This window comes from Pseudomonas sp. N-1-13, from assembly GCF_057787095.1.
In genome coordinates this window covers 1-57,671 of sequence record NZ_JBYNRI010000001.1, presented here as the reverse complement: position 1 = coordinate 57,671, position 57,671 = coordinate 1, and the positions used below count along the sequence as shown (strand labels likewise).

Sequence of the window (57,671 nt, the reverse complement as noted above, 5' to 3'; positions counted from 1 at the left end):
CGAACGTCGACCTTCCGGCCTTGGAAGCGTTGATCCACCAAGCCATCGCCACGTTCGAACCGCGCATCTTGCGCCACACCCTGAGGGTGCGAGCCCGAGCAACCGCCGAGATGAACCACAACGCCTTGAGTTTCGAGATCGAGGGTGACCTCTGGGCGCAGCCCGTGCCGCTGCGCCTGATGCTGCAAACCGACCTGGACCTGGAAACCGGCCACGTGCGCGTGGTCCAAGCCGACCAGCGGAGACGCCCATGAATCCGCGCCTGCTGGAGCTGTACAACCAGGAACTGCACCACGTGCGCGAAAGCGCGGCGGAGTTCGCCAAGGAATACCCCAAGATCGCCAGTCGGCTGACGCTGTCCGGGATGGACTGCGCCGACCCGTACGTCGAACGTTTGCTGGAAGGCTTCGCCTACCTGACGGCGCGGGTGCAGCTCAAGCTCGATGCCGAGTACCCGACCTTCACCCATAACCTGCTGGAAATCGCCTATCCCCACTATCTGGCGCCCACGCCGTCGATGACCGTGGTGCAACTGCAGACCGACCCCGATGAGGGCTCGCTGAGCGGCGGCTTTGCGCTACCCCGGGACACCGTCCTGCGCGCCGCCCTGGGGCGTGAGACCCAGACCTGCTGCGAGTACCGCACCGCCCACGCGGTGACGCTGTGGCCGTTGCAGGTCAGCCAGGCCGAGTACTTCGGCAACCCGTCCGCCGTGCTCGGACGCCTGGCCGCCAGCGAACCGAAGGCCAAGGCCGGCCTGCGCCTGACCCTGCGTACGGGCGCCGAACTGCCGTTCAACAGCCTGCCCCTGGACAACCTGCCGCTGTACCTCAGCGGTGCCGACGAACAGCCCTTCCGTCTCTACGAACAACTGCTGAGCAATGCTTGCGCGGTGTTCGCCCGCAAGCCCGGCGGCGATTGGGTTGAACGCTTGCCTCAGGACGCGCTGTGCTCGCGGGGTTTCGACGATGCCGATGCCGCGCTGCCCGTGGTCTCGCGCGCCTTCCAGGGCTATCGCCTGTTGCAGGAATACTTCGCCCTGCCCCATCGGTTCCTGTTCGTCGACTTCACCCAATTGAGCCGCGCGGTCAAGCGCTGCGACGGTCAGGAGCTGGAGCTGATCGTGCTGTTCGACCGGCACGACCCGAGCCTGGAGGGCAGCGTCGGCGCCGCGCAGTTCCTGCCGTTCTGCACCCCGGCGATCAACCTGTTTCCCAAGCGCCTGGATCGCATCCACCTCTCGGAGCGGGTCAACGAACATCACGTCATCGCCGACCGCACCCGACCGATGGATTTCGAAGTGCATTCGCTGACCGGCCTCACCGGCCACGGCACCGGGCCGGAGCAGCCGTTCCTGCCGTTCTATGCCGTGCGCGATCCGTCCCGTTATGGCCGCGACCAGGCCTATTACACAATACGGCGTGAGCCACGAGTATTGTCCAGCGACCAACGACGCAACGGCCCGCGCTCGACCTACGTGGGCAGCGAAACCTTCGTCAGCCTGGTGGACAGCCAGCAGGCGCCCTATCGCCACGACCTGCGCCAACTGGGCGTGACGGCGCTGTGCACCAACCGCGACCTACCGCTGTTCATGAGTGTGGGCAACGGCAAGACTGATTTCACGTTGGCCGACAGCGCGCCCGTCGGCGCGATTCGTTGCGCCGCCGGCCCCAGTCGACCACGGGCCAGCCATGCCCACGACGCCAAGGCCTGGCGTTTGATCAGCCAGCTCTCGCTCAATTACCTGTCCCTGAGCGAGCAAGGCCAGGGCGCCGCCGCCCTGCGCGAACTGCTGCGCCTGTACGGCGACAGCAACGATGCGGCGGTGCAGTTGCAGATCGAAGGCCTGCGCGAAGTCAGCAGCAAGGCCTGCACCCGACGCCTGCCGATGCCCGGCCCGATCGTGTTTGGTCGGGGCCTGGAAATCACCCTGGAATTCGATGAAAACGCGTTTCGCGGCACCGGGGTGTTTTTGCTCGGCGCGGTGTTCGAGCGCTTCCTGGCACGCTACGTGTCGATCAACAGTTTTACCGAGACGGTGATCCGTACCACCGAACGCGGCGAGATCATGCGATGGAAAGCCAAGCCCGGACGTCGTCCGACCCTTTGAGTACCCTGGACGCGATGCACCAGGAGCCCTGGGAATACGACTTCTTCCAGGCCTTGCGCCGTATCGAGTGCGAATCCCCCGAGCTGCCGCGCCTGGGCCATTCATTGCGCCTGGCCGATGACCCGCTGCGCCTGGGGCAACAGGCCGAATGCACCTTCGCCCCGGCGACCCTGGCCTCGGTGCAACCGGGCCTCGACGGTGCGCCGGCACGCCTGGAGCAGTTCTTCTTCGGCCTCGGCGGCCCCAACGGCCCGCTGCCGCTGCACATCACCGAATACGTGCGCGAACGTCAGCGCAACAACGCCGACAGCACCAGCAAACGTTTCCTCGATGTGTTCCACCATCGCCTGCTCAGCCTGTTCTACCGGGCCTGGGCCGAAGCGCGGCCAACGGTCAGCCATGATCGCCCGGACGATGACTACTGGTCGGCGCGCCTGGCCGCCCTCAGTGGTCGGGGCATGCCGAGCCTGCTCAAGCAGGGGCTGATCCCCGACACAGCGAAGCTGCATTACAGCGGCCACTTGTCGGCGCAAACCCGCTACCCGGACGGCCTGAAGGCCATCATCAGCGAGTACTTCGGCCTGCCGGTGGAGATCGAAGAATACGTCGGCCAATGGCTGGAACTGCCAGAACGCAGCCGCGTGGGCGTCAGCGCCAATCAGTTGGGCGTGGACTTTTGCCTGGGCCGCTACGTGTGGGATCGCCAGCACAAATTCCGCATTCGCCTGGGGCCACTCAAGCTCGATGACTACATGGGCATGTTGCCCGGCAGCCAACCCTTCAACGAGCTGGTGGCCTGGGTCGCCGAATACCTGGGCCATGAACTGGACTGGGACCTGAACCTGATCCTGGAACAACCCGAAGTACCGGCGCTGCAACTCAACGGTAGTTTGCGCCTGGGGTTCAACACCTGGTTGGGACGCCCCGAAACAGATGCCAAGGATTTAATACTGGCCCGGCATTACGCCGAACAGGCCAACACCTCACAGACCTCAAGGAGCCATGAGCATGGGTGAAATCAGTCGCGCCGCGTTGTTCGGCAAACTCAACAGCGTGGCCTACAAAGCCATCGAAGCCGCCACCGTGTTCTGCAAGTTGCGCGGTAACCCCTACGTGGAACTGGCCCACTGGTTTCATCAGTTGCTGCAACTGCAGGACTCGGACCTGCACCGCATCATCCGCCAGTTCAATATCGAGCCGGCACGCCTGGCCCGCGACCTGACCGAAGCCCTGGACCGCCTGCCACGGGGCTCGACCTCCATCACCGACCTGTCTTCCCACGTTGAAGAAGCCGTGGAACGCGGTTGGGTCTACGGCAGCCTGATGTTTGGCGAAAGCCAGGTGCGCACCGGTTACCTGGTGCTGGGCATTCTCAAGACGCCAAGCCTGCGCCATGCGTTGCTGGGGCTGTCGTCGGAGTTCGACAAGGTCAAGGTCGAGGCCTTGAGCGAGCGCTTTGACGAATACGTCGGCGACTCCCCGGAAAACGCCCTGACCGCCAGCGACGGTTTCAACGCCGGTGCCGTGCCGGGCGAGGCCAGTGGCGCCATGGCCCCCAGTGCCATGGGCAAACTGGAAGCCCTCAAGCGCTTCACCGTCGACCTCACCGAACAGGCGCGCAGCGGTAAGCTCGACCCCATCGTCGGTCGCGACGAAGAGATCCGCCAACTGGTGGACATCCTCATGCGCCGCCGGCAGAACAACCCGATCCTCACCGGTGAAGCCGGCGTGGGCAAGACCGCCGTGGTCGAAGGCTTTGCCCTGCGCATCGTCGCCGGCGACGTGCCGCCATCGCTCAAGGACGTGGAGCTACGCAGCCTCGATGTCGGCCTGCTACAGGCCGGCGCGAGCATGAAAGGCGAGTTCGAACAGCGCCTGCGTCAGGTCATCGAAGATGTCCAGGCGTCGCCCAAACCGATCATTTTGTTCATCGACGAAGCCCACACCCTGGTGGGCGCCGGTGGCGCTGCCGGCACGGGTGACGCGGCCAACCTGCTCAAGCCGGCCCTGGCCCGCGGCACCCTGCGCACGGTAGCGGCCACGACCTGGGCCGAGTACAAGAAGCACATCGAAAAAGACCCGGCCCTGACCCGGCGTTTCCAGGTGGTGCAAGTGGCCGAGCCGTCCGAAGACAAGGCGCTGCTGATGATGCGCGGCGTGGCCTCGACCATGGAAAAACACCATCAGGTGCAGATCCTCGACGAAGCCCTGGAGGCCTCGGTCAAACTGTCCCACCGCTACATCCCGGCGCGCCAGTTGCCGGACAAATCCGTGAGTCTGCTGGATACCGCCTGCGCCCGTGTCGCCATCAGCCTGCACGCGGTGCCGGCCGAAGTGGACGACAGCCGTCGGCGCATCGAAGCGCTGGAAACCGAGCTGCAAATCATCGCCCGTGAACACGCCATCGGCATTGCCATTGGCAGCCGTCAGACCCAGAGCGAAAACCTGCTGAGCGCCGAACGCGAACGCCTGGCCGAGCTGGAAGGCCGCTGGGCCGAAGAGAAAGCCTTGGTGGACGAGTTGCTCGCCACCCGTGCCACCCTGCGCGAGCGCGTCGGCGTGGTGGACAGCGAAGACAACAGCGAAGCTTGCGACAACGAAAGCCACGCCCTGCGCGAGCAACTGGTGGACCTGCAACAGCGCCTGACCGCGCTGCAAGGCGAAACCCCATTGATTCTGCCGACCGTGGACTACCAGGCCGTGGCCTCGGTGGTCGCCGACTGGACCGGTATCCCGGTGGGTCGCATGGCTCGCAACGAACTGGAAACGGTGCTCAACCTCGACCAGCACCTGAAAAAACGCATCATCGGCCAAGACCACGCCTTGCAGATGATCGCCAAGCGCATCCAGACCTCCCGCGCCGGCCTGGACAACCCGAGCAAGCCCATTGGCGTGTTCATGCTCGCCGGCACCTCTGGCGTGGGCAAGACCGAAACCGCCCTGGCCCTGGCCGAAGCCATGTATGGCGGCGAGCAGAACGTCATCACCATCAACATGAGCGAGTTCCAGGAAGCCCACACCGTGTCCACCCTCAAGGGCGCGCCACCGGGCTACATCGGCTATGGCGAAGGCGGCGTACTGACCGAAGCCGTGCGGCGCAAACCGTACAGCGTGGTGCTGCTGGACGAGGTGGAAAAAGCCCACCCGGATGTGCATGAGATTTTCTTCCAGGTGTTCGACAAAGGCGTGATGGAGGACGGTGAAGGCCGGGTGATCGACTTCAAGAACACCTTGATTCTGTTGACCACCAACGCCGGTACCGAACTGATTGCCCAGGTCTGCAAAGACCCGCAGAACGTGCCCGAGCCCGAGGACATCGCCAAGGCCCTGCGCCAGCCGCTGCTGGAGATTTTCCCGCCGGCCCTGCTGGGTCGCCTGGTGACAATTCCGTACTACCCGCTCAGCGACGAGATGCTCAAGGCCATCACCCGCCTGCAACTCAACCGCATCAAGAAGCGCGTGGAGAACACCCACAAAGTCGCCTTCGACTACGACGACGCGGTGATCGACCTCATCGTCTCGCGCTGCACCGAAACCGAAAGCGGCGGACGCATGATCGACGCCATCCTGACCAACAGCCTGCTGCCGGACATGAGCCGCGAGTTCCTGACCCGCATGCTCGAAGGCAAGGCGCTGGCCGGCGTGCGGATCAGCGCCCGGGATAACGAATTGCAGTACGATTTCAGCGACGCGGCCTGACGGTAAGGAACACCGTAAAACCCTGTGGGAGCGAGCTTGCTCGCGATAGCGCAAGTACATTCAACATCAATGTTGACTGATACGCCGCCATCGCGAGCAAGCTCGCTCCCACAGTGGCATCTTCCACAGTGGGGGTTGCGTTCCTTCAGCTATTACAACTTGCACGGGACACTCGATGTTATTCAACCAAGCCTCACGCCTGGCCAAAATCACCAGCCCCCTGGGACCTGAGGTGCTGTTGCTCAAGGACATGGGCGGCGGCGAAGAGCTGGGGCGGCTGTTCAACTACGAGTTGCAGTTGCACTCGCTGGACAACGCCATCGACCTCAACCAGGTGCTCGGCAAACCCATGTGCGTGAGCCTGCAACTGGACGGCGGCGGCGAGCGGCATTTCCACGGCATCGTTTCGCGCTTCAGCCAGAACGTTGACCAGGGACAGTTCGCCAGTTACCAGGCGACCTTGCGGCCCTGGCTATGGCTGCTGACCCGTACCTCCGATTGCCGGATTTTCCAGAACCTGACCATCCCGCAGATCATCAAGCAGGTGTTTCGCGACCTGGGTTTTTCCGACTTCGAAGACGCCCTCAGCCGCCCCTATCGCGAGTGGGAATACTGCGTGCAGTATCGCGAAACCAGCTTCGATTTCGTCAGTCGCCTGATGGAACAGGAAGGGATCTACTACTTCTTCCGCCACGAACAGGGCCGTCATGTATTGGTGCTGGCCGACGCCTATGGCGCCCACACCACGGTGCCCGGCTACGGTTCGGTGCCCTACTACCCCAAGAACGAACAGCAGCGCGAGCGCGACCATATCCACGACTGGCACCTGGCCCAGGAAGTGCAGCCCGGCTCGCTGGAACTCAACGACTACGACTTCCAGCGCCCCAGCGCGCGCATCGACGTGCGTTCGGCCATGCCGCGCCCGCACACCGCCGGCGACTATCCGCTGTACGACTACCCCGGCACCTATGTCCAGAGCCAAGACGGCGAACACTACGCCCGCACCCGCATCGAAGCCTTGCAAACCCTGCACGAGCAAGTGGAGCTGGCCGGCAACGCTCGCGGTCTGGGCTCGGGCCACCTGTTCAGCCTCACCGGCTTCACCCGCCAGGACCAGAACCGCGAATACCTGATCGTCGGCGCGCGCTATTACGTGTCCCAGGAAAGCGGTGAAACCGGCGGCGGCGCACCTTCGGCCCAGTTCGAAAGCAGCCTGACCTGCATCGTCGCCCAACAAAGCTACCGGCCGCTGCCCACGACCCATCGCCCCATCGTCAAAGGCCCGCAGACCGCGTTGGTGGTCGGCCCCAAGGGCGAGGAAATCTGGACCGATCAGTTCGGCCGGGTGAAGGTGCATTTCTACTGGGACCGTCACGACCAGTCCAACGAAAACAGCTCGTGCTGGATTCGCGTGTCACAGTCCTGGGCCGGGAAAAACTGGGGCTCGATGCAGATCCCGCGCATTGGCCAGGAAGTGATTGTCAGCTTCCTGGAAGGCGACCCCGACCGGCCGATCATCACCGGTCGTGTCTACAACGCCGAACAGACCGTGCCTTATGACCTGCCCGCAAACGCCACCCAGAGCGGCATGAAAAGCCGTTCGAGCAAGGGCGGCACGCCAGCGAATTTCAACGAAATCCGCATGGAAGACAAAAAAGGCGCCGAGCAGTTGTACATCCATGCCGAGCGCAACCAGGACATTGTGGTGGAGGTCGATGAAAGCCACTCGGTGGGTCACGACCGCAACAAGAGCATCGGCCACAACGAGACGGTGACCATCGGCAATAACCGCCTGCGCATCGTCAAGCAGGAAGACATCCTGTCGGTGGGCTTGCGCAAGACCGACAGCATCAGCCAGAGCTACGTCATTGAAGTGGGCGAGAACCTGCGCCTGGTCTGCGGCGAAAGCATTCTGGAGCTCAACGCCAGCGGTCAGATCAATCTGACCGGCGTGCAAATCAGCTTCTATGCCAGCGGCGATGCCGAATTCAACACCGGCGGTGTGCTGCACCTGAACAACGGCGGCGGCCCCGGTGCCACGCCCGACGGCCAGGGCGTCAAGGCCAGCATCGACGCCAACATCGCTGCCGCGTTCCCCAAGGGTTAACCTCGAGATTTATGCGCCATGACTTACCGCATCAATGAATTCCAGTTCCAGCTGCCGCCCAGCGAGTTGCTGGATGCAACGATCAACATCCTCAAGTTCCCTGAACTGGGCACCTCCTTGATCGTCAGCCGCAGCTTGCTGGCCGACGGCGAAACCCTGCAGAGCAACCTCGACGAGCAGCTCAAACGCCTGGAAAAACAGGTCCAGGACCTGCGCGCTCAACCGGGCGTCGCCGTGCGCCTGGGCGCCAATCAGGAAGTCGAAGGCATCGAGCTGCGCAGCCAGTTCAACAAGGGCAACGAAAAGGTCTTCCAGTTTCAGCTCGCCCTGGTACTGCCCGGCACGCGCAAAATGCTTGCCTTGAGCTACGTCAAAGCCGAGAAGCTCGGTGATGCTGAAGCAGCGCATTGGGCGACGATCAAGGGCTCGTTGTTGTTTGACGTTCCGGCTTGATGAGCGAACTGCATGTCTGACGCTCTCTGGGCCGCCCGGCTGGGCGATGCGCTGGACCACACCTCAATGATGGCTGACATTCTTGGAGGCGTGCTGGAGGTAGCAGCCAACATTGCGATTACCGCCCTAGCGACGGCTGCGGTGGTGGCGGCTACGGGCATCACAGTCGCCACAGGCGGGTTAGGTTGCTTCCTGCTCGGCGCCGTGGTGGGCGCCGTCGTTGGCCTTGCCATGAGCAAGACCGGGGCCGACGAAGGGCTGAGCAATATCTGCGAAGGCATTGGCAACGCGCTGTTCCCGCCCACGGTGCAAGCGAACATCCTCACCGGCTCAACCAACACCCTGACCAACAACATCCCAGCCGCTCGCGCCGCTGGGGCGATTCAATCCCATGTCGCACCAGCAGACACCGAGCTTGAGGCACCTGAGCCGCAAGCCGAGCCCAGCTATCTGGACATGGCCGAGAACTTTTTCTCGCAGATGTGGCGCCCCACTGTTGCAACACCCGCGCCCGGCGCCGTACCCAAGCCGCTGGATATGATCGCGTGCATGAAACATCCGCCGATGCCGCCGCAGTTTTTGGCCGAAGGGTCGGACAAAGTCACCATCAACGGCCAGCCAGCAGTGCGCAGCGGCGACCGCAGCACCTGCGATGCCAAGGTCGTGTCATCCGGGCTGATTTCACCCGATGTCACCATTGGCGGCGGCTCGGTGGTGGTGCGCGAGATTCGCAGCGGCAAGACCCCGGGCGTCGGTCTGGCAGTCACCGCGCTGCTGATGCTCAAGGGCGGCAAAGGCAAGTTCCTGAGTAACCTGCCGTGCATGCTGGTGGGCGGCGCGGCGTCGATGGCGGTCAGCAGCGCGATGGGCGCCGCGGCCAACGCTACTATGGGTTCGTCGAACCCGGTGCATGCCGCCACCGGGGCCAAAGTTCTGGGCGATGTCGAGGAGATGGACTTCGTCCTGCCCGGCATCTTGCCAATCGACTGGCAACGCTTCTACAACAGCCGCGACGAGCGCCGCGAAGGTATGTTCGGTGCGGGCTGGAGCGTGGCCTACGAGGTGCGCGTCGAGATCCTGCCTCACCCCGAGGGCGGTGAAACGCTTGTCTACACCGATGAACAGGGCCGGCGCATCGACATGGGTTCCATCCCTCTGGGCGGCGCCGTATTCAGTCCCGGTGAAGGGCTCAGCGTACGACGGCATGCCAATGGCCAATTGCTGATCGACAGCTCAGACGGCCTGTACCGGCTGTTCGAGCCCACCCCGGGCCGTGCATCGCTGCTGCGCCTGAGTCAGCTGGGCGACCGCAATGACAACCGCATCTACCTCGACTACGACGACACAGGTCGGCTGGTACAGCTGCGAGACACCTTCGACCTGACCAGCATCGCGCTGGCGTACCACGAACGCTGGCCGCAACGGGTCAGCCGGATAGACCGGCTTTACGCCGATCAACGCCGTGAAGTGCTGATGCACTACGATTACGACGCCCAGGGTGATCTGACCGAGGTCCGTCAATCCAACGGTCACGTGAAACGCCGCTACGCCTACGATGCCGGACGGCGCATGGTTGAGCACCAACTGCCCACCGGGCTGCGCTGCTTTTACGAATGGGCCTTAATCGAAAAGCGAGAATGGCGGGTTGTTCGCCACTGGACCGACGCGGGCGACACTTACGCCTTTGACTACGACCTGGCTGCCGGGACTACGCGCATCACCGACGGTTTGAATCGCATCAGCACCCGTCGCTGGGATAGGCGGTATCAGATCACCGAAGCCACCGATGCCCTGGACCGTACCTGGGCCTTCCAGTGGAACGAGGAAAGCCAGTTGGTGGCGGCAACGGCCCCCAACGGCGGACAACATCAATTCAGTTATGACGAGGCGGGTAACCTTTGCCAGACGTCTGACCCACTCGGACGCAGCGAGTCAACACTGTGGCTCGAACACTGGGCGCTGCCCCTGACCGAAACCGATGCCGCGGGCAATACCTGGCAGTACCGCTATGACTCGCGTGGCAACCGCATTCGCGAAACCGATCCGTTGGGCAACGTCACCCGCTATCGCCATGACGCCCACGGTCAGGTGGTGGAAGTTGTCGACGCCATCGGCAAACGCAAAACCATGCGTTGGACTCCCCTTGGCCAGCTCAGCGAGCACACTGATTGTTCCGGCTACACCACACGGTTCAGTTATTGCGAGCGCGGGACGTTGCTCAGCAGCACCGACGCACTGGGGGAACGGACGCTTTTCAGCTATGACGACCAAGGCAGGCTGCTGACCAAGCAATTACCGGACGGACGTACCGAGCAATATCAGCGCGATGCGAGCGGCCAGTTGATCGGCTACAGCGACCCCGCCGGGCACACCACGCATTTCCAGCACACCCTCAATGGGCAACTGCGCGTGCGTACCGACGCGCATGGTCGACGGGTAGAGCTGAGCTACGACAGCTACGGCCGCCTGCTGGCGCTGACCAACGAGAACGGTGAATGCTACCGGTTTGCCTGGGACGCTGGCGACCGCTTGACCGCCCAGCACAGCCTGGACGGCAGCCTCAAACGCTACGCCTACGACCCACTGGACAACGTCACCCGCATGGAAGCGCTCGCGGTTCCGGGCAGCACCGACCTGGACCTCGCGCCGCAAGCATCGATCACCCATGAGCTGGAGCGCGACGCAATGGGTCGGCTGGTGGCCAAAGTCACCGAAGACGGGCGCACCGAGTACCGCTATGACGCGCTCGATCAGGTCAACGCCATCACCTTCACCGCGCTTACCGGTGAGCAGCAAAGCATCGGCTTGAACTACGACGCTCTTGGGCAACTGATCGCCGAGCAAGGATGGGCCGGACGCCTGGAGCATCGCTACGATGAGCTGGGCAATCTGACCCAGACGCGGCTCCCCGATGGTCGCTGGCTAAACCGCCTGCATTACGGCAGCGGCCACCTGCACCAGATCAACCTTGACGGCCAGGTCATCAGCGACTTCGAACGCGACCGCCTGCACCGTGAAGTGCTGCGCACCCAAGGGCGCCTCAGCACCCGCAGCGAATACGACCGCAGCGGTCGCCTGCGCGCACGCCAACGTCGGCAACAGGGCCAGTCCGCGCTGTTACCACCGGCGGCGCAATCACTGTTTGGCTATGACAGCAGTGATCAACTGGTAGAACGCTTCGACAGCCAGCCTGACGCCCCTCATCGCCATCTGCTGCACTACGACGCCACCGGACGCATTCTCGCCAGCCAGGACAACCTCCAGGGCCAGCGTGAAGGCTTCGCCTATGATCCGGCCGCCAACTTGCTCGATAGCCTGGGCACCGGACGGGTCGCTCATAACCGTTTGCTGACCTATCAGGACAAGCGCTACCGCTATGACGGCTTCGGCCGCATGGTGGAAAAGCGCAGCGCCCGGCGGGGTGTCCAGCGCATGCGCTACGACGCCGAACAGCGTTTGGTGGAGGTTAGAAACGATAACGGCTCGGTCGTGAAAATGACCTACGACCCGCTGGGCCGGCGCATCGAAAAAGCCGAATACGACCGCCATGCCACCCTGCTTAGCCGCACCCGCTTCACCTGGGATGCACTGCAACTGTTGCAGGAACACCGCGACAACCAGACCAGCCTGTACATCTACGCCGACGACAGCCACGAACCGTTGGCAAGGGTCGACGGCCTGGGTGAACACCAGAAAATCCGTTACTACCACAACGACTCCAACGGCCTGCCCGAACAACTCTCGGAAGCCGACGGGCACACGCTTTGGCGGGCCCGTTACCAGGTGTGGGGCAACACCGTAGAAGAGCTACGCGAACCGTATTACATCGAAGAGCAGAACCTGCGGTTCCAGGGCCAATACCTGGACCGGGAAACCGGGCTGCACTACAACACCTTGCGCTTCTACGACCCGGACATCGGTCGCTTTACCACACCGGACCCCATCGGTTTGGCCGGTGGGCTGAACCTCTACCAGTACGCGCCAAACCCGGTGAGCTGGATCGACCCCTCGGGTCTGATGAAGTGCTCGACGCCACCTAAGGGCCGCAAGGTCAACCGGACGGTTTATCGCTTTGAAGAGCCAGGACGGATCAGCACAACCTGGACGGCGCACAAGTGGAACGTTGCCTCCAGACACCGTTACACCGCCCCCGGACTGGGTGGTGTCTATGGCGCCAACTCACGCAAGACCGCCATGGGCGAGGTCAACCACTGGGGTGTGGACCTTTCCACCCGGGTGTTGGTAAGCAAGAAAGTGCAACTCAACAACGTTCTGGATCTGACCCGGGCTGATGTGCGTAAACAACTGGGGGTTTCGCTAAAGAGCATTACCAGCAACAAATACACCCAGACTCATCAAATAGGCGCCTGGGCCAAGGCCAATGGTTATGATGGGATCCTGGCACCGTCGGCGCGAAACCCGACCGGCAGCAACTTGATTTCCTTTGCAGGTTTTTAAAATGGGACTGGAAGACGAATACGTCGGCGATGCCGATTGGCAAACTTTCGTGCGGTTGTACGAAGAGGACTACCTCGACGACAACGCCCGCATGCTGGCCAAGGCCATGGATGACAACCTCGACATGGCAGTGGTGCTCTACGGAAAAAGGGGGCTCAAGGAAGGGTTCTGGTGGCTGGAACAGACCGTGCCCGCCCTGGGTAACAAACGCCCGGCCGATTGTCTCAAGACCCCGAAACTGATCAAGCGTCTGAGAATGGCCTTGATGAGCATGCCCTGATACGCCAGTAGCGTGTTGGAGAACGTCACCCCGCGATGGCCTCTACCCCCTAAGAATTTCGCCGGAAAGCCCTCATGCTTTGGCCTACGAGAGACGCCATGAGCCTGAAACAAGAGTTCGTTGCCTTCACGGCAACCCGGCAGCAACAAACCTGCGTCGTGGTCTTGATCGCAGGTGGCGCATCCAGGTGAACGAAAGATCAGGATCAAAAGATCGCAGCCTTCGGCAACTCCGACACTGCACCCCGCCCTTCGTCGCCTGAAAAGGAACTTCGCCCCGAATCCCTTATCTCAAAGAGCACTTCGCCATACTGGCGGGCTTTGGAGCAAGCGCGTGCCAATCCACAGCAGTGCACGTTCTTTGAGATTTGTGCCGATGGTCGACAAGAACCTACAGGATTCGTCCCAACCTCACTGGCCCGAAGCGGCCCAGACGCTCATGGCGCTGATGCACGCCCAGGGCGAAGTCGCGCGCCTGAGCGAGCGTGAGCAGCTATTCAGCTCATTGCTGGTCAGCGTCAACGCGGTGCTCTGGGCGTTCAACTGGGAAACCCGACAGGTCCTGTATGTCAGCCCCGCCTATGAACGAATCTTCGGTCGGCCGGCAGGTCTGGTGCTGGCTGATTTCAATGAATGGCGCGACGCAATCTACCCCGACGACCTCGAATACGCTGAGCGCAGCCTGGCCGAAGTGCTGGTCAAAGGTGCCGTGGAGGATCGTGAGTACCGCATCATCGCTGCCAATGGCCAGATCCGCTGGCTGAGCGACAAATGCTTCATCAACCGTAAGGCTGAGTCGGGGCAACCGGTGATCGTGGTGGGCATTGCCGAAGACATCACTGAAAAGAAGCTGCTGGAAAGCGAACTGCAACGACTGGCAACCACCGACGTTCTGACTCAGAGCAGCAATCGCCGCCACTTCTTCGAATGCGCTCACCGTGAATTCGAGCAGGCACGACTGCAGGGCACACCCATGGCGTTCCTGTTGCTGGACATCGATGATTTCAAAGTGATCAACGACACCTACGGTCATCAGGAAGGCGATAACGTGCTGCAGAAAATCGCCGAAAGCGGACGTTCCGTTCTCAGACGCGGTGATCTGTTTGGACGAATCGGTGGTGAAGAATTCGCCGCGGTGTTCCCTGGCTGTGCCCCGGACATGGCACTGCAAGTCGCCGAGCGTCTGCAGCGCGAGATTCAGCGCCTGGCTTTCCGCAGCGGGGAGAAAGGCTTCGGCATCACCGTCAGCCAAGGCTTGACCAGCCTTACCGCCGAAGATCAGAGCCTCGACACCCTGTTCTCCCGCGCCGATGCGGCCATGTACGAAGCCAAGCGCCAAGGGAAAAATCGCATCATTGCGGCTTGAGCAATCTCGTCGCCAAGGCGTCAGCAAAACTCCAGTCATACCCCCTGTGGGAGCGAGCCTGCTCGCGATGGCGGACTGACAGCCAGCGCATCGGTGAATGGCACACCCCTCATCGCGAGCAGGCTCGCTCCCACAGGGTTAGTCAGCGGCCTTACTTGCGGCGCAATCGCATCAACTCCGGCAATCCGATCTTCAGCAAACGCGCCGTGCGCCCACGGGCCAGCTCTTCCAGCCCTTCATGCTCGGTCAGATGGGCCATTTGCGCCGCCATGTTCATCACCAGTGCCTCGCGGGAGTAAACCCCGCCGCCCAGGCCATAGGCCGCCGCAATCAACTCCCGCAGCTCCAGCGGCAGACGCCAGCGGGTGCGCAGCGCGGAACCGAAGCTGGCACCGAACTGATCTAGCAAATTGCCCACCTCCTCCGATTCGTCGAGCTCGCCGCCGGCCTGCGTCCATTCCTCCAGGCATCGCAACAACGCCAAGTCCCCCAAGCGATGCAACAACCCGGCGCAATAGCAACGCTCCTGCTCCAGATCCAGCAGCCGCGCCAGCATCCGGGCGTACTCACCGGTGTGCAGCGACAACTCCCAGTAACGCTCGGCATAGTCTGCCAGGCACGGGACACTGAGCCGGGCACAGCGCTTGAGGGTCAGCCCCAGAATCAGGTTCATGCTCTGCCCGGTACCAAGCTGATGCAGCGACTGCGCGACCGTCTGCACCAGGCCGCCGCCCTGATGCTGCGCAGCGCTGTTGGCCGCAGCAATCAGCACGGCGGTAATTTGCGGGTCGGTGCGGATTTCTTCTTCCAGCAGTTTCAGGTCCAGACCGCCGGGGTTGAGGCTGCGCTTGACTGCCACTTGCACATCGGTCATCAGCGGCGCGCCTTCGGAAGAATCACGTCGACGCTCCAGAAAGGTTGTCAGGGTCTGCTCCGGGGCTGACACGGCGGTGGAGCAATCCTCTGCGCTGCTCAACAGTAGCCCCTGCAAACGCTGGGTCAGGTCTTCCCGGTTCAAGGGTTTGGTCAGGTAGGCCGCAGGCGCCAGCGGCAAGACCTCACGTACGCTGGCGCTGTCGTTGCGCCGGCTCATGAGAATGAACGGCAACACCGGTTTTCGATGCTGCTGGCGAAGGCCCCGCAGGATGCTCAGGCCATCGACGCCCGGCAATTCCCAATCGGCGATCACCAGGTCATAGGCGTTGTGCGCAAGCAGATACAGAGCCTGCTGGCCCTCGCCGCACGTATCCACCCGGGCATCGCAGCGTATGCCCGATAACACCTGCTCAAGCAGCTCCCGAGACACCGGATCGGCCTCGGCGATCAACACACGGGGTACAGCGGGTAAATCCACGGCAGTCATGCAGCATCGCTCCCTCGCAATACTTGCACCTTAGCCAATGGTGGCCGTTGCAGACAGCTCTACCCTTGGGAATATGTTCCCGAATATGAAAAAACCCGCTGCGAAGCGGGTTTTTTGTGGGTCAGCGCACAGCTCAGGGCTCGTACAATCAGAGCTCGGAGAAGCACTCTTCGATGATTGCCAAGCCTTTGTCCAATTGCTCGTCTGGCGAGGTCAGCGGTACCAGCACCCGCAGGACGTTGCCGTAGGTGCCGCAGGACAGCAGGATCAAGCCCTTGTCGCGGGCCTTGGCCACAACCTGAGCCACGGCCGCCGCGTTCGGCTTGTGGGTATCGCCATTTTCGAACAACTCCACGGCGATCATCGCACCCAGGGCACGGACTTCGCCGATGACCGGGTATTTCTTCTGGATGGCCTTGAGGCCAGTCACCAGACGCTCACCCACCGCCTTGCAGCGATCCAGCAAGTGCTCTTCCTCAAACACCTCCATCACCGCCAGCGCAGCAGCGCAGGCAATCGGGCTGCCGGCGTAGGTGCCACCCAGGCCACCAGGGGCAATAGCGTCCATGTACTCGGCCTTACCGCAGACACCGGCCAACGGGAAACCGCCGGCGATGGATTTGGCGAAAGTCGTCAGGTCGGCGGCAACACCCATTTGCTCCATGGCGAAGAAGGTGCCAGTCCGACCGGCGCCGGTCTGTACTTCGTCAGCGATCAGCAGAATGCCGTGCTGATCACAGAGGGCGCGCAGGCGCTTCATGAATTCCTTGGGCGCCACGTAGAAACCACCCTCGCCCTGTACTGGCTCGATGATGATTGCCGCGATGTCACGTGGTTCGGCGTCGTTCTTGAAAATACGCTCGATGCTGGCAATGGAGTCGTCGATGCTCACGCCGTGCAGTTCGTTCGGGTACAGCGCGCGGAAGATGCCGCCGGGCATCAGGCCCATGCCGGCCGAATACGGCACGACTTTACCGGTCAGGCCCAGGGTCATCATGGTGCGGCCGTGGTAGGCACCGGTGAAGGCAATTACACCGGCACGACCCGTGGCGGCGCGAGCGATTTTTACCGCGTTCTCCACCGCTTCGGAACCGGTGGTCACCAGCAGGGTTTTCTTGGCGAAATCACCCGGCACCTTCGCGTTGATTTTTTCACACAGCTCCACATACGGCTCGTAAGCCAGCACCTGGAAGCAAGTGTGGGTCAGCTTGTTCAGCTGTTCGGTCACGGCGGCGATGATTTTCGGATGTACGTGGCCGGTGTTCAGCACCGCGATACCGCCCGCGAAGTCGATGAATTCACGGCCTTCAACGTCGGTTACCGTGGCATTCTTCGCCGATTCGGCGAAGATCGGGTGAATCTGGCCAACACCGCGTGGTACAGCGGCTTCGCGGCGTTTCATCAGGGAAGCGTTGGTCTTGTTGCTCATTGAATATGTCCTCATTCGCCGCTCATCGGTCGGCGTGGGTCAAGGCGTACATGGACGGGAGGCAACTGCGACAGCATGCGATGATCGACTGTCACAGCGTTCCGGCCACAAGAAACAGAACGGGTGAAACGCGCAAAGGGACAGCGCTCTCGTGCCCTTTGCGCTTGCAGCAGAATCAGATACCGAGGCAGAGGTATTTGATTTCCAGGTAATCCTCGATGCCGTATTTGGAGCCTTCACGGCCCAGGCCGGAGGCCTTGATGCCGCCGAACGGCGCGACTTCGTTGGAGATCAACCCGGTGTTGACGCCAACCATGCCGTATTCCAGGGCTTCGGCCACGCGGAACACACGGCCCAGGTCGCGGGCATAGAAGTACGAGGCCAGGCCGAACTCGGTGTCGTTGGACATCGCGATCACTTCGGCTTCGTCTTTGAAGCGGAACAGCGGCGCCAACGGGCCGAAGGTCTCTTCCTTCGCCACGGCGGCACTCGAGGGTACGTTGGTCAGGATAGTCGGCTCGAAGAAGTTGCCTTCCATGGCCTTGCCGCCAGCCAGCACGGTCGCGCCTTTGCTGACCGCATCAGCGATGTGCTCTTGCACCTTGGCAACCGCTTTCTCGTCGATCAAGGGACCGGTGGTGGTGCCATCTTCCAGACCATTGCCGATCTTGAGCTTGGCGACTGCCACTTTGAGTTTTTCAGCGAAGGCGTCGTACACCGAATCCTGGATGTACAGACGGTTGGCGCAGACGCAGGTCTGACCGTTGTTGCGGTATTTGGAAATGATTGCGCCTTCGACGGCCTTATCCAGGTCCGCGTCGTCGAACACGATGAACGGCGCGTTGCCGCCCAGTTCCAGGGAGACTTTCTTGATGTCCTTGGCACATTCGGCCATCAACTGACGACCGATTTCGGTCGAGCCGGTGAACGACAGCTTGCGCACGATCGGGTTGCTGGTCAGCTCGCCGCCGATGTCGCCGGCACTGCCGGTAACCACGCTCAGCACGCCCTGCGGGATGCCGGCACGGTGGGCCAGTTCAACCAGCGCCAGCGCCGAGAACGGGGTTTGCGAAGCCGGCTTGATGACCATGGTGCAGCCCGCGGCCAGAGCCGGGCCGGCCTTGCGGGTGATCATCGCAGCCGGGAAATTCCATGGGGTAATGGCAGCAGTCACACCGATTGGCTGCTTGATCACGATCAGGCGCTTGTCGGGCTGGTGGCCAGGAATCACATCACCGTAGATGCGCTTGGCTTCTTCGGCGAACCATTCGATAAACGAGGCGGCGTAAACAATTTCGCCCTTGGCTTCGGCCAGCGGCTTGCCTTGTTCCATCGTCATCAGGCGGCCGAGGTCGTCCTGGTTTTCGATCAGCAATTCGTACCAGCGGCGCAGCTTGTTGGCGCGCTCTTTGGCGGTGAGGGCGCGCCAGGCCGGCAACGCCTTGTCGGCGGCTTCAATCGCCCGCCGGGTTTCGGCAGCGCCCATCTTCGGCACCGTGCCCAGCACTTCACCCGTTGCCGGGTTGGTAACCTTGATCGTCTGACCATTGTCCGCGTCGACCCAAGCGCCATCGATAAAGGCTTGCTGGCGGAACAACTGGGTGTCTTTAAGCTGCATGTCGGCTTTCCTTAACAGCACCGCGCGCGCGCGGAGCGAATTAGATTTGTAGAAAGGCGCCTCAGGGGCTGCCGTCAGGGAAATCATCCACCGGGCTGAAGCACAGAAATAACGCACATAAGCACAGACGTGCGGTTCAGCACCCAGACAAGAGCGTTTGAAATCTCAAACGAATCCTAGGGCCGATGGGGGGGAAGGACAATAGGCTGTTCGAAAAAAAGAACAAAAAACCTGAATTTGCCTGCTTTTTCTGATCAGCGTAGCCCATACCCACCTATGCTTATGAAAACACCGGCAAATCAGCAGCATGGACGCCCGCATTGCATATGAGTATCATGGCGCCCGCGTCGCACCAGTAGCTCAGCTGGATAGAGTACTGCCCTCCGAAGGCAGGGGTCGTGGGTTCGAATCCCGCCTGGTGCACCATCTGCAGAATCAAAAGCCCCAGGTCTTGCGACCTGGGGCTTTTTTGTGGACGCTGATTTCACTCAACGCTTGCGCAACGCCTCCAACCGCGCCGGCAAGTCCTCCTCGGGAAAGCGCTGATGCAGCGCCAGCAGCTTTTCATCAGCAGCCTTGTCCTCACCCGCCTCGCGCCAGCGCAGGATTTCCAGCAGTTCCTGCTCCAGCGACGGCCGTGCAGCGGGCACGCGTTTGCTCATTTTCGCCGCAGGCTTTTCCGCCAAGGCGTGGTCAGCGCTTGCCGGGGCTTGAGCGCTTTCGCCCTGGGGTGCTGCCATGCGGGCTATCGGCGCGGGAGCGGACATGGCAGGCGGCGGTGCGGCGGCGACTGCGGACTCCTGTCGATTGGCGGAAAACTCCATCGGAGCTGGCGCGGACAGGTCGCTCTGAGGTACTGGCGAGCGAACCACCAGACCGATCATCAACGCGACCCCGGCAACCGTGGCGAATGCCATCTGCCAGCGCGGCCGTTGGCAGGCCTGTAGCCAGCGTTTCCACAGACTGGGCGTAGGCGTCGGGGCTTCGCGACGGGCGGCAGCCAGGATGAAAGCGTCCAGGGACACGGGCGGTTCGCCGCTGGCGTGTTGACGGAAATGCTCGATCAGCATTTCGTCATCGGGCTTCGGGGTGTGTTTGGAATCAATCATGCGGGTACCTCCTCGGCCAGCAGTCGATGCAATTTCTGCTGGGCGTAACGCAAGCGGCTTTTTACCGTTTCCAGCGGGGCGCCGGTCAGGGCGGCGATCTGCGGCAGCTCCAGGTCGCCGTGCAGTCGCAGCAGGAAGACTTCCCTCTGGTCTTCGGGCAAGGCTTGCAACGCGGCGTCCAGGCGGGCCTGATCGCGACTCAGGCTCAACTGCTGTTCGGGGTTGCTGGTGTCGTCGGGCTGGACATGAACCTGTTCGTCGTAACTGTCGTGCAGCGGGTTGCGGACACCGTGTTTGCGCCAGTGATCAATCAAGCGGTTGCGGGCAATCTGGAACAACCATGTACGAAAACTCGCCCGTCCTTGTGGCTGGGTAGTGCTGCGGATCAGGCTGAGCCAAGTGTCCTGGAAGACTTCCTCGGCCAGTTCGGCTTTGTTGCTCAAGGACACCAGAAAACGATATAGCCCCTGTCGATGGCGGGCGTACAGGACTTCAAAACACGCCCCGTCGCCATCGCGGTAGCGGGCCAGCAGCGATTCGTCGCTGGGACAATCATGCGGAGCGGGCATGTTGGTGACGAACTCCTTTGCGGTTAACACAGTTCTGGCAGGCGACAAGAGAGTACCGTGGGAGCGAGCCTGCTCGCGATTGCGTCGGATCAGTCAATAATGATCGTGATCGATCCACCGCTATCGCGAACAGGCTCGCTCCCACATTTGATCCTCGTCGTGGTCAGGATCAGCGCTCAAGGCTCTGCGCGAGTTCCACTAACTGGACAAATTCGGCACGCAGCCCAAACGGATCATCGCCCCGGGCGGAACGGGCCAATTGCGCGGTGTCCTTCAAGCTCATCGTCCCAGTGTAGCGGCCATCCCCCTTGAGCTGTTGGGCGAAGGCGGCCACAGCGGCCGAGAAGCGCAAGTCGTCGCTGGCCTTGTCATTTTTTTGCGTACTGGCGACAGGATGCTCGATCAATCGACTGCTCCCGCCTTCAACGGGCTTGTAGCGCACGCGCAGCATCGCCAACTCACCTGACTTGCCGTCCAGCTTAGGTGTGCTCGCATAACGCAACGGTTCCAGCCAGCCCTGCTCGCCTTTCGGAACAATTTCATACAAGGCGGTCACCGTGTGTCCGGCGCCTATTTCGCCCGCATCAACCTTGTCGTTGTTGAAATCCTCACGCTTGAGCGCGCGGTTCTCATACCCCAACAGCCGATACTCACTGACCTGAGCGGGGTTGAACTCCACCTGCAACTTCACATCCCGCGCCACCACTGCCAGGGTTGAGCTGAGCTGGTCGACCAATACCTTGCGCGCTTCAAGCAAGTTGTCGATGTAGGCGTAGTTGCCGTCACCGGCATCGGCCAATTGCTCCATCAGATGCTCATTGTAGTTATCCACACCGAAGCCCAGCGTGGTCAGGGATACACCGCTTTTACGCCGGTCCACCGCCATTTGCTTGAGGCTGTCGAAGTCACTGACGCCGACATTGAAGTCGCCATCGGTGGCCAGCAGGATGCGATTGATGCCTTTGTCGATAAAGCTTTCCTGAGCCATCTGATAGGCCAGCTCGATCCCCGACGCACCTGCGGTGGAACCGCCGGCGTCCAACTGATCGATTGCGTTGCGGATCTTGACCTTGTCGCGGCCCGAGGTCGGCTTGAGCACCACCCGGGATTCGCCGGCGTACACCACCAGAGACACCCGGTCCTGCTCGCGCAATTGCTCCACCAACAACTTCAGGGTGCTCTTGACTAGCGGCAGGCCCTCGCGTCGGTCCATGGAGCCGGAAACATCCACCAAAAACACCAGGTTGGCCGGCGCCAGGTCCGCCACGGCGCGATCGCTCGCCTTGATGCCGATACGCAACAGGCGCGTGTGAGGGTTCCATGGCGACGGGGCTACTTCAGTGGTCACGCCGAAGGGAGATCCGTCGGTGGGCAAGGCATAGTCGTAAGGGAAATAGTTGACCATTTCCTCCAGTCGTACGGCGCCTTCGGGCGGCAGGCTACCTTGATTGAGGAAACGTCGCACATTGGCGTAGCTGCCGGTATCGACATCGACGCTGAAGGTCGAGACCGGCGTTTGGGCAACACTATGAATAGGATTGTCCTGCAGTTTTTCATACTGCTCGCGGGGCTCGGCGCGGTAATCCCCCGCGACAGCATCGGTCCTCACCCTTGGCGAGGGCATCGAAGCCGGAGCGGCCATACGCTTGACCAGAGGCTCGCGCACGTTAGCAACTTCGCTTTGCCGCACCGGGGCGGGGGACGCAGACGGTGGTTCGGCCGGCGTGGCAGCCTCCCGGGACGAAGACAACCCACAACCGGCCAATGCCACCAGCAAGGTCACGGCGAAGCCCTGGGCAGCAGGACGTAGGAATGAAGGAGGACAGGACATGGGTTGAACCTCGTGAATGAATGATCCGTTCACAGGGTCAGACGCGAGGCACTCGTGGTTCGGGTTAACGACCACGATATTCTTTTAATACGCGAGCATGCCTAGCGGGACGGAATGGCCCGCAGGTCGTCGGCGATAAAGCGGCTCAGTTGGCCGGTGTAAAAGCCTTCGACATCCGAGTTACCTCTGTTGGTCAGAGCGCCCACCATGCTTCTCATGTTCTGGAATTGCCCGATCGCGCCGCCCGGCATCAGGCCCTGACGGGCCTGGGCAAAGTGCAAAACCTCGGCGCCGGCCTTCTTCACCTTGACCTGATAGCTGAAATCGACACTGGCGAGGAGCGTGCCATCGGCAACGATTTTGCTCATGAAGCCGCCTTGGGTGTCTTGAATACGTCGCGCGTAGACGCTGTTGACGTCCAGCAGATAGTCGGCAGCTTCCTTGCTGGAGGCATAGCGATTGTCCTCGAGCAGGCGGCCGATCAGGTCGGTATGCAATTGCTCACGGACCTTTTCGTCAGGCAAAAAGCGATCGTTCTTGCCTACGACTTCAACGTCGAAGGTGTCGATCCAGAAGGTGGCGGTTTTGGGAATCGTTACCGGAGTGGCGGAGACATAGTAATCGGGTTTGGAGGCACAGCCCGCCATAAGGCAGAGGGCCAGGAATATGGCAAAAACGCGCATGTCTGAATTCGTCCCTGAAAGGTAGTGGCATAGTGACAGCGGCATTCTACGGAGTTTGGACGGGTTCTCAAGTTTTGGCGGCAGCGGATGGCGGCAAAACCCCGGCCGTTGCAGATCGGGGCGATTTTATGGGTGCGGCTTCCGGATAACAGTTGCAGACCGCGTCACTCCCCCGCCATCTCTACCACCGTCTTCCCTTGCCCACGCCCCTGCGCTAGTTGCGCAAACGCCTCATTCACGTCTCCCAGGCCAAACCGATGTGGGTCTACCTTGATGCGCAGCACCCCGGCCTCAACCAAAGCCGCCGCTTCGCGCAATATCCGACCATGGTGCTCGCGCCCCTTGCCGGTCAGCAACGGCATCAAGGTAAACACCCCGGAATAACTCGCCCCCTTGAACGACAACGGTGCCAGGCTGTGTTGTCCCCAGCCCAGACAGCTGAGTACGTGGCCGGTATAGGTTTTCACTGCGTTGAAGGACGCATCCAGTGTCGAGCCGCCGACGGTGTCGTAGACGATGTCGAAGCCTTCGCCGCCGGTGTGCTGGCGCACGTAACTGTCGGTGTCCTGCGCCCGGTAGTCGATAGGGGTCGCGCCCAGTTCACGGATGAAATCCAGGCTGGTGGCCGAGCCGGTGGCATAGACCTCGGCGCCGCGGGCCTTGGCAATTTGCACGGCCATTTGACCGACGCCGCCCGCGCCGCCGTGGATCAGCACTTGTTGGCCGGCCCGAACATTGGCCCGGTCTACCAACCCTTCCCAGGCGGTGATGAAGACCAATGGCAAGGCTGCCGCTTCGCGCATGCTCAACGAACCGGGCTTGAGCGCAATCAGGTGAGCATCGACGGCAATGTATTCAGCCAGCGCACCCTGGGCGCCGCCGATGCCGCCGGCCATGCCGAACACGTCATCGCCGGGGGCGAAATCGTGCACGCCCTCTCCCAGCTCAACGACTGTTCCGGCCAAATCGATACCCAGTACGGCGGGCAGCGGCTGGCGGGCATGAGCGCCGCCACCTGCCGCGATCTTGGTATCCAGAGGATTGATCCCTGCGGCGTGAACCCTGATCAATACCTGTCCTTTGCCGGGAACAGGCCGGGGAATGTGGCGAACGACCAGCGGAGCCTGAGCGGTTTGGGCAATGGCGGCGAACATGGTGTTGTTCATGACAGTAAACCTCCAATGAGTGGGTGAGTACATGTTGCGGCCGTCGACGCATTCCGATAAGTAAGCAACTATGGATAGGATTTATTCCAACCAGAGGCCAAATCCCGATGAATCTATTCGACGCGATGCAGATGTTCGTGCGAGTGGTAGAGCGCGGTTCGTTCTCGGCGGTCGCCCGGGAGCTGAACCTGGGTCAACCAGCGGTTAGCAAGCAGATCCGCGCGCTGGAACAACACCTTGGCGGTGCGTTGTTTGCCCGCAGCACTCGCCATCTTGCGCTGACCGACCAAGGCCAGCGTTTCTATATCCACAGCAAGGAAATACTCAGCAGCCTCGACACGGCCCGGCTCAGTTTCACCCGTGGCCAGGAGCAGATCGCCGGCCCTTTGCGTGTGGCCGCCCCGGTGAGTTTCGGACGGCTGTGCATTGCGCCCTTGATGAGGGAGTTTTTGGCGCGCCATCCACAGGTTCAAATCGACCTGAAACTGAACGACCAAAATGAAGATGTGCTGAAAGAAAACATCGACGTCGCCATTCGTATCGGCGTGGTGAAAAACGAAGGGCTGGTCGCGGTTTCCCTCGGCGATAGTCCGCGCCGGGTGTATGCCGCTCCCGCCTACCTGCAACAACACGGCACCCCGCTGGAGCCGGCGGATCTTGCCCGCCACAATTGCTTGGGCTTCACGCTGCTGGAGCATTACGACGTTTGGCGTTTCGACCAGCAGGACAAACAGCACCGAGTGACGATCAAGGGCAATGTCACCAGCAACAGCAGCGAGGCAATTCGCGAGATGGTTCTTAGCGGGCTGGGCATTTCGCTTTCACCGCAGTGGTTATTCGCCGCGGATGTTCGCCAGGGAACCGTGTCCAGCCTGCTGGAGGCTTATCAACCCGTAGCGCTGCCCATCAGCGCCGTGTTCAGCCAAGACCGGCGCCGCTCGGCAAGAACTCGCGCCTTTGTGGATTTTCTGCGCGAGCGTCTTTGAGCAGCCGGTTATGCGTAACGAACCTGACTGATATCAATCGCCACCAGCAATTCCCCCTCCACCGCCTGATCGTCCGCATCCCGCCGATACGCCCGGCGCTTGCTGGGCATGCACAGCCCATCGGCCTTGATGTAGTCCTCCACATACTGGGCCGCCGGCAGGCCACCGCTCACGTCCACGGTGTAATCATGCCGGCGCAGCAGATAGTCATCGCCAAAGTAGAAGTCCTGGACCGGGCAGTGAGTGGCGAGGGTGTCCGGGAAGTTCACCCGCAAGCGGCGCCAGACCTGGCCACCTTCCTTCCAGGGTTCCAGCTCCTGGTTGGTGACACCCGGAAAAGTAAACAGGAACGGCATGGTCAGGTAGGACCAGAGCGCATATCCATTGAAGTAGGCACGGTGAAGCGGATCCCACGGAGTGGTTTGCTCGTGCTTGAAGAACGAAGCCCTGGGGTCCGAACGCTCAGCGATCACTTTGCCCTCAGTGGTTTCGATGGCGATGCGATCAGGCGTGAAGGCGGTGCGCTGGTTCAGCGCACCGAACGGCATGACCGAGGCGCGCTGTTCATGCAGCCAGACAGTCATCTGCCGTGGAGCATTGTCTTGCGTTAACCCCTTCATGGCCCACAACGAACCGCCGGTCACAAGGGTGACCTGGACAGTGTTGAAAGTGTTCCAGCGCTCGAGACCGCCGTGGGCAATCAGGACTTGTTCCAGCAGGTCGTGCTTGTGCGCCTTCATGATGGCCGTCCTCCTCGAGTTGGAAACGGGGTCATTCATGAGTGTAGTCGTGCACCTGGGGCAGAGTCCTTACGATTCACAGGCCAACGAGGCCTGCGCGGTCTTCGAATGCCGGGCGGGAAAATACGCCGCCGCAGCCACACCCACCGCGCCCATCACCACGCAATACCCCACGCACACCCATGGGCTCCACGGCACCAGTGCGATCAGCACCAAAGGCGTCACGCTGGCCCACAAGGCATAGGCAATGTTGTAGGTGAACGAGATGCCGGACACGCGGATTTTCGGCGGAAACAGGCTGACCATCACCGATGGCACCGCACCGACCACGCCGCAACCCAGGCCCGCCACAGCGTAGGCCAGGCCCAGCCAGGCGCCGCCGCTGATCAGGCTGGCGTAGAGCACGGCGATGCCCATCGGCAACAGCAGGCTGTAGAGCATGACAGTGCGCCAGGCGCCGATGCGGTCGACGATGAGGCCGGCCAGAACGCAGCCGATGTTCAGGAAGACGATGCCCAGACTGCTCAAAGCGAACGTGTGACTGGGGGTCATGCCGAAACTTTTTTGCATTACGGTCGGGGTGATGACCACGAACACCACCACGGCGGACGTCAGCACGCAGGTGAGGATGGCGGCGGGCAACAAGGCGTGGCGATGGTCCCGCAGCACGGTGCGTAGCGGCAGTTCCGTCGCGCCCTCGCGCTTGGCTTGCAGGGCCATGAAGATCGGCGTTTCGCTCAGCCAGCGACGCAGCCAGACGCCGATTACACCGAAGACCCCGCCCAGCAGGAACGGCAAGCGCCAGGCGTAATCGAGAATTTCTGCTGCAGTGAATATCTGCGCCAGCGCCGTGGCGGTCAGGGCGCCCAGCAAATAGCCGAAGGTCAGACCAGCCTGGAGGAAACCCAGCGCGTAGCCGCGATGCTGCAGCGGTGCATGTTCGGCCACGAACACCCAGGCGCTCGGCACTTCGCCGCCCACCGCCGCGCCTTGCAGGATGCGCAGCGCCAGCAGCAGCAACGGGGCGAAATAGCCGATTTGCGCGTAGGTCGGCATCACGCCGATAAGCAGGCAAGGCAAGGCCATCATCAGGATGCTCAGGCTGAACACCCGCTTGCGCCCCAGGCGATCGGCGAAGTGCGCCATGAGGATGCCACCCAGGGGCCGTGCCAGGTAGCCGGTGGCGAAAATCCCGAAACTTTGCAACAGGCGTAGCCATTCGGGCATTTGCGGCGGGAAGAACAGTTGGCTGAGCACCAGGGCGAAGAAGACGAAGATGATGAAATCGTAGATTTCCAGCGCGCCACCCAGGGCGGCGAGGCCCAGGGTTTTGTAGTCGGATCGGCTGAATCGGGCGTCTGGCAGATGAGTTGTGGCAGTCATGGGCAGATTTAAACAAGAAAAGTTTTTGAGAAGGACGGTTCAGGCGTCTTGGCCGTCGTCCATGGGCTGTGCCGGTGGTTGGTCTGGCTCAGCGTCTTCGGCCTCTTCAGCAGGCAGGAAATCCTTGCGGCTCTGGGCGATGGCCCGGCGTATTTCGTCGCCTTTGGTGGGGCAGTTCTTGAGGCGGGCGATGCCGTCGGGTTTCTGCGTCATCGCCATCCTCCGGTATGAATGAACAGGGGCTCGATAGTGCTCGCTTTTGGCGCGTGATGCCAATTTTGTGGTTGAGGGTTGCTGCCCGACCCAGCGGGAGCAAGCTCCCTGGCCACAGGGAGCTGTTGCTTGGATTAGCGGTGGTAGCGACGCACTACGCTACTGTTGCGCAAGACGTGACCGTTGATTCTTTCCATCAGTTGAGGGCGTGTGAGGCCGGCTGGCAGGGCGTGCGGGGGCAGGTCGAGCGCGTATATCTGGATCAGGTAATGATGAGCGCTGTCGCCGATAGGTGGGCAAGGGCCTATATAGCCGCGGGTGTTTTTACTGTTGGTACCGCTTACGCCTTCAAGGGCGGACTGGGTGCCCATGCCGGTCGGAATATGCCGCGTGCTGGCCTTGATGCCGTAATGAACCCAGTGGTCGACGCCCTGGCCTTTCTGGCCGTCCGGGTCGTGCATGACAATGGCGTAGCTGAGGGTGCCGGGCGGGCCCGCTGTCCAGCTCAAGGCCGGGGAAATGTTCTTACCGCCGCAGTTGCTGGCGTCACTGGCGGCCGCCGCGGTGAACAGCCGGTTATCCGACACACCTGGCATGCTGAGGGTGAAACGTTCCTGAGCCTGGGCCGCCCCTTGTGCGCACAGCACGAGGGCGATGACCGCCAGCCAGGGAGTAAGGGAAGTCGATCGAGTCATACCGGGCACCTTATGCAGATCAGGCCATGGACGGCCTGCGAACTATAGCCGCAGCGCCTGCCAGGTTTCAGTGACAATTACGATGAACTTCGAATCCGCCACATCGATCTGCGTTGACCGTGATTCGCGACATCACCCATCCCCCTGTGGGAGCGAGCCTGCTCGCGATGGCGATGGTTCAGTTGGCATCCATGTTGACTGAAATACCGCTATCGCGAGCAGGCTCGCTCCCACATTTTGATTTGTGCTGACCGTACTCTGTGGGAGCGAACGCGGCGTTTTGAAGGAAATCTCCGAGGAACTGGAAAGCAACAAGATCAACAATCACAGCCTGCGGCAGCGCTTACACCGAGTGATCGACCGGCAGGTGAATCACCCGGGGCCTTTCCAGCGGTGCCAGTGGCGGCGGTTGCAGTTCCGGGCTCAGCAGATGGAAATGCGCCACGACGTGACTGATATCACCGTCCTGGTTGTTATGGATGATCTTGGAGCCGGGCCGGCGCAACGTGTCCAGACGCGCGTCGGTCAATTTGAAGCTTTCGCTCAAGCTTTGATCGTCCACCACCGGCGCTGGCAGCCGACGCTGGGCGAAGCTGCGGCTTTTGCGCTGCTGATAGCGCGCCCAGGTAATCAGGATCACCGCGTTGACCAAGGCGATCCAGCCATATATCTGCAACGTCCCGAGCGTGTCCATGAGCGAGCCACCGAGGCGCGGGCCTGCCTGGCTGTCAAACAGGGGCCAGAGCCCGTTGACCAACAGATACAACAGCCCCAGCCACGCCAGCACGGTAAAGAGCGCATCGATGACCACCAGAAAAGGTCTTTGTCGGGTCCTGATAATTTTCATCGGATCACTTCCTCTTCTTCGTCATCGAACGGTTTGATGCCGCGATCCGGGCTGACCCAGCGCGCGCGTTTCTGATGCTGCCCGAACAGCACTTTCGGGAAACTCACCAAGGTGGTGAACAGACTGATCAGCCAGAACACCAATGGGTACCACACCACCCAGAACATGATGTGCCACAAACCTTTTTCGTAGCGGCGATCGATCAGGATGCTCACCGCGAACTGCATCAGGCACACCACCGCCAACAGCAACCCGGTGAAGGCCGGTGGCATGAGGTGATCGACCGCGATGGCCGCTGGCATTTCGACGAATTTACCGGCGCCCCAGAAGATCACCGACAGCAGGAACGTGAACGCCCAACCGGTGGACAGGCAATATTCGAACAGCAGTGGCCACAGGTAGCGGTGGCGGTATTGCCAGATGCCGCGGATGTTCTTGAACAGCACTTCGGCCCCGCCCTGGGCCCAGCGCAGGCGCTGCCGCCACAGGCCGCGCAGGGTTTCGGGCATGAGGATCCAGCACAGGGCACGGGGTTCGTAGAAGATGCTCCAGTGGTCCAGTTGCAGCTTCCAGCTGATGTCGATGTCTTCGGTGATCATGTCCGGGCTCCAGTAGCCGACCCGGTGCAGGGCCGTACGACGGAAGGCGACGATCACACCGGAGACGGTGAAGATCCGCCCGAAGACGCGCTGGGTACGCTTGATCAAGCCAATGATCGAGGAAAACTCGCCAACCTGCACCCGGCCGATCAAAGTCGAACGAGTACGGATACGCGGATTACCGGTCACTGCACCGAGGCGGGCATTGTCCAGCATCGGTGCCACCAGGTAGGCGCAAGTGTTGGGTGCCAACAGCGCATCACCGTCGATGCACACCAGGTATTCACTGCGCGCCGCGATGGCGCCCATGCGCAGGGCCACGGCCTTGCCCTGGTTTTCCGCCAGATGCAGCACGCGCAGGCGCGGGTCATCAGCCGCCAGTTGGTCGAGCACTTGGGCGGTGTTGTCTTTCGAGCCGTCGTTGATGGCGATGACCTCGATGTTCGGGTAATGCTGGCCCAGCGCGGCGTGTATGGTATCGGCGACGTTGTCGCCCTCGTTGAAGCACGGAATCAGAATGCTGATCAGCGGTTCCCCGGCCAGCGGCGGCGGCAGGGTGTCGTCCTTCCACGGCCAGTGACGCTCCCAGTGCAGCCAGAAATACAGGCCGCCGGCGATCCACAGCCCGGACATGAACAGCGGGTAAAAGAACACGAAGTCCATCAGGAATTGCCCGGTGACCAGGAAGATCAGGCCCAGGGGCACCCCAAGGACGATCGCCAGCACCAGCAGGGCGAGCAGTCTGTCGAGCATGTCAAGGATTCCACTTGTTGGAGAGCGCCGGCCGCACGGTTTTCACAGCGGGCTGGTCTTCGATGAAGTTGTCCGGGTAGTAGCCGAAACTGGTCACGCCTGAACGCTTGAGGCGTCCCATCCATTCGGCCAATTGTTCGCCGTCGATGTCGCTGACCGGTTTGCTGTGCCAGTCACGGGCCTGCAATTCGAACACCGTGCGCTTGAGCGCACCGGGGCGGGCCTTGACGGTCTCCACCAGGCGCTCAAGCCAGGGACCGGATTGCTCGCGGGTCTGCTTTTCCATCAACGGCATGGCCATCGGGGCCGTCCAGTTGTAGGCGCCAAGAAAGTCGTCCAGGTTCTGGGCGAACCAGGCTTCGCTTTCGGGATTGAGCATCGGTTCGGCAAAAATATTGCGCGCTGTCAGCACCTGCGGGCCACGAATCGCGCGGACCTTGGCAGTGAGCTCGTGGGTGAAGTCGATCAGGTAGCGGCTCTTGAAACGAGTCCAGCGCTGCATCGCCGCTGGGTCGTCCCGCAGGGCGGCGATGGACGTCGGCAGGCCGTTGGCGGCATAGACTTTCAGGGCAGCGGGGCCGGCGTCCTCAAAGTCAGAAAACACGGCGTCGTCGTGGTACAGAACGCCGTCCACCGAACTCATCCGCGCCAGGTCTTCGTAGATTTCGCCGATGACCCGCCGCACGCTCGGATCGAAGGGCGACAAACGTACGTACTGATCCGGGTCCACACCCGTGCGGCCGGTTTCCGGGTCCCAACGTTGTACGCGGGGCAGTTTCGAATCCAGGCCAAAACTGAGCACTGGCATCCAGGCGAAGACCTTGGCGTTGGCCCGGGTTTTCAGTTGCCACGCAACCCGATCGAACAGATCGGCCCGTACCGGCAGATGACGGTTGGGAAAGTACAGCGAATGCACCAGACCATCACCTTTCGGATCGGCAAAGGCTTGCAGGAAAACGGTGTTGGCGCCCAGGTCGTAAATGCGCTGGATCAGCTTGCCGACATTGGCTTCCTGCTGCACAGGATCCGGGTCATAGACGTAATCCAGGTCGACATGGACCACCCGCAACGGGTCCATGGTCTGCACGCCGACGACGCTCTCGGCGAAGTGCGCACCATCCGGATCGGAGGCCACCAGAAAACGCGGGCCACTCATCAGGTTATTGAGGCTGTCCAGACCATCTTCCAGAGTCAGGGCCATTTGGTAGCCTTCGCTGCCAATCACCTGCAAGGCGGTGCCATCGGCGGCACCGTAGGGCCAGACCCACACGCGCGGACTGTAGCCGGTGACCTTGCGGATCTTCTCGGAAATGGCCACCACGTCCTTGCGCTGGCGAGCCTGGAAATCAGCTTCGCTTTCATAGCGACCGGTGGCGGGATCGTAGCGCCGGGTCGTCGCCGCCGGTTGCAGGTTGCCTTGCGGGTTGGCCAGTACCCCTTTGTGATTGGCGTCGGTGTGGGCGGCGATTTCCACCAGGCCCGATTTCGAGACCTCGCGAATTTGCTCCCAGGTCAAAAACTCGGAGCGCTTGCGCGGCACTCCAGCGAAGTCCACCGGCTGGTTCGACGGCGTGTCGATCCAACTACCGACCGGGGCCAATAGCGCCGGCCAGTTATAGGCGCGCAGGATCGGCATGACGCGGGTGTAAAAGCTTGAGTAACCGTCGTCAAAACTCAACAACACCGCCCGCGGCGGCAGTTCCGGGCCACCGTTGCGAGCGGTGATGATCTGGTCCACGGTTACCGGCTGGTAGTTGTTTTCCCGCAGCCAAGCCAATTGCTCGATCAGGCGTTCGGTACGCACGGCCACGAGCGCCTGGTCGGGGTCGCGGTCTTCCACGTCGTGATAGGCGATGCCGAGCACATGGTTTTTCGGCCACGGGGCGTCGTTGGCCGCCAGCGGGCGCTGTGAGGGCGGTGTGAACGCCGGGGCTTGCTGGGCACAAGCGCTGATCAGCAAGACCCCCAGCAGAAGGATGAATCGCGAAATGACAGGCATCTTCAAACTCTTCTAGAAGCGGTAGGTGAGGTCGACAAGCAGGCGCAGATCGCTTTCGCGGTCGCCGTCATAGGGGCGGTTGAGCCAACTCAGTGCGGCACCTGCCTCAAGCACGTCGTTCCAGATAAAACGCTGGCCGTAGCTGAGCAGGCCCATGGCACCGGTGCTGTGGTCGCGCTGGCTGTAGGTACCGGCGCCGGCCTGGAACTGCTGGCTCCACGTCGTTTCGTAGCGGCGGTACAACACATGATTGGCGCTGACGGTCGGCATGACGCTCAGATCTGACTTGGGGTTGAAGTAGGGGACTTCGTCAGAGCCGCTGTTGCGACTGGCACCCACTTCCAGGCCCAGCTCCACTTGCAGCCGCGGAGCGCTGTAAATGCCTTCGCGACCGGTGAGCAGGGTTTCGAGACGGTTGTTACCGTCACTGAAATGCGATGGGCTGACCGCCAGTTGCCACTCCCGGCTTTCATGGGCACGCCAGCGAACAAAACCACTGCCGCCGTTGGCGCGGATACCGCTGTTGAGCGCCCGCAGCGGGGTGGCGGCCGAGAGGTAATCCAGGCTGCCACCGTACTGCCAGTGATCGTTGATGTCCCGGGCCACGGCCAGGCGCGCCCCCTGCTTGTCACCGGAGCCGTAAGAGTGGTTGGAGACTTCCGCTTCCAGCGTCATGTCACGGGTGCGGCGCTCCACACCCAGACGCTGCCAGCGATGGTGGCCGGTGCCTTCTTCGAAATCGCCGGTGGCGTAACCGACGCCACCGAATAGCCGCCAGTCTTCATTGATGGGTGGGCTGTAGAGCAGCGTTTCAATGCCGAAGTCGCGACTACCGGTGACTGCACCGGCATCGCCGCTGCCGCCGCCATAACTCTTGCCGGTGTAGGCTTCGATACGCAGTTCGGCCATGTCGTGCACTTCGCGCTGGCGTTGCAGGCGTTTGACGTGGGCGTTCTCCGGGTACCGGGCGACCACGTCATCGGTCAGCGCGTCCATCTGCCGCCACTCCTGCAGATCCATGGCGGCGCGGGCCTGGGCGACTTCCAGCTCACGGTTACGCGGGGTCGTGGTCTCGACTTCCTTGAGCAGGCTTTCAGAACGTCGCGGCCATTGCCGGGCCTGGTACAGATCAGCCTGGGCCAGTCGCAACCCGATGTTGCCGGGGCCTTGATTGACCAGGGTCGCCAGACGCGTCTCGGCGGTGGGCAGGTCGGCGCCATATGTGCCGGCCTGAGCGGCGAGTTGTTGTGCGTCCATCCATTCGTCATTGGGGTTGCCGATGGGCAGCCCCTTGAGCTCGACGCGTGGTTGCTGGGATTTGGCCAAGTCTTCGGCCAGGGCACGGGCCTCTTCGGATTTTTCACTTTCCAGCAGTGCGTAGTAGAGCGCGGTGCTGTCTTCGAAGCGGTCCGCCGGATCGGCGTCAGGTGCCGTCAGTACCCGGCGGTACAGGTCGACGGCAATCTCCGGTTCACGCTGCTCCAGATAGGAGGACGCCACCCAGCGCAAGGCATAAGTGGGAATGGCAACCCCTTCGGCGAGCAGCCTTTGGTATTCAGCAATCACTTCAGCTCGTCGAGCACGGGCGTTCAGGGCGCCGATACGGTCGATGCGCCAGCGCAGTACATCGTCATGAGCCTCGGCCACCGGAGTCCAGGTGGCGAGCAGCTTGTCGTAATCGGCCAGGGCGCGGTCTGCGATAACGAAGCGATCCTTCTCGCTGCGGCTCGCCATGTCCGCCAGACGCACCCGTTCAGCCGCAACATCGCCCTCCAGTCGCCGCTGCACGCCCTGATCGATCAACCCGGGTTGCAGACGAGCCAGGCGCAAGGCCGGCTCAGGCAAGCGGGCACGTTGCAGCGCAATGATGTATTCGCGGGCGACCTCGAGATTGTTGCCGGCGCGAGTAAAGGCCTGGTCGTATTCGAACAGCGCCTCGTGTGGACTGTTGGCACGGGTCAGGGCATAACCCAAGGCCAGTCGACGCGTCGGGTCCTCAGGTTTGGCTGCAACCATGGTCCTGGCACGACTGACTGCTTCGTCGGGTTTACCGGCGTCGGCCTGGGTCAAGGCCAGACCCAGTTGCAGATGGGGATTCTGAGGTTCGACGATTAAAGCCTGGCGATAGAGCGCGGTGGCCGAGTCCCAACGCTTGAGATTGCGATAGGCACGTGCCGTTGCAGTCAGCGCCGCAACGGGCAGGTCGCGATAGCGGCCTTGGGCTTCATAGACTTTCACCACCTCGGCATCAAAACCGGCCCAGCTGGCAATCTGCAGATGGTCACTGATTTGCGCGGTGCTGGCCTGATCGACCGGGACCTGGCGCAAGGCGGTCAATGCAGGCGTGTAATGGCCGGCGCGAGCGTCATGCACCATCTGGTCATAGGCGGTATCGGCAAACGCCAGCACCGGCCAGCACAATTGGCTGCACAGCGCGAGGCGAAACAACGGGCGCAAACCACATTGAATAAAGGGACCCACAGTACGCGGCATTCGTCAGCATCCTTACATGGCCAGCCGGGTCGCAGTGCCCCCTTGCCCATCAAACAGGAAGCCGGATCAAAGGAATCCAGCCAAGCTCTAATGGACCTAGTTTTGCACTCTGGAGCGGGTCGTTTTCCAAAACGCCATAATTCTTCAGAATCGATGCAGATTTTCGCGGGCAAAAAAAACCGGCCTGTGCGCAATGCACAGGCCGGGCTTTGGATGTTGCTCCAGTCGATTACTGGATGGTTACGCCGCCACCCAACTTGTTCATCACAAACGCGGTGAATTGTTCGACTGTCATCTTCTGACCGTTGAAATCAACTTGATTGTTGGCGTAGTGCAGCTTGGTGACCACATCGTTGCCTTCAAGCGTTGCCAGCTCTGTGCCCACCGCCATCGCGCTGAACATATCGCTGGTGGCAGTGGCCTGATCGGCGATCAACTTGGCGTCGGTCTGGCCTTCCATTTGCGCCTGCACGGTCAACAGATCAACCAGCATCGGCTTGGAGACTTTCAAATTGAAATCCAGCAAGGCGAGCAACTGACGACCCAGTTGATCAGGCGGCAGGTCCATGGATTGCGGCTTGGTAAGGTCGATGACCAGCGTCGCGCGGCTTTCGCCATTGGCTGTAGTGAACGACAGATTTTCCAGTGCCACTTGCGGGCCGCCGGCCAGGAGTTTTTCCAGGTCGGCCTTGACCTGCGCCTCCTCAGCCTCGCTCAGCACCAGCTCCGGCGCTGGCTCACCGGCTGCTGCCGCTTCAGCCGCCGCCTGCTCGTAGGGTTGCAGCTTGGTTTGATAGACCTGCATGAGCGACATGGTGGCCGGGATGTCCAGGTTCTTCAGGCTGACTGCCATCTGCGCAGAACCGATAGCCTTATCGTTGAATGACAACTCACCGACCTTGTAATCGGCACGCCCCGATGCGCTGGTGCCATTTTCGGTGCTGTTGTTCTTCATCTCGAAGTTCTTCAGGCCCAAGACCGACTTCTGCTCCCCAAAAGTAGTCTTGCTGTTGCTGAGCATCAGAACGTTATCACCCATGTAATAACCATAAGTGCTCTTGCTCAGGTTGCTGGCGAGCGTCAGGCCGTTGAGCTCGACTTGCACCGGCGTCTGGTCCTCAGCGACGGTGGTCAGCTTGAAGCTGTCCATATAACCGTCAGCCTTGATTTTCTCTGCCTGGGCGCTGGAGGCCAGGTCGATCTTCAGACCAGAGAAACTGAGCTGGGACTGTTCATCCAGCTTGGTGTCCAGGGGCAGCAACTCGAACGTGCCGTGGGTCGACTGGTCGTAGCCCAGGTTGACCACACCTTTGAGCGGCGACTTGTCCTTGGCAGCGACGAACCATTTCTCGGTCAACGGCGTGCGTTCAAGTTCGGTGTGGCTGGTAGCCATGACCGGCAACCATTTGAGCGTCATCAGGCGCGAGAACGGCAGCGGGCCATGTTCGATGTTGTCGACGAACAGCAATTCAACCGATTCATCACCAAACATCTCGCCTTCACCTTTGAGGCGATAATGGGCGGTGCTGCTGAAAGTCCCACGGTCCAATGACACCAGCTCGATCGAAGCCGTGCCATTTGACCCGGCCAGGGCCGTTTGCATTTGCTTGTTGCTGTCGGCAATGGCGGTTTGCAGCACTCCTTCGAGTTTCGTTCCGGTGTACCAGGCGCCACCCGCGCTGATTGCACCGACGACCACAACGATTCCCAGAAGTACGCTTGCTGATTTATTCATGAGTGATCCGATCAATATCCATGGTTGAAAAAGCCGTCGTCTTCCCTGACACCGCTAAGGGTGTGGCTCGACGCCGCGAAGTGGAGGGAGATTACCATCAGGCATGCCAGCGGGCCCAATGTTTAAAGGGGGGAAGCGTTTTCTTGAGAGAGGGTCTACGAATATTGAACTTCAATCTCATCGAGTTGATGGTCGAACGTCTTCAGCCGTGCCGTCCAGGTGTACACCAACACTTCGAAATCACGATTGATCACCGTCGCGCCCGATGAGTCCGCGCGAGGATCGCAGAAGTCCAGTTGATAGCGCTCCCGCGCCATAGCGTTAGCGACGTCGCAGAGCTCACGAGCGTTGTTCAGCCAATGCCAGTCGTCTTCGGCGACCTGTTTGTCCAATGCCGCACATTGGGTCTTCAAGGCCTCGAGACTTTTTTCCAATGGAGTACCGGTGAGTTCACCCATGACTTCCTGAAATGTGCGGCCAGGCTGCCAGTAACTGCCCCAGAAGTAACGATCGAAGACCGTTTCGACCCGGCGTAATGCAACCTTGGTATCCCAGATCAGCACCAGAGTCTTACCCTGCTCAAGATGCTTTTTTTTGATGCGTTGCCCTTGGAGCGATGCCCAGGCCACGATTGCGATGGATATCACACCGATCAGCGCAGCCGCGCTATCGAGGAAGATCAGTGCTTTGTCGATCTGGTGAGTCAGCATGACGCCATAGAAATAAGTGGCCGAAAGCAACACCAACGCTGCGAGGGCGCACCAGAAGCCAGGAGCATAAGGGTTTTTCATTATTGGAATCCCCATGACCAGTGACGTCGCGGGCCATTTTTCAGATGCCCCGACTATCACAGCATAGCAATGGCCACAGGGTTTGCCGTGTGTGGACAGCAATCATGAGGGGCGATCCGATTACCGGCCCAAAACGACAAAACCCCTGTCTGCATCAGCAGACAGGGGTTCTGGGAATTCAATCTTGACGATGACCTACTCTCACATGGGGAAACCCCACACTACCATCGGCGATGCATCGTTTCACTGCTGAGTTCGGGATGGGATCAGGTGGTTCCAATGCTCTATGGTCGTCAAGAAATTCTGTGACCGGCCCGTTCAACAGTAACGTGCCAGCGAAAATCGATAACTTCTACTAAAACAAAACCCCTACCTGCGTCAGCAGATAGGGGTTTCGGAATTTAATCTTGACGATGACCTACTCTCACATGGGGAAACCCCACACTACCATCGGCGATGCATCGTTTCACTGCTGAGTTCGGGATGGGATCAGGTGGTTCCAATGCTCTATGGTCGTCAAGAAATTCGGTAGCCAGCGCGTGCCTTACGGTCACGTTCCAGCGAATGGGTATGCGATAGGTTTGTGTGTTGTGCGAACTTTCGGTTCATAGCGTCTTCACACACCGCAATCTGGTGCCCTGTATCGGGTCAGCAAATTGCTTGGGTGTTATATGGTCAAGCCTCACGGGCAATTAGTATGGGTTAGCTCAACGCCTCACAGCGCTTACACACCCCACCTATCAACGTCGTAGTCTTCGACGGCCCTTCAGGGGACTCAAGGTCCCAGTGAGATCTCATCTTGAGGCAAGTTTCCCGCTTAGATGCTTTCAGCGGTTATCTTTTCCGAACATAGCTACCCGGCAATGCCACTGGCGTGACAACCGGAACACCAGAGGTTCGTCCACTCCGGTCCTCTCGTACTAGGAGCAGCCCCTCTCAAATCTCAAACGTCCACGGCAGATAGGGACCGAACTGTCTCACGACGTTCTAAACCCAGCTCGCGTACCACTTTAAATGGCGAACAGCCATACCCTTGGGACCGGCTTCAGCCCCAGGATGTGATGAGCCGACATCGAGGTGCCAAACACCGCCGTCGATATGAACTCTTGGGCGGTATCAGCCTGTTATCCCCGGAGTACCTTTTATCCGTTGAGCGATGGCCCTTCCATACAGAACCACCGGATCACTAAGACCTACTTTCGTACCTGCTCGACGTGTCTGTCTCGCAGTCAAGCGCGCTTTTGCCTTTATACTCTACGACCGATTTCCGACCGGTCTGAGCGCACCTTCGTACTCCTCCGTTACTCTTTAGGAGGAGACCGCCCCAGTCAAACTACCCACCATACACTGTCCTCGATCCGGATAACGGACCTGAGTTAGAACCTCAAAGTTGCCAGGGTGGTATTTCAAGGATGGCTCCACGCGAACTGGCGTCCACGCTTCAAAGCCTCCCACCTATCCTACACAAGCAAATTCAAAGTCCAGTGCAAAGCTATAGTAAAGGTTCACGGGGTCTTTCCGTCTAGCCGCGGATACACTGCATCTTCACAGCGATTTCAATTTCACTGAGTCTCGGGTGGAGACAGCGCCGCCATCGTTACGCCATTCGTGCAGGTCGGAACTTACCCGACAAGGAATTTCGCTACCTTAGGACCGTTATAGTTACGGCCGCCGTTTACCGGGGCTTCGATCAAGAGCTTCGCGTTAGCTAACCCCATCAATTAACCTTCCGGCACCGGGCAGGCGTCACACCCTATACGTCCACTTTCGTGTTTGCAGAGTGCTGTGTTTTTAATAAACAGTCGCAGCGGCCTGGTATCTTCGACCGGCGTGGGCTTACGCAGCAAGTGCTTCACCCTCACCGGCGCACCTTCTCCCGAAGTTACGGTGCCATTTTGCCTAGTTCCTTCACCCGAGTTCTCTCAAGCGCCTTGGTATTCTCTACCCAACCACCTGTGTCGGTTTGGGGTACGGTTCCTGGTTACCTGAAGCTTAGAAGCTTTTCTTGGAAGCATGGCATCAACCACTTCGTCACCCAAAGGGTAACTCGTCATCAGCTCTCGGCCTTAAGATCCCGGATTTACCTAAGATCTCAGCCTACCACCTTAAACTTGGACAACCAACGCCAAGCTGGCCTAGCCTTCTCCGTCCCTCCATCGCAATAACCAGAAGTACAGGAATATTAACCTGTTTTCCATCGACTACGCTTTTCAGCCTCGCCTTAGGGACCGACTAACCCTGCGTCGATTAACGTTGCGCAGGAAACCTTGGTCTTTCGGCGTGGGTGTTTTTCACACCCATTGTCGTTACTCATGTCAGCATTCGCACTTCTGATACCTCCAGCAAGCTTCTCAACTCACCTTCACAGGCTTACAGAACGCTCCTCTACCGCATCACCTAAGTGATACCCGTAGCTTCGGTGTATGGTTTGAGCCCCGTTACATCTTCCGCGCAGGCCGACTCGACTAGTGAGCTATTACGCTTTCTTTAAAGGGTGGCTGCTTCTAAGCCAACCTCCTAGCTGTCTAAGCCTTCCCACATCGTTTCCCACTTAACCATAACTTTGGGACCTTAGCTGACGGTCTGGGTTGTTTCCCTTTTCACGACGGACGTTAGCACCCGCCGTGTGTCTCCCATGCTCGGCACTTGTAGGTATTCGGAGTTTGCATCGGTTTGGTAAGTCGGGATGACCCCCTAGCCGAAACAGTGCTCTACCCCCTACAGTGATACATGAGGCGCTACCTAAATAGCTTTCGAGGAGAACCAGCTATCTCCGAGCTTGATTAGCCTTTCACTCCGATCCACAGGTCATCCGCTAACTTTTCAACGGTAGTCGGTTCGGTCCTCCAGTTAGTGTTACCCAACCTTCAACCTGCCCATGGATAGATCGCCCGGTTTCGGGTCTATTCCCAGCGACTAGACGCCCTATTAAGACTCGCTTTCGCTACGCCTCCCCTATTCGGTTAAGCTCGCCACTGAAAATAAGTCGCTGACCCATTATACAAAAGGTACGCAGTCACCCAACAAAGTGGGCTCCCACTGCTTGTACGCATACGGTTTCAGGATCTATTTCACTCCCCTCTCCGGGGTTCTTTTCGCCTTTCCCTCACGGTACTAGTTCACTATCGGTCAGTCAGTAGTATTTAGCCTTGGAGGATGGTCCCCCCATATTCAGACAAAGTTTCTCGTGCTCCGTCCTACTCGATTTCATGACTAAGAGACTTTCGCGTACAGGGCTATCACCCACTATGGCCGCACTTTCCAGAGCGTTCCGCTAATCTCAAAGCCACTTAAGGGCTAGTCCCCGTTCGCTCGCCACTACTAAGGGAATCTCGGTTGATTTCTTTTCCTCAGGGTACTTAGATGTTTCAGTTCCCCTGGTTCGCCTCTTGCACCTATGTATTCAGTACAAGATAACCATCTTATGATGGCTGGGTTCCCCCATTCAGACATCTCCGGATCAAAGTCTGTTTGCCGACTCCCCGAAGCTTTTCGCAGGCTACCACGTCTTTCATCGCCTCTGACTGCCAAGGCATCCACCGTATGCGCTTCTTCACTTGACCATATAACCCCAAGCAATCTGGTTATACTGTGAAGACGACATTCGCCGAAAATTCGCATGCTCTAAGAGCACTCACAAATTTTACCTTAGCCTGATCCGTTACCAGTGAAAGTAACGTTCAGTCTATCTTTCTATCACATACCCAAATTTTTAAAGAACGATCTAATCAAAAGACTAGAAATCAACATTCAGCACCGTCTTGGTGGAATGCTCATTTCTAAGCTTTAAACGTTGGTGCCAATCTGTAATGGTGGAGCCAAGCGGGATCGAACCGCTGACCTCCTGCGTGCAAGGCAGGCGCTCTCCCAGCTGAGCTATGGCCCCGTATTTCTACAGGGAACACCATGAAATTGGTGGGTCTGGGCAGATTCGAACTGCCGACCTCACCCTTATCAGGGGTGCGCTCTAACCAACTGAGCTACAGACCCAATCGTCTTCTTCAATGAATCAAGCAATTCGTGTGGGAGCTCATGAAGCAGCTGCGGTCGTCGATTAAGGAGGTGATCCAGCCGCAGGTTCCCCTACGGCTACCTTGTTACGACTTCACCCCAGTCATGAATCACACCGTGGTAACCGTCCCCCCGAAGGTTAGACTAGCTACTTCTGGTGCAACCCACTCCCATGGTGTGACGGGCGGTGTGTACAAGGCCCGGGAACGTATTCACCGCGACATTCTGATTCGCGATTACTAGCGATTCCGACTTCACGCAGTCGAGTTGCAGACTGCGATCCGGACTACGATCGGTTTTGTGGGATTAGCTCCACCTCGCGGCTTGGCAACCCTCTGTACCGACCATTGTAGCACGTGGCCCAGGCCGTAAGGGCCATGATGACTTGACGTCATCCCCACCTTCCTCCGGTTTGTCACCGGCAGTCTCCTTAGAGTGCCCACCATTACGTGCTGGTAACTAAGGACAAGGGTTGCGCTCGTTACGGGACTTAACCCAACATCTCACGACACGAGCTGACGACAGCCATGCAGCACCTGTCTCAATGTTCCCGAAGGCACCAATCCATCTCTGGAAAGTTCATTGGATGTCAAGGCCTGGTAAGGTTCTTCGCGTTGCTTCGAATTAAACCACATGCTCCACCGCTTGTGCGGGCCCCCGTCAATTCATTTGAGTTTTAACCTTGCGGCCGTACTCCCCAGGCGGTCAACTTAATGCGTTAGCTGCGCCACTAAGAGCTCAAGGCTCCCAACGGCTAGTTGACATCGTTTACGGCGTGGACTACCAGGGTATCTAATCCTGTTTGCTCCCCACGCTTTCGCACCTCAGTGTCAGTATCAGTCCAGGTGGTCGCCTTCGCCACTGGTGTTCCTTCCTATATCTACGCATTTCACCGCTACACAGGAAATTCCACCACCCTCTACCATACTCTAGCTCGACAGTTTTGAATGCAGTTCCCAGGTTGAGCCCGGGGATTTCACATCCAACTTAACGAACCACCTACGCGCGCTTTACGCCCAGTAATTCCGATTAACGCTTGCACCCTCTGTATTACCGCGGCTGCTGGCACAGAGTTAGCCGGTGCTTATTCTGTCGGTAACGTCAAAACACTAACGTATTAGGTTAATGCCCTTCCTCCCAACTTAAAGTGCTTTACAATCCGAAGACCTTCTTCACACACGCGGCATGGCTGGATCAGGCTTTCGCCCATTGTCCAATATTCCCCACTGCTGCCTCCCGTAGGAGTCTGGACCGTGTCTCAGTTCCAGTGTGACTGATCATCCTCTCAGACCAGTTACGGATCGTCGCCTTGGTGAGCCATTACCTCACCAACTAGCTAATCCGACCTAGGCTCATCTGATAGCGCAAGGCCCGAAGGTCCCCTGCTTTCTCCCGTAGGACGTATGCGGTATTAGCGTCCGTTTCCGAGCGTTATCCCCCACTACCAGGCAGATTCCTAGGCTTTACTCACCCGTCCGCCGCTCTCAAGAGGTGCAAGCACCTCTCTACCGCTCGACTTGCATGTGTTAGGCCTGCCGCCAGCGTTCAATCTGAGCCATGATCAAACTCTTCAGTTCAAACATCTTTGGGTTTTGAGAAAACCCTAAACTTGGCTCAGCAATCGTTGGTTACATCTTTGATTTCTCGCGGAGTAACTTGTGATGCTGATAATCTGTTGACTAGCAGTCTGACTCCACAAGCACCCACACGAATTGCTTGATTCAGTTGTTAAAGAGCGGTGGGTTGAGCCTTTCGTCTCAACCGAGGCGCGCATTCTACAGCGCCCGGTGTATCTGTCAAGCGGTTATTTTAAGAAGTTTTCAAAGTTTCCTCTGCAACTTCAACCACTTGCGCTTCCGATCTCTCGTTAGCGGGAGGCGAATTCTACAGCGTTACTCGCTGCTGTCAACACCTCTTTTTGACGCTTTCGATCGAGAAGATCGAATCGTTAACGGAGCCAGGAAAACCGCCCCACCAACTGCTTCCCAAGCTTCGATGACCTGAAGCCCTGCGCCGCCTAAAATCGTGTAACTCATTGAAACTCAAGAAGTTTTTCGTTTCGACTGCGCCGGAAGTGGGGCGAATTATAGACTTCCAGAATTTGCCGTCAACCCTTAATTTCGTTTTTCTATCAATAAGTTGCAGGGCATTCGAAAAAGCCACCGCGCCCCTCTGAAAGCCCCTTCTATATAGAAGAAAGCATTAGAGCACCCCAGCCTCTCTCAACCCCGTCACCATCGCCTCATCCAACCCCAATACTCGCTGCAGGACATCCCGCGTGTGCTCCCCTAATAAAGGAGGCGCATTGCGATATTCCACCGGGGTCTCGGACAGCCGGATCGGGTTGGCAACCTGCGGCACTTTACCCGCCAGTGCATGAGGCAACTCCATCGCCAGCCCACGCGCCTGGACCTGAGGATCAGCAAACACCTGGGACAAATCGTTGATCGGCCCACAGGGCACACCAGCCCGCTCCAACTGAGCGACCCATTCGGCAGTGGTCTTGAATACCGTCGCCTGGCGAATCAAAGGTATCAATACTGCACGGTTCGCCACCCGCAACTTGTTTGTCGCAAAGCGAGGGTCATCAGCCCACTGCGGCTGCCCCGCTACCTCGGCGAACTTTCGGAACTGACCGTCATTGCCTACCGTAAGGATGAAGTCACCGTCAGCCGTAGGAAAGTCCTGATAAGGCACTATGTTCGGATGAGCGTTGCCCAACCGCTTCGGCGCGTTGCCCGTGGTCAGGTAATTCATCGCCTGGTTCGCCAGGCAAGCCACTTGAACGTCCAGCAAGGCCATGTCGATATGCTGCCCGCCGCCGGCATGATCGCGGTGAGCCAACGCTGCCAGGATGGCCACGGTCGAATAGACACCAGTCAGGATATCTGTCAGCGCCACCCCTACCTTCACCGGGCCCGCCCCCGCATCACCTTCAGGCCGGCCGGTGAGACTCATCAAGCCCCCCAACCCCTGGATCATGAAGTCATATCCGGCGCGCTTGGCGTAAGGACCGGTTTGACCAAACCCGGTAATCGAGCAATAGATCAGTTGCGGGTTGATCGCCTTCAGCGAGTCGTAGTCCAGGCCATAAGCCGCCAGCCCACCTACCTTGAAGTTCTCAATCAGAATGTCGGACTTGGCCACCAACTCCCGCACCAACCTTTGCCCCTCGGGGTGCGTGAAATCGATGGTCACCGATTGCTTGTTGCGATTGGCCGACAAGTAATAGGCCGCCTCGGTGGTATTCTCGCCAGACGCATCCTTCAGGAACGGCGGTCCCCAGGCGCGCGTATCGTCGCCACCACCCGGCCGCTCGACCTTGATGACCTCAGCTCCCAGGTCCGCCAGGATCTGACCAGCCCACGGCCCGGCCAGCACCCTCGATAAATCCAGTACCCGCAGATGCGAAAGCGCGCCCATGCCGTTCCCCCTATTAATAGAACGCCTGGATACCGGTTTGCGCACGCCCCAGGATCAGTGCATGAACGTCATGAGTACCTTCGTAAGTGTTCACCACTTCCAGGTTGACGAGATGGCGAGCGATGCCGAACTCATCGGAGATGCCATTGCCACCCAGCATGTCCCGCGCCATGCGAGCAATATCCAGGGACTTGCCGCAGGAGTTGCGCTTCATGATCGATGTGATTTCAACAGCGGCCGTACCCTCATCCTTCATACGACCCAGACGCAGGCATCCTTGCAGGGCAAGGGTGATTTCAGTCTGCATGTCGGCCAGTTTTTTCTGGATCAACTGAGTGGCAGCCAAAGGACGACCAAACTGCTGCCGATCCAGGGTGTACTGGCGCGCGGTGTGCCAGCAGAATTCGGCAGCACCCAAGGCCCCCCAGGAGATGCCATAGCGAGCCGAGTTCAGACAGGTAAAAGGCCCTTTCAGCCCACGCACATCAGGAAAGATGTTTTCTTCTGGAACGAAGACGTTATCCATGACGATCTCGCCAGTGATCGAAGCGCGCAGACCGACCTTGCCGTGAATCGCCGGTGCACTCAGGCCTTTCCAGCCTTTCTCGAGAACAAAGCCACGGATGTCACCGGCGTCATCCTTACCCCAGACGACAAATACATCGGCAATCGGACTGTTGGTGATCCACATCTTGCTACCCGTGAGGCTGTAGCCGCCTTCCACTTTGCGCGCACGGGTAATCATCGCTCCCGGGTCGGAACCGTGGTTCGGCTCTGTCAGACCAAAGCAACCGATCCACTCGCCGGAAGCCAGCTTCGGCAGGTACTTCTGCTTTTGAGCTTCGGTACCGAACTCATTGATCGGCACCATGACCAACGAGGACTGCACACTCATCATCGAGCGATAACCTGAATCAACGCGTTCCACTTCACGAGCGATCAAGCCATAGCTGACGTAGTTCAAGCCGCTGCCGCCGTACTGTTCAGGAATGGTTGCGCCCAACAAGCCGACCTCACCCATCTCACGAAAAATCGCCGGGTCGGTTTTTTCATGACGGAACGCTTCCAACACCCGCGGCGCGAGCTTCTGTTGGGCGAACTGCTCGGCAGTGTCGCGAATCATGCGTTCTTCTTCGGTGAGTTGCTGGTCCAACAACAATGGATCAATCCAGTTGAAACTCGCTTTACCGGCCATGAAAGAGTCCTCGCCAATCAGATTAAAAATCGTGGATTGATCCTAGGCGCGCTTTCCTATCAGAGCAAACGAGGATTACGCACGCTCTTGTGCTAATTTCTCACTCCGTAAACGCCCCTGAACCCCGTTTACGATCCTGACGAGTGAGGTTGATGTACATGCGCAGAAAAATCCCCAGCACCGCCGCTCTGGTCAGCTTCGAGGCCGCCGCACGTCATGAGAGCTTCACCAAGGCCGCACAGGAGCTTTCCCTCACACAGGGCGCTATTTGTCGACAGATCGCCAGCCTGGAGGACTTCCTCGGTGTGGAGTTGTTCCGACGTTCACGGCGGGGAGTCAAACTGACAGAGGCCGGACTTTCCTACAGCCGCCGCGTTGCCACTCAACTGGACGCCGTGGAGCGCGATACTCTTTCAGTGATGGGGCATACCGGCGCCAACGTGATAGAGCTGGCAGTGGTTCCGACGTTTGGTACTCAATGGCTGCTACCGCGCCTCAAGGACTTCCAACAGCAGCATCCAGAAGTCACGGTCAATCTGACCAATCGCACGCGGCCGTTTCTCTTTGCGGATACGGATTTTGACGCAGCCATTTATTTCGGCGATGCGGACTGGTCCGGTACCGAATCCCACAAGCTGATGGGAGAAAACCCGATGCCCGTGTGCAGCCCTACCTTACTGGGCAACCGGAACAGCCTGACACCGCAAGCCATCGCCGAACTGCCCCTACTTCAGCAAACCACCCGCCCGTATGCGTGGCGCCAGTGGTTCAACGCTCAAAACCTCAATATCGCGCGAGACCTGACAGGCCCGCGTTATGAACTATTCTCCATGCTTGCCCAAGCGGCGATGCATGACATGGGAATCGCCTTGATTCCACCTTTTTTGATCCAGCGCGAGCTGGCCGAGAAACGATTGGTCGTTGCCAATCGAAATGCCTTGTCGAGCATCAAGGCCTACTACCTGATGATCCCCGAACGAAAGGTCGAATCGGCCTCTCTGAGGGCTTTTCGCGATTGGCTGGTCAATCAAGCTAGTAGCTACAGCCTTGATTAACAAGGAAAAACTCTATATCCGACTCCGGTAGTAAGCTAATCAAAAGCGCTACAGATATAAATTTATGTCGCATACAGTCAATCTGTTACGAAATCAGTACCGTAGTCTCATAACCGTTCAAATACGTGGCTTTGAGCCACGTTACGCAGCTCATCAGGGTTCATTCACGTCGCCAATGGAAAAATCGTCAAATTTGGCCTGAAACCCTGGAAAGCCCAGCCTACAAGGGATATATGCCGATCATTGCGACATTCGGTCACAGGGTGACTTGTAGTTAATTTTCCGTCACCCGTCATAATCCCTTGAAGGGCTGAATTTTCGCCTGCAAAATGCCGCGCCCCGCCTGATTCGGCGGGATCGTGCTGATCGGCCGCCCCAGCCGCACCATCCGAAGTGCCTGGGTTTACTCAATAAGATCACGCAGGAGATTTGACGTGCACATTGGTGTTCCTCTCGAAACCCAGACGGGTGAAACGCGGGTTGCTGCAACCCCGGAAACCATCAAGAAGCTGATCGGCCAAGGCCATAAGGTCACTGTTCAAAGCGGTGCCGGCATCAAGGCCAGCGTTATCGACAGTGCCTATGAAGCAGCGGGCGCCACCATTGGCAGCGCCAGTGATGCTTTCGGGGCCGAACTGATTCTCAAGGTGGTCGCCCCCAGCGACAGCGAACTGACGCTGATCAAGAGCGGCACCGTTCTGGTGGGCATGCTCAATCCGTTCAATAACGAAACCATTGCCAAGCTGGCCGAACGCGGCATTACCGCTTTCGCCCTTGAGGCTGCACCACGTACCTCCCGTGCCCAGAGCCTGGATGTGCTGTCGTCTCAAGCGAACATTGCCGGCTACAAGGCCGTGCTGCTGGCCGCCCACCATTATCCACGCTTCATGCCGATGCTGATGACCGCCGCGGGTACCGTGAAAGCGGCGCGGGTGCTGATTCTCGGTGCTGGCGTGGCTGGGTTGCAGGCGATTGCCACGGCCAAGCGCCTGGGTGCGGTGATCGAGGCGTCGGACGTGCGTCCGGCAGTGAAGGAACAAATCGAATCCCTCGGCGCCAAGTTCGTCGATGTACCTTACGAAACCGACGAAGAGCGTGAATGCGCCGTCGGCGTTGGCGGCTACGCCCGACCCATGCCCGCCAGCTGGATGCAGCGCCAGGCCCAGGCCGTGCACGAGCGCGCCAAGCAGGCTGACATCGTCATCACCACCGCATTGATTCCGGGCCGCAAGGCACCGACTTTGCTCAGTGCCGAAACCGTCGCACAGATGAAACCCGGCTCGGTGGTCATTGACCTCGCGGCCGCCCAGGGCGGTAACTGCCCGCTGACCGTGGCCGATCAGGTGGTGATCGAAAATGGCGTGACCATTTGCGGTCCGACCAACCTGGCCGGCGAAGTCGCGGCAGACGCTTCGGCGCTGTACGCCCGTAACCTGCTGGACTTCCTGAAGCTGGTCTTCACCAAGGAAGGTCAGTTCGACGTGAACCTGGAAGACGACATCGTCGCCGCGTGCCTGATGTGCCGCGACGGCCAAGTCATCCGCAAAAACGCCTAAGCAGGGATTCAGACAATGGAAGAGCTTATCTCCCCCGGTATCTACAACCTGATCATCTTTGTGCTGGCGATTTATGTCGGTTACCACGTGGTCTGGAACGTAACGCCCGCGCTGCACACACCGCTGATGGCGGTGACCAATGCCATTTCGGCCATCGTGATCGTCGGCGCCATGCTTGCCGCCGCACTGACCGTGACCCCGCTGGGCAAGACCATGGGCACCCTCGCCGTGGCCCTGGCCGCAGTGAACGTGTTCGGCGGCTTCCTGGTGACGCGCCGCATGCTTGAGATGTTCAAGAAAAAAGCCCCGAAAGCCGTAAAAGAAGAGGCGCCCAAGTAATGAGCATGAACCTGGTAACGACGCTCTACCTGATCGCGTCGATCTGCTTCATCCAGGCCCTCAAAGGCCTGTCGCACCCCACTACATCTCGCCGAGGCAACCTGTTCGGCATGCTCGGCATGGCGCTGGCGGTGCTCACTACCGTGGGTCTCATCTATAAGTTGGGCGCCGAGCTGGCTACCGCAGGCATCGGCTATGTGATCGTCGGTCTGCTGGTCGGCGGCACTGCCGGGTCGATCATGGCCAAGCGCGTCGAGATGACCAAGATGCCCGAGCTGGTGGCGTTCATGCACAGCATGATCGGCCTGGCCGCGGTATTTATCGCGATCGCCGCCGTGGTCGAGCCGCAGTCCCTGGGCATCGTCAAGCAACTGGGGGATTCAATTCCGGCCGGTAACCGTCTGGAGCTGTTCCTTGGCGCCGCCATCGGTGCAATCACCTTCTCCGGTTCGGTGATCGCCTTCGGCAAGCTGTCGGGCAAGTACAAGTTCCGCCTGTTCCAGGGCGCACCGGTACAGTTTGGCGGCCAGCACAAGCTCAACCTGATCCTGGGCCTGGCAACACTGGGTCTGGGCCTGATGTTCATGTTCACCGGCAACCTCGGGGCATTCGCCCTGATGCTGGCCCTGGCGTTTGTGTTGGGCGTGCTGATCATCATCCCGATCGGCGGTGCCGACATGCCGGTGGTGGTGTCGATGCTCAACAGCTATTCCGGCTGGGCTGCAGCGGGTATCGGCTTCTCGCTGAACAACTCGATGCTGATCATCGCCGGCTCCCTGGTGGGTTCCAGCGGTGCGATCCTCTCGTACATCATGTGCAAGGCGATGAACCGTTCGTTCTTCAACGTGCTGCTCGGCGGTTTCGGCAACACGGCGGATGCCGCTGGCCCGGCAGGCTCCAAAGAAGCCCGTCCGGTGAAATCCGGCTCGGCTGACGACGCCACCTTCCTGCTGACCAACGCCGATACCGTGATCATCGTGCCGGGCTATGGCCTGGCGGTGGCACGGGCGCAGCACGCGCTGAAAGAGCTGACCGAGAAGCTGACCCATCACGGCGTGACCGTCAAATACGCGATCCACCCAGTGGCCGGTCGTATGCCCGGGCACATGAACGTATTGCTGGCCGAGGCCGAAGTGCCTTACGACCAGGTGTTCGAGATGGAAGACATCAACTCCGAGTTCGGCCAGGCCGACGTGGTGCTGGTACTGGGTGCCAACGACGTGGTCAACCCGGCGGCGAAGAACGATCCGAAGTCGCCGATTGCCGGCATGCCGATCCTCGAAGCCTTCAAGGCCAAGACCATCATCGTCAACAAGCGCTCGATGGCCAGCGGTTACGCCGGCCTGGACAACGAGCTGTTCTACCTCGACAAGACCATGATGGTGTTCGGTGACGCCAAGAAGGTTATCGAAGACATGGTCAAAGCGGTGGAATAACGCTCACTGCTTCGCCACTAACGCCCCGACTTGTCGGGGCGTTTTGATTTGTATCAAGGCCGAACGTTACCGATCCGGTAATAATGTTTTGCCTGAAACGCCCGTAATAGACGCCTTAAATGCGACTTTTGTAGCGGGTCGGGCACGGCGCGAATTCACTAGACTGCGCATCCAGCTTCCAGCCCGAGATAACCACCCATGTACCGTGATCGCATCCGCCTGCCCTCGTTGTTGAACAAAGTGATGAGCGCTGCCGAAGCAGCCTTGCTGATTCAGGACGGCATGACCGTCGGCATGAGCGGTTTCACCCGCGCCGGAGAAGCGAAAGCAGTGCCCCACGCCCTGGCTGAGCGCGCCAAGGTCACGCCACTGAAAATCAGTCTTATGACCGGTGCGAGCCTGGGGAACGACCTCGACAAGGAACTCACCGAAGCCGGCGTACTGGCCCGGCGCATGCCATTCCAGGTCGACAGCACGTTGCGCAAGGCGATCAACGCTGGCGAGGTGATGTTCATCGACCAGCACCTGTCGGAAACCGTCGAGCAATTGCGTAACGCCCAGCTCAAGTTGCCGGACATTGCAGTGATCGAAGCCGTGGCCATTACCGAGCAAGGCCATATCGTGCCCACCACCTCGGTGGGCAACTCGGCCAGCTTCGCTATTTTCGCCAGGCAGGTCATTGTTGAAATCAACCTGGCCCACAACCCTGATCTGGAAGGGTTGCATGACATCTATATCCCGACCTATCGCCCGACCCGCACACCGATTCCCTTGGTGAAGGTCGACGACCGTATCGGCAGCACCGCCATCCCGATACCGCCGGAAAAAATCGCCGCCATTGTCATCACCAATCAGCCGGATTCGCCTTCGACAGTCATGCCGCCGGACAGCGACACCCAGGCCATTGCCGATCATTTGATCGGCTTCTTCAAACAGGAAGTCGCCGCCGGGCGCATGACCAATAAACTCGGTCCATTACAGGCCGGGATCGGCAACATCGCCAATGCCGTGATGTGCGGGCTGATCGACTCCCCATTCGAAGACTTGACCATGTATTCAGAGGTCCTGCAGGACTCTACATTCGACCTTATCGACGCCGGCAAACTGAGCTTCGCCTCTGGCAGCTCCATTACGCTGTCGGGCCGGCGCAATGCCGACGTATTCGGCAATCTGGAGAAGTACAAGGACAAGCTGGTCCTGCGCCCCCAGGAAATTTCCAACCACCCCGAGGTGGTACGCCGCCTTGGCATCATCGCCATCAATACGGCACTGGAGTTCGACCTCTACGGCAACGTCAACTCCACCCATGTCTGCGGCACGCGGATGATGAATGGGATAGGCGGCTCGGGGGACTTTGCGCGTAATGCGCATCTGGCGATTTTCGTGACCAAGTCGATCGCCAAGGGCGGCGCAATTTCCAGTGTCGTGCCGATGGTCAGCCACGTGGACCATACCGAGCACGATGTCGACATCCTGGTGACGGAGATCGGCCTGGCCGACCTGCGTGGCCTGGCGCCAAGGGAGCGGGCGCGGGTGGTCATCGACAATTGCGTGCATCCGTCCTATCGCCAGGCATTGAACGAGTATTTTGAAGCGGCGTGCGCCTTGGGCGGACATACACCGCACATCCTGCGCGATGCACTGAGTTGGCACCTGAATCTGGAAGAGACCGGGCAGATGCTGGCGGTTTAATACAGCTGGATCACCCGGGCAACAAATACAGTTTTCACTGGCCATCGCTTTCAACCCACAAACCACAAAAACTGTACTACTGTACCTGTTATTTCCTACAGCAAACTCCTACGCATCTCTGCTTTCACAGCAAAAATGCACATAAATAGTGCGCACAGGTACAGTTGCCTCAATATTGACCAGTACACCACCGTTTAACAGTTAACTGGTCTCTCACATTACAGGTGAACTGTATCTAGAGAGACTGGCCAAACGAGAGGATCATGGGCACCAGTTAAACCACTACCTAATCCCGCCATAAGCGGAAGGATGTCAACCATGGAACGTACACTCAGTTCCGAGCTGTTCTTCGAAGACAAAGCTGAAAAAAACCAGGCTTCCCTGCCTCTTCGCGTTATCGCTAACCTGATGTTGTGGCAGCGCCGCATCGCCAGCCGCCACCAACTGGCCCGTCTGGATGCACGCCTGCTGGCTGACGCCGGTATCAGCGAAGCACAACGCTACGAAGAGCTGAGCAAGCCGTTCTGGCGCTAACTCAGCGTCGCTGGCCCTGACCCACCGGGTCCACCGCCAGCACCGAATTGAACAAACAAGACCCGTCGCGGGAAACCGCGACGGGTCTTGTCGTTTCAGAGGCCAGGTTTTGCCAAAAAATACGCACCTGCACAGTTAATAATAATTGTAAAATTACCAGTACAGTTTTATCGAGCTATTGTAGAAGCGTGGAAATAGCCAATGGCCAAGCTGTCATCCACCTCGTTCTGACCTAATATCGAAACGAACGTGGCGAAGCGGGTCGAGCATGCGTCTTCTCTTCCAGCTACACGCACCGGCACCACTTCATTATTCAAGGAGTTTCCTCATGATCCGTCTTCGTCTGCTCAGCGCCGCCGCCCTGCTGGCCGTAGCCGCACACTCCAATGCCAGTAGTTTTATCGTCACCACCGACTCCCTCGTGGGTGCGCTCAAGGCCACTTCCGACGCAACGTCCGATATCACTTCGTCGTTTCGCGACGACAAAATTGTCCTGGCCGCTCGTGACGATGCTGCCAGTTTCGTCGCCAGTAACGGCGCCATCCGCGGTGTGAAACTGGAAAGCGCTCTGGATTACATCCGTCAGCAGGCGCCGCAGTTGAACGCCTCCGACGCGCAACTGGCCCAAGCCATCCTGGTGATCTGATTCCAGACATGAAACATCGGGACGCCAATGGTGTTCCGATGTTTCAGCGCTGGCTCTGGCGCAGTGGTTTGCGCTAGCCTTCGGACTCACCATCAACAGTCGAGTCCCATGCGTTTCTACTCAGATCTGTCCCTCGCTTTTTTCTTCAGCGCTTTATGCTGGTCCGTTCCGGCCCATGCTTTCGATGTCTCCACCCAGCAAGTCGTGATCAGCGGCTATGCCACGAGCATGGTGACCTCCGCGCCCTTCGACCATAAACTGATCGCCGCCGCCCACGATGACGCTGCGGCATTCGTTGCCAGCGATGGGCAGTTGAGAGGTGCGCAACTGGAGTCGGCCCTGGATTATCTACACCGGACCCAACCAAAACTTCACGTCAGCGACCTTGAACTGGCACAGGCAATTCTCGTCCAATAGTTATCTTTATTCTTCGGAGTCGTTCCATGCGTAGCCCGCTGATTGCTGCCACCCTAGGCCTGCTGGTGTTGGCCGATGTGGCCCAGGCACAAACCCTGGTAGCCACCAGTAACATCGTCGTTCGCGCCTCCCAGCGCACGATCGATTTCACCTCCGACACCACCACATCCATCCGTGACTCGAAAATCGTTCGTGAAGCCCATGACGATGCGGCCAGTTTCGTCGCCAGTAACGGGGAAATTCGTGGCGCTCACCTCGAGGCCGCCTTCGACACCTTGCGCACCCGCGTACCGGAAGCCCGCGACGCCAGTGACCAGGTTCTCGCCGAAGCCATCCTCGCATTGTGAGGCCGTTCGCCGTCTGGCTGACGGCCGGGGTCGTGCTGCTCTTGAGCAGCACCGCCCAGGCCGGCCTGCAACTGCACCTTAACGACGAAGGACTGACCCCGGCGCAACAGCAGGCCAGCCAGGCGCTGCTCAATGAAGCGATGCAGGCCCTGCCGCCGCGATTCATCGAACAGCTGGACCGACGCATCAATGTGGGCTGGACCGCCCGGATGCCCGCCAACGCCTACGGCCAGGCCTCGCTGGTGTCGCAGTTGGACCTCAATCGCAACCTGCTCGACAGCCTCACCGACGGCAGTGCCGCCACGCAAAAGACCCATCGCCCCCACGGCACCGTGCGGCGGGAAATGCTCGCCACGGTCCTGCATGAACTGACCCACATTTATGATCGCTCGCGTTTATGGCCAAACGCCGAACGCGCGCTGATCCAACGCTGCACCCGACGCACCAGCAGCGCCGGGCTGATCGGCCTTCCCGATGAATGCCGGGGCCAGAACGACCGCCGCTTCACACTCAGTGATGATCCCCGCTTGCTGGACCTCGCCGGCTGGCCGCAATACGTCGGCCGTCGTGGTGAACGGGAACAGCATAATCTCCAGGTCGCCCGCAGCCCGGACATCTACGAAACGAGCAGCCCCAAGGAGTTCGTCGCGGTCAACATGGAGTACTTTCTCCTGGACCCGAGTTACGCCTGCCGACGGCCAGCACTGTATCGCTATTATCAGGAACACTTTGGCTGGGCCCCCGCCGCCAAGAATACCTGCGCCCCGTCATTCGCGTTCCTCAACGCCGGCAACGACTTTGCCAAGACGCCACTGGGCAAGGTTGATCCAGAGCGGGTCTACGCCATCGATTACCTCTTGGCCGAAGCCAACCAGAACTGGGTCAGCCGCTGGGGCCACAGCATGCTGCGGCTGGTGATCTGCGCGCCGGACCGCCCCCGTGGGCCGGATTGCCGGCTGGATCTGGATCAACACCTGGTGCTGTCATACCGCGCCTTCGTGGGCGATGTGCAGCTGTCGAGCTGGGATGGCCTGGTGGGCAAATACCCGTCGCGCCTGTTCGTACTGCCGCTGGCCCAGGTCATCGATGAATACACCAAGACCGAACTGCGCAGCCTGGCCTCGGTGCCGCTGAACCTGACACGGTCCGAAATCGAGGACACGGTTGAACACGCCGCCGAAATGCACTGGAGCTATGACGGCAACTATTACTTCCTGTCCAACAACTGCGCGGTGGAAAGCCTGAAATTGCTGCGCAGCGGCAGCAACAATGCGCAGCTCAAGGGGCTGGACAGCATCATGCCCAACGGTTTGCTGGAAGTGCTCAAGGGGCGCGGCCTGGCGGATACCAGCGTGCTCAATGATCCCAAGGAGGCCTTGCGCCTGGGTTACCGCTTCGACTCTTTCCGCGAGCGGTACCAGGCCATGTTCGAGGTGTTGAAGAAACACTTGCCGATCAAGCAACAAAACGTGGAAGACTGGCTGGCCCTGAGCGCCGCAGAACGCCGGCCATGGTTTGAACGGGCCGACCTGCGCACCAGCGCGGCGTTACTCCTGCTGGAACAGGCCAGCTATCGCCGACAACTGTTATTGGCCCAGGATGAGGTCAAACAGCGTTACCTCGGTGCCCGGGAGTTGCAGAACGGCGGCATGGAAAGGGCCAACGCAACACTGCAACAGATCCTCGCCAACAGCGGTTTCCTGAGCCGTCCCGCCGAGTTGCTGGGCAGCAGCGGTTACGGGCTGCCGCAGCCCAGCGAATGGCAGCGACTGGAATCCGAAAGCAGCTTGCGTCAGAAACAGCTTCAAACACTGACAGGGGATTTGGATAAGGAAGTCAGGGCCTTGCTTGAGCCAAGCCGCGCGGCAGAAATCAGTGCCAGTGAGGCTAACGTCAAAGAGATAGGCGAGCATTTGCGTAAGCTGCACAAGGCGGGTGGCGGGTTGGAGTTGCCTTGAAGCCACAAAGGGGTTCAGAACCGAGTTCTGAACCCCTTTTTTATTACTGGCAGACTCAATCAGGCAATTAGCTAATCCGCGCCTTACGCACCCCATCAGCCAAGGCAGCACATAGGCTCAACACCCCATCAATCGCCTGCTCCGGCGTCTCAGCGCTGGCGATATGGTCGATCAGGGCCGAACCGACCACAACCCCGTCGGCCAACCGTGCGATGGCCGCAGCTTGTTCCGGCGTGCGAATGCCGAAACCAATGCTGATCGGCAGATCGGTGTGACGACGCAGGCGCGTCACGGCTTCTTCCACATGTTCCAGCGTCGCGGCGCCGGCGCCGGTCACGCCGGCCACCGAGACGTAATACACAAAGCCAGAACTGCCGTTGAGCACGGTCGGCAAACGCACGTCATCGGTGGTCGGCGTGGTCAGGCGAATGAAGTCCAGACCGGCGGCCTGGGCCGGCTCGCACAGCTCACTGTTGTGCTCAGGTGGCATGTCCACCACGATCAGCCCGTCCACGCCAGAGTCCAGCGCTTCGCCAATGAAACGCTGCACGCCGTAGCGATGGATCGGATTGAAGTAGCCCATCAGCACCAGCGGCGTATCGCTATTGTCTTCACGGAACTCGCGAACCATCTGCAGGGTTTTCGCCAGATTCTGCTGTGCGCCCAAGGCGCGGATGTTCGCCAACTGGATCGCCGGACCGTCGGCCATCGGGTCGGTGAACGGCATGCCCAGCTCAATCACGTCAGCACCCGCCGCCGGCAGGCCCTTGAGGATCGCCAGCGAAGTGTCGTAGTCCGGGTCGCCAGCGGTCACGAAAGTCACCAGGGCGGCGCGGTTCTGTTCTTTGAGTTCGGCAAAACGAGTTTGCAGGCGGCTCATCAGTGTTTCTCCTGCTGGGACTGTTCCATGTGGTGCATTACGGTTTGCATGTCTTTGTCGCCACGGCCGGACAGGTTGACCACCATCAGGTGATCCTTGGGCAGGTTCGGGGCACGCTTGAACACTTCAGCCAGGGCATGGGCGCTTTCCAGGGCAGGAATGATTCCCTCCAGGCGACAGCATTTGTGAAAGGCTTCCAGGGCTTCGGCGTCGGTGACAGAGGTGTACTGGACTCGACCAATGTCGTGCAACCAGGCGTGTTCAGGGCCAATACCCGGGTAATCGAGGCCAGCGGAAATCGAATGGGCATCGATGATCTGGCCGTCGTCGTCCTGCAACAGGAAAGTACGATTGCCGTGCAATACACCGGGGACGCCGCCGTTCAGGCTGGCAGCATGCTTGCCGGTCTCGATACCGTAGCCGGCGGCTTCGACGCCGATGATTTCCACGCTCTTGTCGTCCAGGAACGGATGGAACAGGCCCATGGCGTTGGAGCCCCCGCCGATGCACGCCACCAGGCTGTCGGGCAAACGACCTTCCTGGGCTTGCAACTGATCGCGGGTTTCCTTGCCAATCACTGCCTGGAAGTCGCGGACCATGGCCGGGTACGGGTGCGGGCCGGCCACGGTGCCGATCAGGTAGAACGTGCTGTCAACGTTGGTCACCCAGTCGCGCAGCGCCTCGTTCATAGCATCCTTGAGGGTACCG

Annotated in this window: 42 protein-coding genes, 3 tRNA genes and 4 rRNA genes (1 of these 49 running past the window's edge); 21 read left to right on the top strand and 28 right to left on the bottom strand. The window is 59.8% G+C overall.

The window, feature by feature from the left end; translation table 11 throughout:
- From tssE to AC3I65_RS00205, 9 genes are all read left to right on the top strand, one after another.
- A protein-coding gene (tssE, locus tag AC3I65_RS00245; protein ID WP_047226768.1) for a type VI secretion system baseplate subunit TssE crosses the window boundary here: on the top strand, positions 1–254 show its 3' end. The gene continues 259 nt to the left of window position 1, outside the view; 254 of the gene's 513 nt are visible here — the last part of the coding sequence; its start codon lies off the left edge, out of view; its stop codon occupies positions 252–254.
- The gene (gene tssF / locus AC3I65_RS00240) at positions 251–2,110 is read left to right on the top strand and encodes a type VI secretion system baseplate subunit TssF (RefSeq protein WP_107323119.1); all 1,860 of its coding nucleotides are present in this window, start codon (positions 251–253) and stop codon (positions 2,108–2,110) included. The genes tssE and tssF overlap by 4 nt, the downstream gene beginning before the upstream one ends.
- Entirely contained in the window at positions 2,074–3,126 is a 1,053-nt protein-coding gene (tssG, locus tag AC3I65_RS00235) for a type VI secretion system baseplate subunit TssG (protein ID WP_274090815.1), read from the top strand. Before tssF ends, tssG begins: the two co-directional genes overlap by 37 nt.
- A complete protein-coding gene (gene tssH, locus AC3I65_RS00230) occupies positions 3,119–5,809 on the top strand; it encodes a type VI secretion system ATPase TssH (RefSeq protein ID WP_047226765.1) in 2,691 nt (896 codons plus the stop codon). Before tssG ends, tssH begins: the two co-directional genes overlap by 8 nt.
- 175 nt (positions 5,810–5,984) lie before the next feature.
- Positions 5,985–7,916 (top strand): type VI secretion system Vgr family protein, encoded by a 1,932-nt coding sequence (locus AC3I65_RS00225; RefSeq protein WP_047226764.1) that lies wholly within the window; start codon positions 5,985–5,987, stop codon positions 7,914–7,916.
- An 18-nt stretch (positions 7,917–7,934) separates the two neighbouring features.
- On the top strand, positions 7,935–8,369 hold the full coding sequence (locus AC3I65_RS00220) for a DcrB-related protein (RefSeq protein WP_047226763.1): 435 nt from the start codon (positions 7,935–7,937) through the stop codon (positions 8,367–8,369).
- A 12-nt stretch (positions 8,370–8,381) separates the two neighbouring features.
- Positions 8,382–12,827, top strand: coding sequence for an RHS repeat-associated core domain-containing protein (locus AC3I65_RS00215; RefSeq protein WP_488523390.1), 4,446 nt, complete (start codon positions 8,382–8,384; stop codon positions 12,825–12,827).
- A gap of 1 nt (position 12,828) precedes the next feature.
- Positions 12,829–13,107, top strand: coding sequence for a hypothetical protein (locus tag AC3I65_RS00210; protein ID WP_107323122.1), 279 nt, complete (start codon positions 12,829–12,831; stop codon positions 13,105–13,107).
- Between the two features lie 375 nt (positions 13,108–13,482).
- On the top strand, positions 13,483–14,472 hold the full coding sequence (locus AC3I65_RS00205) for a GGDEF domain-containing protein (RefSeq protein WP_047226760.1): 990 nt from the start codon (positions 13,483–13,485) through the stop codon (positions 14,470–14,472).
- Positions 14,473–14,623: 151 nt separating this feature from the next.
- Here the strand turns inward: AC3I65_RS00205 and AC3I65_RS00200 are convergent, their stop codons facing one another.
- From AC3I65_RS00200 to gabD, 3 genes are all read right to left on the bottom strand, one after another.
- A complete protein-coding gene (locus AC3I65_RS00200; protein ID WP_107323123.1) occupies positions 14,624–15,835 on the bottom strand; it encodes an HDOD domain-containing protein in 1,212 nt (403 codons plus the stop codon).
- Between the two features lie 148 nt (positions 15,836–15,983).
- Positions 15,984–17,264 carry a 4-aminobutyrate--2-oxoglutarate transaminase gene (gabT, locus tag AC3I65_RS00195; RefSeq protein ID WP_047226758.1) on the bottom strand — a complete coding sequence of 427 codons (1,281 nt, stop codon included), beginning with the start codon at positions 17,262–17,264 and terminating at the stop codon, positions 15,984–15,986.
- A 175-nt stretch (positions 17,265–17,439) separates the two neighbouring features.
- Complete coding sequence (gene gabD, locus AC3I65_RS00190; RefSeq protein ID WP_139048765.1) at positions 17,440–18,882, bottom strand: NADP-dependent succinate-semialdehyde dehydrogenase; 1,443 nt, start codon at positions 18,880–18,882, stop codon at positions 17,440–17,442.
- A 349-nt stretch (positions 18,883–19,231) separates the two neighbouring features.
- Here gabD and AC3I65_RS00185 point away from each other — a divergent pair.
- Positions 19,232–19,308 (top strand) — tRNA-Arg (locus AC3I65_RS00185).
- Between the two features lie 62 nt (positions 19,309–19,370).
- Here AC3I65_RS00185 and AC3I65_RS00180 read toward each other — a convergent pair.
- From AC3I65_RS00180 to AC3I65_RS00160, 5 genes are all read right to left on the bottom strand, one after another.
- Positions 19,371–19,991, bottom strand: coding sequence for a hypothetical protein (locus AC3I65_RS00180; RefSeq protein WP_488523389.1), 621 nt, complete (start codon positions 19,989–19,991; stop codon positions 19,371–19,373).
- Positions 19,988–20,560 (bottom strand): RNA polymerase sigma factor, encoded by a 573-nt coding sequence (locus AC3I65_RS00175; protein WP_047226755.1) that lies wholly within the window; start codon positions 20,558–20,560, stop codon positions 19,988–19,990. Before AC3I65_RS00175 ends, AC3I65_RS00180 begins: the two co-directional genes overlap by 4 nt.
- Before the next feature lie 169 nt (positions 20,561–20,729).
- Positions 20,730–22,391: a vWA domain-containing protein gene (locus tag AC3I65_RS00170; protein WP_047226754.1), complete on the bottom strand. Its 1,662-nt coding sequence runs from the start codon at positions 22,389–22,391 to the stop codon at positions 20,730–20,732.
- A 101-nt stretch (positions 22,392–22,492) separates the two neighbouring features.
- Positions 22,493–23,074 carry a hypothetical protein gene (locus AC3I65_RS00165; protein ID WP_076383113.1) on the bottom strand — a complete coding sequence of 194 codons (582 nt, stop codon included), beginning with the start codon at positions 23,072–23,074 and terminating at the stop codon, positions 22,493–22,495.
- A 164-nt stretch (positions 23,075–23,238) separates the two neighbouring features.
- Positions 23,239–24,240, bottom strand: a complete 1,002-nt coding sequence (locus AC3I65_RS00160) for a zinc-dependent alcohol dehydrogenase family protein (protein WP_488523388.1) — start codon at positions 24,238–24,240, stop codon at positions 23,239–23,241.
- A gap of 107 nt (positions 24,241–24,347) precedes the next feature.
- On the opposite strand from AC3I65_RS00160, the gene AC3I65_RS00155 reads away from it, so the two are divergent.
- Entirely contained in the window at positions 24,348–25,226 is an 879-nt protein-coding gene (locus AC3I65_RS00155; protein WP_281459657.1) for a LysR family transcriptional regulator, read from the top strand.
- An 8-nt stretch (positions 25,227–25,234) separates the two neighbouring features.
- Here AC3I65_RS00155 and AC3I65_RS00150 read toward each other — a convergent pair whose 3' ends face one another.
- The 18 genes from AC3I65_RS00150 to AC3I65_RS00065 form a co-directional block, all read right to left on the bottom strand.
- Positions 25,235–25,966 carry a hypothetical protein gene (locus AC3I65_RS00150; RefSeq protein ID WP_488523387.1) on the bottom strand — a complete coding sequence of 244 codons (732 nt, stop codon included), beginning with the start codon at positions 25,964–25,966 and terminating at the stop codon, positions 25,235–25,237.
- A gap of 69 nt (positions 25,967–26,035) precedes the next feature.
- Positions 26,036–27,349, bottom strand: coding sequence for an MFS transporter (locus AC3I65_RS00145; RefSeq protein ID WP_076383115.1), 1,314 nt, complete (start codon positions 27,347–27,349; stop codon positions 26,036–26,038).
- A gap of 39 nt (positions 27,350–27,388) precedes the next feature.
- Positions 27,389–27,562 (bottom strand): hypothetical protein, encoded by a 174-nt coding sequence (locus AC3I65_RS00140; RefSeq protein WP_171061296.1) that lies wholly within the window; start codon positions 27,560–27,562, stop codon positions 27,389–27,391.
- Positions 27,563–27,696: 134 nt separating this feature from the next.
- Positions 27,697–28,257, bottom strand: a complete 561-nt coding sequence (locus AC3I65_RS00135) for a YbhB/YbcL family Raf kinase inhibitor-like protein (protein WP_076383116.1) — start codon at positions 28,255–28,257, stop codon at positions 27,697–27,699.
- A 343-nt stretch (positions 28,258–28,600) separates the two neighbouring features.
- Positions 28,601–29,104 carry a poly-beta-1,6-N-acetyl-D-glucosamine biosynthesis protein PgaD gene (gene pgaD / locus AC3I65_RS00130; protein ID WP_047230322.1) on the bottom strand — a complete coding sequence of 168 codons (504 nt, stop codon included), beginning with the start codon at positions 29,102–29,104 and terminating at the stop codon, positions 28,601–28,603.
- On the bottom strand, positions 29,101–30,456 hold the full coding sequence (gene pgaC / locus AC3I65_RS00125; RefSeq protein WP_076383117.1) for a poly-beta-1,6-N-acetyl-D-glucosamine synthase: 1,356 nt from the start codon (positions 30,454–30,456) through the stop codon (positions 29,101–29,103). Before pgaC ends, pgaD begins: the two co-directional genes overlap by 4 nt.
- Before the next feature lies 1 nt (position 30,457).
- On the bottom strand, positions 30,458–32,455 hold the full coding sequence (gene pgaB, locus AC3I65_RS00120; RefSeq protein WP_160891509.1) for a poly-beta-1,6-N-acetyl-D-glucosamine N-deacetylase PgaB: 1,998 nt from the start codon (positions 32,453–32,455) through the stop codon (positions 30,458–30,460).
- A gap of 12 nt (positions 32,456–32,467) precedes the next feature.
- A complete protein-coding gene (gene pgaA, locus AC3I65_RS00115) occupies positions 32,468–34,948 on the bottom strand; it encodes a poly-beta-1,6 N-acetyl-D-glucosamine export porin PgaA (protein ID WP_107321439.1) in 2,481 nt (826 codons plus the stop codon).
- A 229-nt stretch (positions 34,949–35,177) separates the two neighbouring features.
- Positions 35,178–36,683 carry a YdgA family protein gene (locus AC3I65_RS00110; protein ID WP_076383119.1) on the bottom strand — a complete coding sequence of 502 codons (1,506 nt, stop codon included), beginning with the start codon at positions 36,681–36,683 and terminating at the stop codon, positions 35,178–35,180.
- A 155-nt stretch (positions 36,684–36,838) separates the two neighbouring features.
- Positions 36,839–37,474: a hypothetical protein gene (locus AC3I65_RS00105; protein WP_047230327.1), complete on the bottom strand. Its 636-nt coding sequence runs from the start codon at positions 37,472–37,474 to the stop codon at positions 36,839–36,841.
- Between the two features lie 182 nt (positions 37,475–37,656).
- Positions 37,657–37,772, bottom strand: a 5S ribosomal RNA gene (gene rrf, locus AC3I65_RS00100).
- A gap of 107 nt (positions 37,773–37,879) precedes the next feature.
- Positions 37,880–37,995: ribosomal RNA gene (gene rrf / locus AC3I65_RS00095) — 5S ribosomal RNA — on the bottom strand.
- A gap of 150 nt (positions 37,996–38,145) precedes the next feature.
- Positions 38,146–41,037, bottom strand: a 23S ribosomal RNA gene (locus AC3I65_RS00090).
- A 247-nt stretch (positions 41,038–41,284) separates the two neighbouring features.
- Positions 41,285–41,360: transfer RNA gene (locus AC3I65_RS00085), tRNA-Ala, on the bottom strand.
- A gap of 27 nt (positions 41,361–41,387) precedes the next feature.
- Positions 41,388–41,464, bottom strand: a tRNA-Ile gene (locus AC3I65_RS00080).
- 65 nt (positions 41,465–41,529) lie between these two features.
- A 16S ribosomal RNA gene (locus AC3I65_RS00075) occupies positions 41,530–43,062 on the bottom strand.
- Together the 16S, 23S and 5S rRNA genes with 2 tRNA genes alongside form the textbook arrangement of a ribosomal RNA operon.
- A 625-nt stretch (positions 43,063–43,687) precedes the next feature.
- A complete protein-coding gene (locus AC3I65_RS00070) occupies positions 43,688–44,908 on the bottom strand; it encodes a CaiB/BaiF CoA transferase family protein (protein ID WP_488523386.1) in 1,221 nt (406 codons plus the stop codon).
- 13 nt (positions 44,909–44,921) lie between these two features.
- Positions 44,922–46,103 (bottom strand): acyl-CoA dehydrogenase, encoded by a 1,182-nt coding sequence (locus tag AC3I65_RS00065; RefSeq protein ID WP_025216186.1) that lies wholly within the window; start codon positions 46,101–46,103, stop codon positions 44,922–44,924.
- Between the two features lie 158 nt (positions 46,104–46,261).
- Between AC3I65_RS00065 and AC3I65_RS00060 the strand changes: the two genes are divergently transcribed.
- The 10 genes from AC3I65_RS00060 to AC3I65_RS00015 all read left to right on the top strand — a co-directional run bounded on the left by AC3I65_RS00060 (position 46,262) and on the right by AC3I65_RS00015 (position 56,083).
- Positions 46,262–47,158 carry a LysR family transcriptional regulator gene (locus AC3I65_RS00060; RefSeq protein WP_076386503.1) on the top strand — a complete coding sequence of 299 codons (897 nt, stop codon included), beginning with the start codon at positions 46,262–46,264 and terminating at the stop codon, positions 47,156–47,158.
- Between the two features lie 434 nt (positions 47,159–47,592).
- Positions 47,593–48,714: a Re/Si-specific NAD(P)(+) transhydrogenase subunit alpha gene (locus tag AC3I65_RS00055; RefSeq protein ID WP_047230082.1), complete on the top strand. Its 1,122-nt coding sequence runs from the start codon at positions 47,593–47,595 to the stop codon at positions 48,712–48,714.
- Between the two features lie 15 nt (positions 48,715–48,729).
- The gene (locus tag AC3I65_RS00050) at positions 48,730–49,053 is read left to right on the top strand and encodes an NAD(P) transhydrogenase subunit alpha part 2 (protein WP_003187010.1); all 324 of its coding nucleotides are present in this window, start codon (positions 48,730–48,732) and stop codon (positions 49,051–49,053) included.
- A complete protein-coding gene (locus AC3I65_RS00045) occupies positions 49,053–50,489 on the top strand; it encodes an NAD(P)(+) transhydrogenase (Re/Si-specific) subunit beta (protein ID WP_047230081.1) in 1,437 nt (478 codons plus the stop codon). The genes AC3I65_RS00050 and AC3I65_RS00045 overlap by 1 nt, the downstream gene beginning before the upstream one ends.
- Positions 50,490–50,687: 198 nt before the next feature.
- Positions 50,688–52,181, top strand: a complete 1,494-nt coding sequence (gene scpC, locus AC3I65_RS00040) for a succinyl-CoA:acetate CoA-transferase ScpC (protein ID WP_047230080.1) — start codon at positions 50,688–50,690, stop codon at positions 52,179–52,181.
- A gap of 318 nt (positions 52,182–52,499) precedes the next feature.
- A complete protein-coding gene (locus AC3I65_RS00035; protein WP_047230079.1) occupies positions 52,500–52,715 on the top strand; it encodes a DUF1127 domain-containing protein in 216 nt (71 codons plus the stop codon).
- A gap of 328 nt (positions 52,716–53,043) precedes the next feature.
- The gene (locus AC3I65_RS00030; protein ID WP_047230078.1) at positions 53,044–53,361 is read left to right on the top strand and encodes a DUF2388 domain-containing protein; all 318 of its coding nucleotides are present in this window, start codon (positions 53,044–53,046) and stop codon (positions 53,359–53,361) included.
- A 108-nt stretch (positions 53,362–53,469) separates the two neighbouring features.
- A complete protein-coding gene (locus tag AC3I65_RS00025; protein WP_047230077.1) occupies positions 53,470–53,778 on the top strand; it encodes a DUF2388 domain-containing protein in 309 nt (102 codons plus the stop codon).
- 26 nt (positions 53,779–53,804) lie between these two features.
- Entirely contained in the window at positions 53,805–54,125 is a 321-nt protein-coding gene (locus AC3I65_RS00020) for a DUF2388 domain-containing protein (protein WP_047230076.1), read from the top strand.
- Positions 54,122–56,083 carry a DUF7844 domain-containing protein gene (locus AC3I65_RS00015; RefSeq protein WP_488523385.1) on the top strand — a complete coding sequence of 654 codons (1,962 nt, stop codon included), beginning with the start codon at positions 54,122–54,124 and terminating at the stop codon, positions 56,081–56,083. Before AC3I65_RS00020 ends, AC3I65_RS00015 begins: the two co-directional genes overlap by 4 nt.
- Positions 56,084–56,150: 67 nt before the next feature.
- On the opposite strand, the gene trpA is transcribed toward AC3I65_RS00015, so the two are convergent.
- Together trpA and AC3I65_RS00005 are read right to left on the bottom strand one after the other, a co-directional pair.
- Complete coding sequence (trpA, locus tag AC3I65_RS00010; RefSeq protein ID WP_047230074.1) at positions 56,151–56,963, bottom strand: tryptophan synthase subunit alpha; 813 nt, start codon at positions 56,961–56,963, stop codon at positions 56,151–56,153.
- Positions 56,963–57,671: pyridoxal-phosphate dependent enzyme (locus AC3I65_RS00005; RefSeq protein WP_488523384.1), on the bottom strand; the 709-nt coding region annotated here is incomplete at its 5' end. The genes trpA and AC3I65_RS00005, both read right to left, overlap by 1 nt.

Excerpts from the sequence above, each read along its gene's own strand:
- AC3I65_RS00205 (WP_047226760.1), top strand. The coding sequence starts at position 13,483 with ATGGTCGACAAGAACCTACAGGATTCGTCCCAACCTCACTGGCCCGAA.
- AC3I65_RS00180 (WP_488523389.1), bottom strand. The coding sequence starts at position 19,991 with ATGATTGATTCCAAACACACCCCGAAGCCCGATGACGAAATGCTGATC.
- AC3I65_RS00070 (WP_488523386.1), bottom strand. The coding sequence starts at position 44,908 with ATGGGCGCGCTTTCGCATCTGCGGGTACTGGATTTATCGAGGGTGCTG.
- AC3I65_RS00220 (WP_047226763.1), top strand. The coding sequence starts at position 7,935 with ATGACTTACCGCATCAATGAATTCCAGTTCCAGCTGCCGCCCAGCGAG.
- AC3I65_RS00035 (WP_047230079.1), top strand. The coding sequence starts at position 52,500 with ATGGAACGTACACTCAGTTCCGAGCTGTTCTTCGAAGACAAAGCTGAA.
- pgaA (WP_107321439.1), bottom strand. The coding sequence starts at position 34,948 with ATGCCGCGTACTGTGGGTCCCTTTATTCAATGTGGTTTGCGCCCGTTG.
- AC3I65_RS00135 (WP_076383116.1), bottom strand. The coding sequence starts at position 28,257 with ATGACTCGATCGACTTCCCTTACTCCCTGGCTGGCGGTCATCGCCCTC.
- pgaD (WP_047230322.1), bottom strand. The coding sequence starts at position 29,104 with ATGAAAATTATCAGGACCCGACAAAGACCTTTTCTGGTGGTCATCGAT.
- AC3I65_RS00215 (WP_488523390.1), top strand. The coding sequence starts at position 8,382 with ATGTCTGACGCTCTCTGGGCCGCCCGGCTGGGCGATGCGCTGGACCAC.
- AC3I65_RS00210 (WP_107323122.1), top strand. The coding sequence starts at position 12,829 with ATGGGACTGGAAGACGAATACGTCGGCGATGCCGATTGGCAAACTTTC.
- AC3I65_RS00110 (WP_076383119.1), bottom strand. The coding sequence starts at position 36,683 with ATGAATAAATCAGCAAGCGTACTTCTGGGAATCGTTGTGGTCGTCGGT.
- AC3I65_RS00045 (WP_047230081.1), top strand. The coding sequence starts at position 49,053 with ATGAGCATGAACCTGGTAACGACGCTCTACCTGATCGCGTCGATCTGC.
- scpC (WP_047230080.1), top strand. The coding sequence starts at position 50,688 with ATGTACCGTGATCGCATCCGCCTGCCCTCGTTGTTGAACAAAGTGATG.
- AC3I65_RS00030 (WP_047230078.1), top strand. The coding sequence starts at position 53,044 with ATGATCCGTCTTCGTCTGCTCAGCGCCGCCGCCCTGCTGGCCGTAGCC.
- AC3I65_RS00105 (WP_047230327.1), bottom strand. The coding sequence starts at position 37,474 with ATGAAAAACCCTTATGCTCCTGGCTTCTGGTGCGCCCTCGCAGCGTTG.
- gabT (WP_047226758.1), bottom strand. The coding sequence starts at position 17,264 with ATGAGCAACAAGACCAACGCTTCCCTGATGAAACGCCGCGAAGCCGCT.
- AC3I65_RS00155 (WP_281459657.1), top strand. The coding sequence starts at position 24,348 with ATGAATCTATTCGACGCGATGCAGATGTTCGTGCGAGTGGTAGAGCGC.
- AC3I65_RS00065 (WP_025216186.1), bottom strand. The coding sequence starts at position 46,103 with ATGGCCGGTAAAGCGAGTTTCAACTGGATTGATCCATTGTTGTTGGAC.
- AC3I65_RS00050 (WP_003187010.1), top strand. The coding sequence starts at position 48,730 with ATGGAAGAGCTTATCTCCCCCGGTATCTACAACCTGATCATCTTTGTG.
- AC3I65_RS00160 (WP_488523388.1), bottom strand. The coding sequence starts at position 24,240 with ATGAACAACACCATGTTCGCCGCCATTGCCCAAACCGCTCAGGCTCCG.
- tssG (WP_274090815.1), top strand. The coding sequence starts at position 2,074 with ATGGAAAGCCAAGCCCGGACGTCGTCCGACCCTTTGAGTACCCTGGAC.
- pgaC (WP_076383117.1), bottom strand. The coding sequence starts at position 30,456 with ATGCTCGACAGACTGCTCGCCCTGCTGGTGCTGGCGATCGTCCTTGGG.
- AC3I65_RS00225 (WP_047226764.1), top strand. The coding sequence starts at position 5,985 with ATGTTATTCAACCAAGCCTCACGCCTGGCCAAAATCACCAGCCCCCTG.
- AC3I65_RS00145 (WP_076383115.1), bottom strand. The coding sequence starts at position 27,349 with ATGACTGCCACAACTCATCTGCCAGACGCCCGATTCAGCCGATCCGAC.
- AC3I65_RS00140 (WP_171061296.1), bottom strand. The coding sequence starts at position 27,562 with ATGACGCAGAAACCCGACGGCATCGCCCGCCTCAAGAACTGCCCCACC.
- tssH (WP_047226765.1), top strand. The coding sequence starts at position 3,119 with ATGGGTGAAATCAGTCGCGCCGCGTTGTTCGGCAAACTCAACAGCGTG.
- gabD (WP_139048765.1), bottom strand. The coding sequence starts at position 18,882 with ATGCAGCTTAAAGACACCCAGTTGTTCCGCCAGCAAGCCTTTATCGAT.
- AC3I65_RS00060 (WP_076386503.1), top strand. The coding sequence starts at position 46,262 with ATGCGCAGAAAAATCCCCAGCACCGCCGCTCTGGTCAGCTTCGAGGCC.
- AC3I65_RS00020 (WP_047230076.1), top strand. The coding sequence starts at position 53,805 with ATGCGTAGCCCGCTGATTGCTGCCACCCTAGGCCTGCTGGTGTTGGCC.
- AC3I65_RS00165 (WP_076383113.1), bottom strand. The coding sequence starts at position 23,074 with ATGCGCGTTTTTGCCATATTCCTGGCCCTCTGCCTTATGGCGGGCTGT.
- AC3I65_RS00170 (WP_047226754.1), bottom strand. The coding sequence starts at position 22,391 with ATGTCCTGTCCTCCTTCATTCCTACGTCCTGCTGCCCAGGGCTTCGCC.
- trpA (WP_047230074.1), bottom strand. The coding sequence starts at position 56,963 with ATGAGCCGCCTGCAAACTCGTTTTGCCGAACTCAAAGAACAGAACCGC.
- pgaB (WP_160891509.1), bottom strand. The coding sequence starts at position 32,455 with ATGCCTGTCATTTCGCGATTCATCCTTCTGCTGGGGGTCTTGCTGATC.
- AC3I65_RS00150 (WP_488523387.1), bottom strand. The coding sequence starts at position 25,966 with ATGAAGGCGCACAAGCACGACCTGCTGGAACAAGTCCTGATTGCCCAC.
- tssF (WP_107323119.1), top strand. The coding sequence starts at position 251 with ATGAATCCGCGCCTGCTGGAGCTGTACAACCAGGAACTGCACCACGTG.
- AC3I65_RS00025 (WP_047230077.1), top strand. The coding sequence starts at position 53,470 with ATGCGTTTCTACTCAGATCTGTCCCTCGCTTTTTTCTTCAGCGCTTTA.
- AC3I65_RS00200 (WP_107323123.1), bottom strand. The coding sequence starts at position 15,835 with ATGACTGCCGTGGATTTACCCGCTGTACCCCGTGTGTTGATCGCCGAG.
- AC3I65_RS00175 (WP_047226755.1), bottom strand. The coding sequence starts at position 20,560 with ATGCCCGCTCCGCATGATTGTCCCAGCGACGAATCGCTGCTGGCCCGC.